Genomic DNA, 57,671 nt, shown 5'->3' with positions numbered 1-57,671 from the left:
CCGAAAGAGATTTCAGAGAGTGGCTTTTCGAATATTGGCTCGCTGACACTGCGGATAGCGGCCTCAAATTCGTGAACGCGAGTTTCCGGTGGTACCCAGCCGCATTCAACATGTAGCTCTGCCACTTCGCGGTAATTGCGTTGAAAAATAGCGAGTAGATTGCGTGCTAAATAATATTGATCAAAATCACTTAAGCTGCCAATGATAGCGCAGTCAATGGCAATATATTGTGGCGATGCCGGACGATTGTGCGCCACAAAAACATTACCGGGGTGCATGTCTGCATGAAAGAAACTGTCGCGAAACACCTGCGTGAAAAATATCTCAACACCGCGTTCGGCGAGTTTTTTCATGTCGGTTCCCTGCTCGCGTAGGGATTGAATATCGGTAACGGACGTGCCGTGGATACGCTCCATCACTAGTATATTGCGGCGAGTGTAGTCCCAATATACCTCGGGTACGTAAAGGACCTCAGAGTCTTTAAAGTTGCGTCGCAGCTGAGACGTATTGCCACCTTCGCGTTTAAGATCGAGCTCATCGAAAATAGTGTGGCGATAATCTTCGACAATCTCGACGGGGCGCAGCCGGCGGCCGTCAGGGACGTAGCGCTGAACAAGAACAGCAATAGTTTGTAGTAGGCGAATATCTGCTGCAATGGTGCGTTCTATACCGGGCCTCACTACTTTCACCACGACGTCGATATTGTTGTGCAACGTAGCGGTGTGGACTTGTGCTATCGAGGCAGAGGCCAATGCCTCGTGATCAAAGGCCGCAAATAATTCCGTTATCGGTTTGCCCAGCGCCGATTCAATGGCAGCAACCGCCACCTCGCTGGCAAACGGCGGGACCTGATCTTGCAGCTTAGCTAGCTCTTCAGAAATATCGTCTGGCAGGAGATCGCCCCGTGTCGATAAAACCTGCCCGAATTTAATAAATATGGGACCTAAATTTTCCAGTGCGCAGCGCAGCCGTTCGCCGCTGCTATGGTGCCGGCGGGGAAATAATCGCCATGGCCCGCAGCGCAACAAAAGGCGAACTCGCAGCGGTAATTTTTCGGCGGGAATCAATGTATCTAAGCGGTATCGACAAATAATCCAGCAAATAGCGACAAGGCGACGCAGCCCCATATTCATGTCCTTAGTTTTTATTAGATGTGGCTATGCGTTGTTGCAAGCGCCGGATTTTCGCTTCTAAGCGCTCACTGCGAACTTTCAGCTCGTCGACCTCGCTGTAAAAATCATCAGCCTGACAGGGGTGGGGCACAAGCTGACTTTCTTCCACAATAAACTCACTAAATTGGCGATGTAAGTTTGCGCGAGTGCTGCTGAACCAGCGCTGTCCTGCGCGCAGACCATTGCCGAGTTGGTGCGCGGCGACGTCTCCGAAGGCATCTGCCAGGGGCTGCTCCCAATCGAGGTCTAATTCGGCGAGAATTTTGCGTAATTCTAATAATGGACCGGTGTCGCCACTTATGCTGATATCACCATTAATAAGTGCGGCGGCGGGATCAGTGGCAGTCGCCACCTTGGCGAATTCGCTCCAGCGCCCACTCAGTCGAGTTGTGACCTCATCATTGTGCTGCCCTAAGATTCGCAGGCGTTTGCCGCTAATGCCGATGCCGATATTGAGGTCAGGTTCTTTAAGTTCTAACGAAAAGCGCTGTCCGTTAAGTGCCTGTAATTTGGCACTGGTGGCCGGATCAAGCTGCAAGGCTTTGTTGACTAAATTTTCTAGGCTAGATAAAGCAGCGCTTTGCAGGACCGGTGGAATCACGGCTTGACGCCTCGGTGCACGGCGACAACGCCGGCAGTCATATTATGGTAGCGAACGTCGACAAAACCGGCCTCGGTCATCATACCTTTGAGTGTTTCTTGATCTGGGTGCATGCGAATACTTTCAGCTAAATAGCGATAGCTGTCTTCGTCATTGGCAACCAGCTGCCCCATTTTGGGTAGAATGTCAAAGGAGTAGCGGTCGTAAAGTTTGGCAACGACGGGGTTAACTGGTTTAGAAAACTCTAAGACTAAAAGTCTGCCACCTGGTTTAAGAACGCGGTTCATTGAGCGCAGTGCGGCGTCTTTGTCGGTGACATTCCGCAGACCAAATGCAATGGTGATGCAATCAAAGCTGTTGTCGGGAAACGGTAGGCACTCGGCGTTGGCTTGGACGTATTCAATGTTGCCAACGATGCCTTTATTGGTGAGTTTTTCGCGGCCAACAGTGAGCATGGAATCATTAATGTCGGCAAGAACAACGCGGCCATTAGGGCCAACCAAGCGGCTGAACTTGGCTGCTAGGTCGCCGGTGCCGCCGGCAATATCGAGTACGGCATTTCCGCTGCGCACACCCGAAAGTTCAATAGTAAAGCGCTTCCATAGCCGATGAACGCCACCTGACATCAGGTCATTCATCAGGTCGTATTTGGCGGCAACGGAATGGAAGACGCCCGCGACCATCTTGACCTTATCGTTACTATCTACTGTTTTGTAGCCAAAGTGGGTGGTTTTATCGTCTGCCATAAATTTGCCTGTTCTTTATCATCAGCCGCGTTGGACTGGTTTGAGAGGGCACTATTGTAGCGCTTGCGCGGGCGCCCTGCACGATTGCATTCACGTGTTTAGATTTAAGAGATAAGGTGCGTACTAAATATCCAATTCATCGCGCATTTTCTGCATGCGTTGACGCTGTTCGTCGGGAGAAAGGGGTTTGCTAATGGTTTCGGGTATTGCCTTTTGTGATGGCATGACGAAGGTCTCCCCGTTTTTTACACGCTCGCAAATACCTTCATAATGACGGCGAAAGACCGGATAGGCACTATGTTCGACGGTGCCAGCTAGGTAAAACCAGTCGCTGGCTCGCCCTGCGTGGTATACCGCTTGATGCGACCAGTGGTACTCGGCTTTTGGTTGAGGTGCACGGCAGGCTTCTAAGTAGGCGCTGTGACTGTCTGGCAGGCCGAGTTCGTTATTGTTCGGTTCGCAGTATTTAAGAATACCTTTGATTGTGGGCAAAAACTCCGATTCACGAATAGCACGGTGGGTGGCGGCAACAATGCGATCTGGCTGAATATGCCTTAAATTACTGAACCACAGTTTTTTGGCATAACTGAGTTTTTCAGGATTGGAAAATGCCTTGTTGTACTGGTTGTGGTAGACCAATTCAAATTCTGCAAACATGCGGTTTAGCGCATCGATTACCGCATCTCTATCCGGTTCGGGCTCAGAGTTCGTCTGCCCAGCTGCGGTCGGTGTGTTTTTCGATGAAGCCAGTTGCCTTCTGGTTTGTTCCAGTAGCTTGTTGCTGTCGTGCATTGCTCTGCCCCAGTTGATGACTGTGTGCCCAACGGTATTTTACATGTTGGAGAAATTTTGTGTTCCAAGAGCGGTGGGCGGTGCCGCTGTCTTGCCAAAACAATATGAATTCGGCCACCTGTGCTCTGGCAAATTCAGGGTCAATGCGGGCCATATGAAAGATATCAAATACCGCATCATTGGGTTGCCAGCCTGATTTAATAGGTGCAACCTCGTTCTCATTGCTGACCGTATTGGTGTAACGCGCCCACTGTAAACGAATATGCTGTATAAAGCGTGAATTCCAGTTGCTGTCCGGGGTGCCACGCTCGCGCCAATACAAGATAAATTCGGGAATAGCATCTTCAATAAAATGACGACTGACATGGTCCCGTTCCAATATCTCTAAGGCGTCGTGGCTTGGCTTCCAGCTATCATTTATGGGCTGGGTGCGAGACTCTTCAATTTTTGCATATTGCCGTTTTTTCCAGCGTCGACTTACGTATTGGCTGAAGGCGCTATTCCAGGAGCTCCGGGTCTCACCGGTTTCTCGGTAGTGGGCGATAAACTCGGGCAGCACGGCGGTAATAAAGGCGGGATCTACTTGATTAAACCGGGTTAAATAATCCAGGCCTGCTCTATCGGGTAACCACTCGGCGGGAATAATATTATTGCCGGGAACAGGGTGACTCGGTGGCGCGCTTGTCGGCTTTGCGGTCAGTGGTTTCGCAATGTGATGTTGCTGAGTGCTCAATGGTGCTGTCTTCAGAGCTTGGTTGCTGCTAGCCACTTGTTCTGGTTGTTGGTGTCGCGGTAACGCGAGGCGAACATTTTGTGCGTTGCTCATTAAGGCTGCGCCGATAATAATGAGCCCCTGGTCATGGAGAGTACGCAAGACATCTTCAATCTTGCTTAAATCCCAGAATGGTAATTGTTTCACGAGCTGGTCTTTATCAATGAGAAACCAGTGCTGTCCTTGGCTTTCTCTACCGGTGAGTAAAGGCAACCATTCGGCGAGTAGTTGATATAGCAGTGCGGCCTCTAGCCCCAAAGTGGCGGCGAGGGAGGGAGAGACAAGCAATGGGCGTTCTACAAGTGCGGCTGACATCTCAGGTACTCTGATAATAGCGAGTCATTGTACGGTGTTGGTGGGTCGGCTGTCAGCTCTGTGTCAGGGCGAATAGGCTTCCATCAATGATTGGCACGTTAATGAAAAGGTAAAGGGCATTTTAGGTGGTTTTATGGCAAAACAAAAAACAGCGTTTGTATGTGTAGATTGTGGCTCTGAGCACAATAAGTGGCAGGGGCAGTGTCAGGATTGCGGGGTTTGGAACACCTTGTCGGAAATACGGCTAGGGCCGGCAAGCTCGACTAAAATTACGTCGTCGCGGCAAGGCTACGCTGGCGCCGTGGGTGGTGAAGTACAGATGCTGGCGAATGTCAGTATTGAGGCTTTGCCGCGACAGTCTACTGGCTTTGATGAGTTTGATCGTGTGCTCGGAGGCGGCTTGGTGCCGGGGTCGGCGGTGCTCTTGGGTGGGCACCCTGGGGCGGGTAAGAGCACCTTGTTGCTGCAGGTGCTATGCAGGTTAGCAGCGCACTGTGAATGTTTATATGCAACGGGTGAGGAGTCTCTGCCACAAATTGCAATGCGGGCGCAACGCTTAGGCTTAAAGGCCCACACCTTAAAATTATGTGCAGAAACCAGCCTTCACCGATTGCTTAGCCAGGCGGCAGCGAATAAGCCCAAGGTCTTGGTAGTCGATTCTATACAGGTGCTACATAGCGACGATGTGAGCTCTGCGCCGGGCAGTGTGTCGCAGGTGCGAGAGTGTGCGGCGGCCTTGACCCGATTTGCTAAGGAGACTGGCACCGTGCTGATTATGGTTGGCCATGTGACCAAAGACGGCGGCTTAGCCGGACCAAAAGTGTTGGAGCACATTATCGATTGTTCGATTATGTTGGAGGGCAGTAGTGATAGTCGCTATCGAACCTTGCGAGGAAGTAAGAACCGCTTTGGCGCGGTGAATGAACTCGGTGTGTTTGCCATGACTGAACTAGGGTTGAAAGAGGTAAAAAATCCATCGGCAATATTTTTGAATCGCGGCGATGTTGTGACATCAGGCAGCACGGTCATGGTGGTTTGGGAGGGAACCAGACCCCTTTTGGTAGAAATTCAGGCGCTGGTAGATAGCTCTGGATTTGGTAATCCGCGCCGAGTAGCGGTGGGTTTGGAACAAAATCGCTTGGCGATGCTGCTGGCGGTATTGCATCGCCATGGTGGCTTGCAAGTCGGTGACCAGGATGTATTTGTGAACGTTGTTGGTGGCATTAAGGTGCTAGAAACGGGCTCGGACTTGGCCTTGTTATTTGCCATTGTTTCCAGCTTTCGTGACCGGCCTCTTCCTGAGGACTTGGTGGTTTTTGGCGAGGTTGGTTTGTCTGGCGAAATTAGACCGGTGCCGAGTGGGCAGGAGCGTATACAAGAAGCGAGGAAACATGGTTTTAGGCGCGCTATTGTGCCCCACGGCAATATGCCGCGCGGCGATTTAGGAATGACCGTGACTGGCGTGAAAACCTTGGCGGAAGCTTTAGAGGCGATATAAAGAATAAACCTCGCCGAGCTCAACCTCGGCGGAGCTTAAATCTCTTTAGAAAATTTCTATGGGGTCGTCGCTACCGGAACCGTAGGGATTAGTCGCTTGATTGAGGTCTTCACTGGGCGCATTGTCCGTTCTGAAGTATTCAAAAATGGCGTTGCTTTGCCCGGGGCGAGCGAGGCTGCCGGTATCTGGATCGATGCGAACAGAAATAATACTGTCAGGTTGTTTAAGTTGGCGTTCAGGGACGCCTTTTAGGGCCTCGCGCATATAATCGATCCAGATGGGTAGCGCCACAGACCCGCCGTATTCGCGGCGACCGAGATTAAGGTTTTGATCGAAGCCCACCCATGTTGAGGTCACAATGCCGCCGCTGTAACCGGAAAACCAAGCATCGGTTGGGCCGTTGGTGGTGCCGGTCTTACCTGCGGCATCCCCGCGTTTTAAAACTAAGGCTTTGCGGCCGGTACCTCGAGTAATGACATCCTGCAAAATACTATCAATAAGAAAGGCGACCTCTTCGTTAAGTACGCGCTTGGCGAGCCGCGGCTGCAAGGCATCATCGCCGGCAGAAATAATGTCATCAAGAGTATCGGCTTCGACGCTTCTAAGAGCTTGGGCGCTGTCTTCCTCAATGCAGCTGCGGCACACAATGTCTGGGTCTGCGCGGTAAATGGTATTGCCGTCGCGGTCGATAATCCGGTCGATGAGGTAAGGTGAGATTTTGTAGCCGCCATTCGCAAAAACCGCGTAACCACTTACGATATCTAGCGGGGTTAGCGAGTGACTTCCCAGCGCTAGGGATAGATCTCTGGGGAGTTTACTTGGATCGAAACCAAAGCGGCCAACATAGTTAATCGCTTTGCGTATGCCAAGATCGCGTAATACTCTGATAGAAACTAAATTTCGAGATAGGTATAGCGCTTGACGCAGTCGCATCGGTCCATTAAATCGACCGTTGTCATTGCTGGGGCGCCAGGTGCTCCCCAGGGCATCGTCATCAAAGACGATGGGGGCATCGTTAATAATGGTTGCTGGTGTAAAGCCATTATCTAGCGCGGCGGTGTAAATAAACGGTTTAAAGTTTGAGCCGGGCTGACGTTCAGCTTGAGTGACGCGATTAAACGCACTTCGTTGGTAATTATAGCCGCCAACCAAACTTAGAATAGCGCCGCTGTCGGCGTCTAAAGATACCAAGGCGCTCTGAACCTTGGGCAGTTGTGATAGTTCCCAGTGCCTTGGGCTGGTGCTACTCATCCTTACGCGGATAACGTCGCCGGCCTTTAAAAGCTCTGATGCCGATTCGGCGGCGTAACTTACGCGATCTTCGCTGATGTAACGCACGGTTTTGGCAAGTCCGTGCTCCCATTCAAGTGTGGTTTGCAGCTCCCCCGGGAGTAAAATTGCCGCGCTTTTTTCTGCTACATCTAATACCAACGCGGGATGCCACGGACCAATATTACCAATTTCTTCCAGTTTTTGACTGAGATTTCGACGGTTTTCTGGATCTATTTCGGCAGGTAGTACCCATTGACGCTCAGCGCCGCGGTATCCGTGGCGAGTGTCATATTCGATCACCCCGTCGACAAGCGATTTATTGGCGGTTTCTTGCAAATTGGCCTTTACCGTAGTGATGACGGTGTAGCCTTCTTCGTAAGCTGAGCGACCGAATCTCTTGAGCATATTGAGACGTACCATCTCTGCAACGTAGGGGGCGTCAACGTCGAACTGGGTGCCGTGGGCCTTGGCGCTAATGGGTTCTAGCATGGCGTCGTTATAATCGTTGTCACTGATATAGCCTAGGCTAAGCATTCGACCGAGTATCCAATCCCTGCGCACTTTTGCCCTTGAAGGGTTGGCCACGGGGTTGTAGGCAGACGGGGCTTTGGGTAAGCCGGCAATCATTGCCATTTGTGCTAGGTTTAGTTCACGTATAGGTTTTCCGTAATAAACTTGTGCTGCAGCTTCTATACCGTAGGCATGGTTGCCGAGAAAGATTTTGTTTAAGTACAATTCTAAGATATCGCCTTTGCTAAGTGCGCGTTCAATTTCGATGGCGAGGAAGATTTCAGTAAATTTTCTGGTGAAGGTCCGCTCTTGGCTCAGGAAATAATTTTTTGCTACCTGCATTGTAATGGTAGAGCCGCCAGATTGGATGCTACCACTGGTGACTAACTGGGATGCGGCTCGGAGTAAACCGCTGATATCAACGCCACGGTGGGTGTAGAAATGGTCGTCTTCGGCTGCGAGGAAGGCATCGATGAAGAGTTTGGGAACTTCTTGAATGCTGATCGGTGACCGACGCTTCTCGCCAAACTCCCCAAGTAATTTGCCGTCGGCGCTAAAAATACGCAGCGGGGTTTGTAATTGAGTGTCTTTTAGCGCCTCGATAGAGGGTAGTTTGGGACTGATATAAAGAAATGCGGTGGCAAACACCATCAATGCACCGCAGCAGGCGAGGATGATTAGGCCTGCAAAAATACGAAGATAGTGCGTCTTACTGGACATATTGTTCCTTTGAATAGATTTGGAAATTACAGTTCGAACGGTAGGATAACGAAAAGTGTGGATTTTCGATGTCTTTTTTTTCAGAACTATTTGCGCATTGGTATACACTGGTATTTAATCTTATATATAAGAGTTCGCCCTAAGTCCACGATGTAAATAGGAAAATTACAGTGCTAGATGGCTTGTTTGGCGGTCGCGGTTCCCGCAGTTTGCTAGGTATAGACATTAGCTCCAGTGCCGTAAAATTGCTGGAGTTAAGCCGTAGTGGCGAAAAATATCGTGTAGAAAGTTACGCAGTTATGTCTTTGCCCGCACAATCTGTGGTGGAAAAAAATATTGCCGAGGTTGAGGCCGTCGGTGAAATTGTGAGAGCAGTTCACGCGCGTTCAAAGTCTAAATTGAAGCGGGCAGCCTTGGCAGTGCCCGGTTCAGCCGTCATTACTAAGATTCTTCACATGCCTGCGGGCATGCATGAAAACGCGCTGGAAATACAGATCTCTTTAGAGGCCGATCAATATATTCCATACCCCTTGGATGAGGTCTCGCTTGACTTCGAAGTACTAGGGGAGCTTGAAAATAACCCAGAAGAAGTTGAAGTGATATTGGTTGCTTGTCGACGCGACAATGTCGATACCCGCGTTGAAGCTTTAGACATTGCGGGGATTGAGCCCAAAGTCGTCGATGTAGAAGCCTATGCGATAGAGCGGAGTTATGACCTGATTTCGCAGCAGATTGGCGCAGACGAAAACACGTTAGTTGCCATAGTAGATGTGGGTGCCAGTATGACCTCGCTCACGGTCATTGTGGCAGGCGAAACAATATATACCCGCGATCAAATGTTTGGTGGCCGCCAGTTAACAGATGAGATCCAGCGTCGCTATGGATTAACGGTGGAAGAAGCCGGTTTAGCTAAAAAGCAGGGCGGGCTTTCCGATGACTACGATAGCGAAGTTTTAGCGCCGTTCCGAGAGGCAGTTATTCAACAGGTTTCACGCTCTCTGCAGTTTTTTTATTCAGCTAGTCAATATAGCAGTGTCGACATTATTTTACTCGCCGGCGGTGTGGCCGCCATGCAGGGGCTAGCAGAATTGGTGGAAGAGCGTGTCGAGATTAGCACGGTAATAGCGAATCCATTTGCCTCCATGTCTGTTGCGCCGGGGGTGGACGCGATGAAGCTGACTAGCGATGCACCGGCGATGTTAATTGCCTGTGGCTTGGCGCTTAGGAGTTTTGATTAATGGCAACTATTAATCTATTGCCTTGGCGTGAAGAGCGCCGCCAGCTGATTAAAACGCAGTTTTTGGTAGTTTTATGCGGGTCCGCATTATTGGCGGTATTATTGGTGGTGCTGGCTATGTCGGTGGTTAACAGTGCTATCAGCCATCAAAACGGTCGAAACGCCTATTTAAACGGGCAAATTAACAAAATAAACAAAGAAGTAGCGGAAATTAAAAATCTTGAAACGCGTCGCCAGCAGTTACTAGATCGAATGACAATTATTCAAGATCTCCAGGGTACCCGACCATTAATTGTTCGTGTCTTTGACGAGATGGTAAGAACCTTACCCGACGGCCTGTTTTATACCTCGGTAAGTCGCCGGGGTGGACGTATTGATGCTCAGGGGATTGCAGAGTCGAATAGCCGCGTGTCCAGCTTGATGCGTAAGTTAGATGCTTCACCATGGTTTGCTGATCCAAACCTGACGGCGGTAAGTGCCGCATCAGCTTATGGCGAGCAGGCGAGCAGTTTTAAACTGTCCTACAAGATCAGTGCGCCTGCGCCTGACGATGAGAAATAGGAGACGATGGCCGTGGCAGCGTGGCAAGAGCTGGTAGACGAGCTGAAGAGCTTCGACCTTAGCGAACTCAATGCCGATAATATTGGTGCTTGGCCGCAGTTAATCCGGGTCGGCGCCTGGGTCGGTGTTTTCATTTTGTGTATCGTTGGTGGGTATTTTTATGTCATTGCAGATTTGCGTCTAGAGCTAGACAGTGCTGAGACTAAAGAGCTGAAGCTTAAAGGTGACTTTGAGAAAAAAGCGTTTAAAGCCGCGAAACTCATACCCTTGAAGAAGCAAATGGCGGAAATGGAAGAGTCTTTTGGCATTCTTTTGAGTCAGCTTCCCGCCGACACTGAAGTGCCAGGTCTGCTCGAGGATATGACTGAGAAAGCGGTGTCTAACGGGTTGGATATAAGTAGTATCCAGCTGCAGTCTGAGCGTGTGGAAGAATTTTATGTGGAATTGCCGATTGCGATCAGGGTTAGTGGTAGCTACCACGATCTTGCCGCGTTTGTGAGTGGAATTGCCGGCTTGCCACGAATAGTTACGCTGCACAATTACACTATTAATTCTGATGACAATTTAAGTCGGCAAACTATGTCGATAACGGCCAAGACCTATCGATATAAAGACCAGGGGGGAGGCAGCTAATGATGAGCTCTCGTTTGGTGCTAGGCGTTATGGGTACATTGCTACTTGTTGCCTGCAGTGGCGGTAATCAATATTCCGATTTAGATGCTTTTGTTGCCGAGAAGCGTGCGTCGCCATCTGGACAAATTGCACCGATCCCTGCTTTAAAAGCTTACCGCGCCTTTAGCTATACAGCCTCCGGTTTGCGGGCACCGTTCAATCGGCCGGTGGATGTTAAAGAGATCGCCCGACTTGAATCGGGTGGCAATGTCAGGCCTGATTTAAAGCGCGAGAAAGAGTTCTTAGAACAGTTCTCGCTGGATTCTATAACCGTGGTCGGAACCGTGCGCTTAGATGGTCTATTGTGGGCCTTAGTAAAAGATCCTGATGGTGGCGTTCACCGAGTGCGGAAGAATAACTATCTTGGCCGTAATTTCGGAAATATCATTGGCGTCGCTGAAAATTACCTGACAGTGGTGGAAATTGTTTCTACCGGCGGAGATGGTTGGGTTGAGAGGCCTCGCTCCCTTGAACTGAGAGTCCGTAAGTAAGAAATATAAAGGCGGAGAAGTACATGAATACCCGAGTGCAAATACAGTGCGAAAGTCCTTGCCGTCAAAGCGGTCTGGGAAGACAACTCCTTAGCGGAATATGTTTGCTCTTGGCATCAGTGACTGTTATGGCCTCTAATTTAAAAGATGTGCAGTTTAATTCTTTGCAAGGTGGCAGTTTTGAGGCTCGATTAACGTTTGATGGCCCAGCGCCTGAGGTGAAAGGCTACACGATTGAAAAGCCCGCCCGGATTGCCCTAGATTTAGTGGGTGTGGGTAATATGCTCAAGCAGAAAAAATTTCCTCTAGCCTATGATAATGCCAGCAGCGCGGTAGTCTTAGAAGGTCGTGACCGCACACGCGTGGTGCTGAATTTGATCAAGCTGGCGTCATATCAAACGCGCCAAGAAGGGAATGTATTAATTGTTGAGGTGGGTAGTGGCGGCAGCCAAGCGTATCTCAAAGAGAAGTATAACAAGCCTTTAACCTCCACTGCGGCTGCGGTAAGTGCTGTGAACAGTATTACTGATTTGGATTTTCGTCGGGGTGAAAATGGTGAGGGGCGTTTAGTCATTCAGCTCGCCAATGCCAACGCGAATGTAAATGTGTTTGTTGAAGGGTCAAAAATTAAAGTTGATTTTGGTGGTGTTAGCCTGCCGCAGAATTTGCAGCGCCGTTTTGATGTTGGCGATTTTGCGACGCCGGTGAAAAGTATTGATGCGCGTATGGGCGATAAGGGCGCCAAATTGGCTTTGGAGGCCAGCGGTGAATACGACTATTTAGCCTACCAGACTGATACTGAGTACGTTGTTAGTGTTAAACGGCTAACGAAAAAAGAGCTGGAAGATCGTCGTCGTGAGTTTGTCTTTGTTGGTGAAAAACTGTCCTTGAATTTCCAGGATATTGAAGTTCGCTCGGTACTCCAACTTATAGCTGATTTTACCGAATTAAACTTAGTTGCCAGCGACACGGTAAAGGGCAATATCACTCTGCGTTTGCAAAATGTACCCTGGGATCAGGCGTTGGAGTTGGTATTAAAAACCAAGGGCTTAGATAAGCGACAGGTTGGTAATGTATTAATGGTGGCGCCTGCCGCGGAAATAGCGGAGCGTGAGCGTCAGGAAATTGAAGCTCAGAGACAGGTGGAAGAGCTTGCGCCGCTGCAAAGTGAGTTTATTCGTGTTCGCTATGCTGATGCAGCAGAATTATTCAAGCTGTTTAGGCCAAGTAGAAACGGAAATGGTTCAGAAGACGAGAACTCAACCGGTAGTATTTTGTCGCCCCGAGGCAAGGTTATCGTCGATGAGCGCACAAATTCTTTATTGATCACCGAAACCGCAGAGCGTTTAGAAGAGTTTCGTCGCTTGATCGCGTTAATTGATGTGCCGGTCCGCCAGGTTCAAATAGAGGCGAGAATTGTACGTGCCAGCTCTGACTTTGACCGTTCGCTCGGTGTGAAGTGGGGTGGTGCTTATGTTAAAGCTGACGGCAACAAGGTCTACTCTGCAAACGGTGATATCGCTAGCGATCAAGCCACTCAGAATAATTACTTAAGCGCTTTGGCTGCGGGTTCCCCGACATATACTGCGGTACCAGGTTTAGTGACTGATTTGGGCGTATCGGGCGCTGCGGGTTCGTTTGCGCTTGGCTTCATTAGCTCGGACGTCCTTTTAAACTTAGAGTTATCTGCGCTAGAGTCTAAAGGTCGCGGTGAGATTGTATCGCAGCCAAGGGTGGTGACCGGTGATAAAGAGCCAGCCATTATCAAATCAGGTACTGAAATTCCGTATCCAGAGTCTTCTGCTAGTGGCGAGACTACGATCGCCTTTAAAGAGGCTGTTCTAAAACTGGACGTCACGCCTATTATTACCCCCGACGATCGTATTATCATGGACTTAACGATTAACCAGGATTCGATTGGCTCCTTAGTTATAGCCACTGGTTTCGGCGGGCAAGTACCGACTATCGACACCACCGAGCTTAAAACTCGGGTCTTGGTCAGCAACGGTGAGACCGTTGTATTAGGTGGTGTATATGATCAGTTGGATATTTCATCTGAGACCAAAGTCCCCTTCCTCGGTGATATTCCATTTATAGGGCGTTTATTTAAGAGTACGACGATATCGCGTGAAAAGCAGGAAACACTGATATTTATTACTCCGCGTATTCTGGCCGACAGTTTGGTAGATTAATGTTGTGATGATGAAGTCTGGAACGGTATTTTTGGTCGGCCCTATGGGTGCCGGAAAAAGTACAATAGGCCGTTTACTTGCCGATACCTTGCATTTTGATTTTCGTGACGTTGATCGCGAGATCGAAGAGCGCAGTGGCGTCGATATTCCGTGGATTTTCGATATGGAAGGCGAAGAGGGTTTTCGCGACCGTGAAGAATCTATGTTAGCTGAGTTGAGTGATGCCACTCAGGTTATCATCTCAACCGGCGGTGGTGCGGTGTTACGTAGTGATAGCCGAAAGCTGATGGTTGCTAAAGGCACGGTCATTTACCTCAAAACCTCTGTTGATGAGCAAATTCGTCGGACTGCTCGTGATCGCAAGCGTCCCCTGCTGCAGTCCGGTGATCCGGGTGTCACGCTGCGTAATTTAATGGCTTTACGCGAGCCATTATATGAGGAAATAGCAGATTATACTGTGTTGACCGACAACCGAACGCCCAAATCTGTCGTACAAGAGCTATGTACCAAGCTCGGCGCCGACGACCCGAGCGCGCAATATTGATATACTGGCTAGCTCAGTCAGTATATTAATCTTTTCCCGGATACATCTTTGATGAAAAACCTCGAACTCGATCTGGGAGAGCGTAGCTATCCTATTTTTATAGCGCGCGATCTTCTCGGTAAAGCTGATCTTTGGTGTAAATACATTGCCGGTAGACAAGTGTGTATTGTGACAAACGACACTATTGCGCCACTTTACTTGGACAAATTGAAAGCTCAGCTTGGCGATAAAGAGGTTTGTGAGGTGATTCTGCCTGATGGTGAAGCTTACAAAACCTTGGCCACGCTCGAACAAATTTTTGATACTTTGATAGAGAAAAACCACAATCGAGGCACAACCTTGATCGCACTAGGCGGTGGAGTGGTCGGAGACATGTGTGGGTTTGCTGCGGCGTGCTATCAGCGGGGCGTACAATTTATTCAAATTCCAAGCACCTTGTTGTCGATGGTTGATTCTTCCGTTGGTGGTAAAACAGGGGTTAATCACCCGCTTGGTAAAAATATGATCGGTGCATTTCATCAGCCCAATTGTGTGGTTGCTGACTTGAGCTTGCTAGATACCCTGCCAGAACGTGAATTTGCGGCGGGTATGGCGGAAGTTATTAAATACGGCTTAATCTGTGACGCGCCTTTTTTTGGGTGGATGGAAAGAAATATTGCTGGTTTGATGAGTCGCGACAGCGATTTACTTACTGAGGCTGTGTACAGGTCTTGTGTCAATAAAGCAGAGGTGGTTGCAGAGGATGAGCGGGAAGGCGGTCGTCGCGCTATTTTGAACCTTGGTCACACCTTTGGCCACGCCATTGAAACTGCTGAAGGCTATGGTAATTGGCTGCATGGTGAAGCAGTTTCGGCGGGCATGGTCCTGGCGATGGCTTTATCGGTTGAGTTGGGTTGGCTGAGCTCCGATATCTTAAACCGCGGAGAAAAGCTGCTAAAAATAGTTGGCTTACCGGTTTTGCCGCCAGCAAATATGGATGTTGATCAATTTTTGCAGCTCATGGGGCGTGATAAAAAGGTCTTGGATGGCCGGTTGCGTCTGGTGCTATTGAAAGGTTTGGGGGAATCGGTGGTGAGCAGTGACGTAACTAAAGAGACCGTTGCTACTGTGCTGCGTGCTGCGGGTGTTCGTGCATAACTTTGCGCGGATTGTGTAAAAATTGATCGTTTCGGTGGCGATGTTTGTTGCTTTTGCTGCATCCGTGTAGAATGTCACTCCTTTTTTCGGGTATGTGTAAAATCCCGCGAACATTCTTTTCGACCATCTTTTTGTTTTCCTTAGTAATTTTGCGAGAGTCGTTTTATGAGTACAGGCCTGTACAGACCTGAAGATGTGCGCGACAACTGTGGATTCGGCCTGATTGCCCATATGCAGGGCGAGCCGAGCCATAAATTGTTGCAGACCGCTATTGAATCGCTGACCTGCATGACGCACCGTGGTGGCATCGCTGCCGACGGTAAAACAGGGGACGGCTGTGGCTTATTGCTTAAGAAACCGGACGGTTTCCTGCGCGCTATGGCGAAAGAGTCATGCGGTAGCGAGCTAAGTGAAATATACGGGGTTGGACAGATTTTCCTTGGGCGGGATGAAAAAACGGCTGCCGCCGCCCGCGCCGGCTTTGAAGCCGTGCTGGTCCAAAACGGTCTCCAACCTGCAGGCTGGCGAGTAGTCCCCGTGGACGAAACAGTGTGTGGCGAGATCGCGCTTTCAAGTCTGCCGCGTATAGAGCAAATATTCATTAATGTTGACGGTATGGATGCGCAACAGCTGCGCACCTGCCTATTTGTTGTTCGGCGCGAGGCCGAAATTGCATTAACTGATGACCCCGATTTTTATATTTCGAGTTTGTCGGCTGATGTAATTGCTTATAAAGGCCTGGTGATGCCGGTGGATTTGCCGCGTTTCTACCCAGATCTTGCTAACCCGGCGCTAGAAACTGCAATTTGTGTATTTCATCAGCGATTCTCTACCAATACCATGCCGCGCTGGCCACTGGCTCAGCCATTTCGGATGCTGGCTCACAATGGCGAAATTAATACCATTGAAGGCAATCGCAATTGGGCAGAGGCGCGTACTGGCAATTTCACTAGCCCATTATTACCCAACGTTGCGGCATTGGCGCCATTGGTTAATCGAACCGGCTCCGACTCTTCAAGTCTAGATAATATGCTTGAATTGCTAGTTGCTGGCGGAATGGATTTATTCCGTGCTGTGCGGATGTTAGTGCCGCCCGCTTGGCAGAATATTGAACATATGGACGCCGACTTGAAGGCGTTTTACGAATATAACTCCATGCATATGGAACCTTGGGATGGCCCCGCCGGCCTAGTGCTAACCGACGGTCGTTACGCGGTTTGTGTCTTAGATCGCAATGGTCTTCGCCCCTCACGTTGGGTTATTACCAAAGACGGTTTCATCACGGTTGCCTCAGAGATAGGCACCTATGGCTACCGGCCAGAAGATGTGGTTTCCAAAGGTCGAGTTGGGCCTGGCCAGATTTTAGTGGTGGATACTGAAAAAGGCGAATTACTGCACACCGAAGAAGTGGATAATCGCCTTAAATCTGCTCATCCCTACAAAAAGTGGTTGCGAGAGAATGGCAACCGTCTGCAGGATCAGCTCGGGCAGGGCAATCGTCCCGCGCTACCTGAAAGTGAAACACTGGCTGCATTCCAGAAGTATTTCCAAGTTAGCTTTGAAGAGCGCGAGCAAGTGCTGTCCGCATTGGCAGACAGTGGCAACGAAGCTGTTGGTTCGATGGGTGACGACACGCCGATGGCGGTATTATCGCGCCAGAAGCGGTCATTGTATGACTACTTTCGCCAAAAGTTTGCTCAGATCACCAACCCACCAATAGATCCGCTGCGCGAAACTATCGTGATGAGTTTGGAGACTTTGCTGGGCGCAGAACAGAATGTGTTTGAGCAAACCGCGGATCACGCTGACCGTCTTATCTTAACTAGTCCGGTGTTGTCTCCAGACAAGTTTGACCGTTTGATGAGCGTAGATTCACCACGTTATCCACTCGCTCGTATTAACTTGGTCTATGATCCGGCGCTGACGTCTTTGAAAGACGCTGTTGCGGAGGTTACTTTGGCGGCTGAGACAGCGTTGCGCGATGGTAAGGTTATTTTATTGCTCAGTGACCGCGCCCTAACGCCCGGTCTGCTGGCGGTGCATAGCTTGTTGGCAACGGGTGCGGTTCATCACCATCTGATTAAGCAAGGCCTGCGATGCAGCGCGAATATTGTGGTCGAGACCGGTAGTGCTCGCGATTCACATCAGATGGCGTGTTTGTTTGGTTTTGGCGCCACTGCGGTATACCCATATATGGCTTTTGCGGTTATCAGCGATATGTTGAGCTGCGGCCAAATTTTGGGTGACGAGCAAACAGCCCATACCAATTATATTAAAGGCCTTAACAAAGGCCTGCTTAAGATCATGTCCAAAATGGGCATATCGACCATCGCATCTTATCGTGGTGCACAGTTATTTGAAGCTATTGGCTTGGCGACTGAAGTTGTCGACACCTGCTTTAAGGGCGTAGCTAGCCGTATTGCCGGTGCTGGATTTGCAGAGTTACAGCGTGACCAAGAAGCCTTGGCAACGATTGCATGGTTGCCGCGCAAGCCGCTTGATCAAGGCGGTTTACTGAAATATGTGCACGGTAAGGAATATCACGCGTTTAATCCCGATGTGGTCGTCACCTTGCAACAAGCAGTAAAAAGTGGTGATTATGCTAACTGGAAAAAATACGCCGACCTGGTTAATACTCGGCCGGTTGCGACTATTCGGGATTTACTTGGCTTTAAAGATGACATTAAACCGATTCCCTTAGATGAAGTTGAGCCAATTGAAAGCTTGTTCCGCCGTTTTGACTCTGCGGGTATGTCATTAGGTGCATTGAGCCCCGAAGCGCACGAGGCATTGGCTACCGCCATGAATCGTCTCGGTGGCCGTTCTAATTCGGGTGAGGGCGGCGAAGATCCTGCTCGCTTCGGGACTGAGCGGGTGTCAAAAATTAAGCAGATAGCATCTGGTCGTTTTGGTGTTACCCCGCATTACTTAGTGAATGCAGAAGTATTGCAGATCAAAGTGGCGCAGGGCGCTAAGCCCGGCGAAGGTGGACAGTTGCCCGGTGGTAAAGTTAACGCCCTGATTGCCAGGTTACGTTATTCAGTGCCGGGTGTGACACTTATCTCGCCGCCACCTCATCACGATATTTATTCTATTGAAGATTTGGCCCAGCTGATTTTCGATCTTAAACAGGTTAATCCCTCGGCGTTAGTATCGGTAAAACTGGTATCTGAACCTGGTGTTGGCACCATTGCAGCGGGCGTGGCCAAGGCCTATGCCGATCTGATCACTATTTCTGGTTATGACGGCGGTACGGCTGCTAGTCCAATTACGTCTATTCGCTACGCGGGATCTCCTTGGGAGTTAGGCCTTTCTGAAGCGCAACAGACACTGCGTGGCAATGGCTTGCGCGGTAAAGTACGCGTACAGACTGATGGTGGTTTAAAGACTGGCTTAGATGTTGTTAAAGCAGCGATGCTGGGTGCAGAAAGCTTTGGCTTTGGGACCACCCCGATGGTGGCGCTGGGCTGTAAGTATTTGCGTATTTGTCACCTGAATAACTGTGCCACCGGAGTGGCGACTCAGGATGAGCGTCTGCGGAATGAGCACTTTATCGGCACGGTTGAAATGGTGATGAATTTCTTCACCTTTGTCGCTATGGAAACCCGCGAGTGGATGGCAAGTCTTGGTGTTCGCACCATGGAAGAGCTTATTGGTCGCACCGATTTACTCGCTCAGAAGGCTGGCGAGACGGAGAAGCAAGCTTTACTCGATTTGTCGCCGATCCTTTTCAAAGATCCTGCGGCGAAGGATCAGCCAGAGTTTTGCCAAGTTGCCCTGAATGCACCGTTCGATAAAGGCGAGAAAGCCGAGGCCATGGTGGCCGCAGCGCTACCAGCCATTGAATCAATGTCTGGTGTGGATCTGGAATTCACAGTAACAAACTGTGATCGGTCGATTGGCGCCCGGCTGTCTGGAGAAATCGCCAAACGACATGGTAATCTCGGTATGGAAAGTGCGCCGGTTACTCTGCGTATGAAGGGTACTGCAGGCCAGAGCTTTGGTGTGTGGAACGCTGGCGGCTTGAATATGTACCTTGAAGGCGACGCCAACGATTACGTCGGTAAAGGTATGGCCGGTGGAAAGCTGGTGATATATCCGCCAAAAGGCAGCGTGTTTAATAGTCAAGACACCACGATTATTGGTAATACCTGTCTCTACGGCGCTACTGGCGGCAAGCTCTTTGCAGCAGGTATTGCGGGTGAGCGTTTTGGGGTTCGTAATTCTGGCGCACACGCTGTTATTGAGGGCGCTGGCGATCATTGCTGCGAATACATGACGGGCGGCATTATCACTGTTTTGGGGCCGACGGGGGTCAATTTTGGTGCAGGTATGACCGGCGGCTTCGCTTACGTGCTAGATCAGGCAAATCGTTTTGTTGATATGTATAACAGCGAGCTAGTCGAAATGTGTCGGATAAACTCCGAGTCTATGGAAGCGTATCGAGCAAACTTACGTGGCAATATCGTCGAATATGTTGCGGAAACAGGTTCGGCTTGGGGACAACATATCCTCGATAATTTTGACGACTATATCGGCAAATTCTGGATGATCAAGCCGAAGGCAGCCAGCCTCAGTCGTTTGCTTGACTCCACCAGAAGACGTCCGGAATAAGCCCGCCGTGTAGCAATGAGGTAATTTTAAAATGGCAGAGCGTTTAAAGAATTCATTTCAGTTTCTCGATGTGGGTCGTCAAGATCCAGGCAAGAAAGATATTGTCGAGCGGCGTACGTCCTTCGTGGAAATTTATGAACCTTATAAAGAAGAGCAGGTAAAACAACAGTCTCACCGCTGTTTGGATTGTGGTAACCCTTATTGCGAGTGGAAGTGCCCGGTGCACAATTACATCCCTAATTGGCTCAAACTGGTTGCCGACGGCAATCTGTTTGAGGCTGCAGAACTAAGTCATCAAACTAATAGTCTTCCTGAAGTGTGTGGCCGGGTGTGCCCGCAGGATCGCCTGTGTGAGGGTGCGTGTACTTTAGAGGATGGCTTCGGCGCAGTTACCATTGGCTCTACTGAGAAATATATTACCGATACAGCCTTAGCTATGGGCTGGCGCCCAGATATGTCTAAGCGAGTGTGGACAGACAAGAAAGTGGCAATTATCGGTGCTGGTCCTGCGGGTATCGGTTGTGCTGATATTTTAGTCCGCGCGGGTGTTAAGCCTATTGTTTTTGATCGATACCCAGAAATTGGTGGCCTGCTGACTTTTGGTATTCCTGAGTTCAAATTAGAGAAGTCAGTCGTTCAGCGCCGTCGTAAAGTACTTGAAGACATGGGTGTTGAGTTTCGCGTTAACGTTAACGTCGGTATAGACATTAGTATGGCGTCACTTCTCGAGGAGTACGACGCGGTATTCCTAGGCATGGGTACTTATAAATATATGAAAGGCGGTTTTCCCGGTGAAAATCTGCCCGGTGTTCACGACGCCTTGCCCTTCTTAGTTTCAAATGTAAACCGGAATATGGGCTGGGAAGACAACGCCGCCGACTTTATAGATGTAAAAGGCAAGCGTGTAGTGGTGTTGGGTGGCGGTGATACCGCGATGGACTGTAACCGTACTTCTATTCGCCAAGGCGCAGAAAGCGTGGTGTGCGCATATCGCCGTGATCAAGAGAATATGCCTGGGTCGCGTAAGGAAGTGAAGAACGCGGGCGAGGAAGGTGTGCAGTTTTTCTTTAATCGCCAGCCAATTGCCATTGTTGGTGATGACAAGGTTGAAGGTATTAAAGTTGTCACGACTAAGCTTGGTGAGCCAGACGAAAATGGACGTCGCCGTCCCGAGCCGGTTCCAGGTAGTGAAGAAGTGATTCCTGCGGATATCGTATTAGTTGCCTTTGGCTTTCAACCTAACCCACCGTCTTGGTTGACTGAGGCGAGTGTCGACATTAACGACTGGGGTGGTATTGTGGCACCGGAAGAGCAAGATTATAAATTCCAGACTAGTAACCCCAAGGTCTTTGCCGGCGGTGATATGGTTCGCGGTTCGGACTTGGTAGTGACCGCCGTTTGGGAAGGTCGCCAGGCAGCCGAAGGCATATTGGATTACCTTAAAGTGTAATTGTTAAACGCTACAATAAGGACAGGTTGCGAGGTGTCGTATCAGGTCTTTATTGTGGCGTTTTCCTTATTTAAAAAGCGTTGAGAGAAAAATGACTGAATTAAAAAATGATACTTTCCTTCGCGCACTCCAGCGTCAACCGGTTGAATACACCCCGGTGTGGATGATGCGTCAAGCAGGACGCTATCTTCCTGAGTACCGTGCAACTCGAGCTGTCGCAGGCGATTTTATGTCGCTTTGCAAGAATCCAGAGCTCGCCTGTGAAGTCACAATGCAACCTTTGGCGCGTTATCCACTTGATGCTGCAATTTTATTCTCTGATATTTTAACCATTCCCGATGCCATGGGCTTGGGACTGTATTTTGAAACGGGAGAAGGTCCACGTTTCAGAAAAACAGTGCGTACTATGGCCGACGTCGATGCATTGCCGGTAGTGGATGGCGAAAATGATCTAACCTACGTTTGCGACGCCGTGAGAACGATTCGACGCGAGTTAAACGGCAGTGTGCCACTTATTGGTTTTTCTGGTAGTCCGTGGACGCTGGCAACGTATATGGTTGAAGGCGGTGGCTCTAAGGACCATGGTCGTAGCAAAGCGCTAGCCTATGATCAGCCTGAACTAATGCACGCACTACTAGATAAATTGGCCCAGAGCGTGACGGCGTACCTGAATGACCAGATTCGTGCCGGTGCACAAGCTGTGCAGATTTTTGATACCTGGGGCGGGGCCCTAAGTCATAACGCATACCAAGAGTTTAGTTTGCGTTACATGCAGAGAATTGTTGATGGCTTAATTAAAGAGAATGATGGTCGGGTTGTACCGGTAATTCTCTTTACTAAAAATGGTGGTCAGTGGTTGGAGATGATGGCTGATACGGGTGCCAGCGCCCTAGGCTTAGATTGGACCACCGATATTGCTGCTGCTAAAGCTCTAGTTGGTGATCGTGTTGCATTGCAGGGCAATATGGATCCCTCTATGTTACGCGCTTCTCCTGCGCGAATTCGCCAAGAAGTGGCTTCAATTCTGGCGCGGTTTGGTAGCGGTCCCGGACATATTTTTAATCTTGGTCACGGTATTACCCCAGAAGTAAACCCCGCTAATGCCGGGGCATTTATAGAGTGTGTGCGTGAGTTGTCCGCGCCGTATCATCAGGGCTAATCCAAAGGTGATAGTGCGATCAGTCCTAGTGAAAAAACTCGCTGCTAAATTCGACGAGTTTTTTAAGTAAACCGTTTTATTATTAATACCCGTCTTAGCTATGGCATGACTTCAACAAAATTTCGCCATTTATTTTGTAGCCCGATAAACCAGCCCGGTGATCCACTACCGGTACCCGAAAATTCTAGCTCGGGGTAGCAAGCCGTTACGCTGCTGAGAATATTGTGTTCTTTTTCTTCGATATCAATAATTAACAGATGGCGGCCAGCTGACAGCGCCTGATCAAAGCGTTTGAAATCATGATGAGGCTCCTGGATACCAAATAGTCCGCCCTCCCAGGTAAAGAATCCAAGCATCACAATGGCTAGAAATATAAAGGGTGTCCAGCCAACGCTCGTGGTTGCTCCTGAATAATGACTTACGGCGAGTACCAAGGCTGCGGCAGCCAAGCCAATTAGCGCGCCGCGCTCCATAGCTTGCACAATATCTTTGCGCAAAACCGCTGCTACATCGTTGAGTTTGCGCTTGCTTACGCCGGAGTCATCGCGGCTGAGAACGTGAATTTGGGGTTTAGAGATACCATTATTGGCAAGGTCTTGTTCGACGGTGGTGAGTTTGTCTAAATTGTCCGTCAGAAAATAATAGCGTTTCATATTATGCTCCAAACTTTTTCTGGGTTTCTATATGGGTCTGTTGCCACCACAAGAGATCGGCAACTAACTTACTTACGATCTAAGTGTAGCAGTGTGGGTGCCCTCTGCCTTGATCATTATGAGCCTGTATTATTGTATTTATTGCTAAGTAACACTGTTGTAATACCTGAATCCTCTAACGAATCGTGTGGAATTAGGTTTTTCCAATAAAATGAGTTCTGAAATGATAACTGACAATGATGTAATTGAGCGCGAAGTAAGGCGTTGGTTGACAGACGCCGTGGTGGGGTTAGGCTTATGTCCGTTTGCGGCAAAGCCCCTGCAGGAAATGCGGGTAGCCATTGATGTCAGCCATGCGAGCAATGCCGAAGATCTCGTCAATGACTTACACCACGCCTTATCCCGCTTGGAAGAAACAGCAGTTAGCAAACTGGAGACCAGCTTGCTAGTGATCCCCAATATGCTGCAGGACTTTTATGATTACAATGATTTTCTAGAGATCGCCGATGCTGTGCTGCAGGAAGGGAGTTGGGAGGGAGAGATTCAAATAGCTAGCTTTCACCCTGACTATCAGTTTGCCGGAACTGAAAAAGTTGACCCCGAAAATTTCACCAATCGTGCTCCCTACCCAGTATTTCATTTGCTTCGAGAGGACAGCGTTGAGCAAGTGTTGGCGTCCTATCCAGACCCTGAAAGTATCCCTGAGCGCAATGTTGCCTTGATGCGCGAGATGGATCACAAGAGCCTGCGGGCGCTGTTTCCCTATTGTTTTAAATAAGCCGCGGTTCGGCGGCTTGGTAAAGCTCAGGCTGGTGGGAATTCACTCCAGATTTCAGTAACCGCACGTTCTATCGTGTTGGCGTTTACTTTGAGGTCAAGATCATCTAGCTCAATGACCAGTGAGCCGCGCCAAGTCAATTTTTTATCGGCGGGATTTAATAAGTCGATAATGATCTGAATGTTGCGATTAATTTTGTCTTTACCAAGTGGCACGCCCACAGAAGTACTTATGCCAAAGTTGCCCCCAAAGCTGCCAAAGCCAAGTCCTAGACGTGGACTTTTATCTATGGTTTCTGCTGCTTCAGCAATGTAGTAGCGCACCAGGAAGTCAGCATTACCCTCAGTGTCGACTAAGGTGTAAAGCCCGGCTTTCAATTGGCGTTGGAGTGATTCCTTTACATTTTCGACAATAAATGGCGAGATTAGCTGATCTGCGCCGCTGTTGTCTGAAATCGTATAGCGCTCATAGCGACTGAAGTCGGCGCGGGGATTATAGTCAATGACAACCTGAGTGCTACTGCAGCCAGTCAGTGTAACCAGTAAGAGGGGTGTCAGTAGAGCGAGTAATTTCATGATGCTTACCTTTGCTGATATTCCAGCCAGTGCGGTCGGAAGTCGTTAGCTAATTTTTTGCAAGCCTGATGGCGAGGGCAAGTGATTAAATGATCGTTCGTAAAACCTAGGGCCTGTAAGTAGGCATAGCAAATAGTACTGCCGAAAAATTTAAATCCCCGTTTTTTAAGATCCTTGCTGATTTGATCAGATTCCTTGCTGGTGGCTGGGACCTCTGCCATCGTTTTCCAGCTGTTTTGTATCGGTGTGTTGCAGAAGTACGACCACATATAGCGGGCAAAACTCCCGTATTCTTGTTGAATTGTTAAAAAATACTGAGCATTTGTAATGGTGGTGGCTATTTTTAGACGATTGCGGACGATGCTAGGATCGGCCTTAAGGGTGTTAATCATCGCTTCGTCAAAAGCAGCGACGTTCCGAGGATTAAAATTTGCGAAGGCTTTGCGGTAGCCTTCGCGCTTTTTCAAAATAGTCAGCCAGCTCAGGCCGGCTTGTGCCGATTCCAGCACCAAAAACTCAAAGTGAATACTATCGTCGTCAGAGGGTACGCCCCACTCCTCGTTGTGGTATCGAAGGTAATCTGGCGTGGCCGTGCACCAAGGGCAAGACTCTTTCACTAATATACACTCCCTTATTGGCATCTAGCAGGCTACACCGTTGATCACCACGATGGCTATGCGATAATAGCCTTAAAATAGCAGATAAGAGCGGGTAAGTTTATGACAATGTTAAAGCCACTATTGGCGATAGTGCTGGCGAGCTTAATGGCCTCTTGCGCCGAATCTCCAACAGGACGTCGTCAGATGCTGCTATTTTCAGACGGCGAAATGTCGCAAATGGGTGGTACCGCATTTGACGAAATGAAGAAGAAAATGACCATCAATACCAATAGTGCAACTAATCGATATGTCAGTTGCATCGCTGATGCTATTACCGTTTCGCTGCCAGCAGAATGGCGCGGTAGCTGGGAATTAGTGGTGTTTGAAGAGGCGTCGGCCAATGCGTTTGCATTACCGGGCAAAAAAATCGGCGTGCACACCGGTATATTTCAAGTGGCTAAAAATGCCGATCAGCTAGCGACGGTAATAGGTCACGAGGTGGGTCACGTATTGGCACATCATAGTGCTGAGCGAATGTCGGTACAGAGTCTAGCGGGAACCGGCACTCAGTTAGTTGGCGTATTGCTGGGTGAAGGTACAGGAAAAGAGACCGTCATGGGCCTGCTTGGTTTAGGCACTCAGTTCGGCGTGGTGCTGCCTTACGGCCGCGCACAGGAGTCAGAGGCGGATATCGTTGGTTTGGATCTCATGGCCAAGGCGGGATTTAACCCTGCAGCCAGCGTCGACTTGTGGAAAAACATGAGTGCCTTAAGTGATGGTCAGCCCCCTGAGTTTATGTCGACTCACCCTTCACATTCTTCGCGGATTAAAGATTTACAGAGGCAAATGGTAACGGCGAAACCACTTTATGAGAAGGCCAAGGCAAACGGCATTCGACCCGCTTGTAAACTATAGTGCTGCAAATCTAGGATATACGTGGTGGCCTAGTTCACACTGTGCTGCGGCCGCCTTGGTCGCAGCATATTTTGCTTGCCGCAGTTATTCGTCGCAGCAAGCGCGGTGATTCATAGACAGGGCGGGTGCCGCGCAATCGGGTTTACCAATGACTTTTGCGGGAACACCCGCAACCATAGTGTGTGCGGGAACATCTCTTAAAACCACGCTGCCTGCCATCACCTGTGCGCCTTCTCCAATACGAATATTGCCGAGAATTTTCGCACCAGCGCTCAGTAGTACGCCGTCGCCCACTTTCGGATGGCGATCGCCTTCCTCTTTTCCGGTTCCGCCCAGAGTAACCGACTGCATGATCGACACATTGTTGCCGACCACGGCAGTTTCACCGATGACAATACCCGTGGCGTGATCCATTAAAATACCGCGGCCGATTTTGGCAGCCGGATGAATATCAACACTGAACTCGCAAGAGATCCGGTTTTGAAAAAATAGTGCCAATGACGTTCTGCCTTGCGTCCATAGCCAGTGGGCAATGCGGTAGCACTGCAGCGCGTGGAAACCTTTAAAGTATAAAAAGGGCGCCGAGAGGCTAGAACAGGCTGAGTCGCGCTCGAATACTGCGCAAATATCAGCTCTTATTGCGTCCCCTATACTGGGATCTGCAGCAAAGGCTTTTTCAATTACTTCACGCACTAATAATGCTGAGGCCGCGGGGCTGTTTAAAATATGCGCAAGATGGAAGCTGAGCGCGGTTTCTAAACTGTCATGATTTAGAATGGTCGCGTGTAGGAAGCTTGCCAGTACCGGCTCGCGCTCGACCTCGCAGGCGGTTTCTTTGCGGATGGTCTGCCAAACAGGATCTGGAATGATAGCGGTTTTTTTTACGGGATTACTCATTGTTCATGCAGCGTCGGTAAATGTAGCCCTAGTATAACGCTGCCAGCGGGCTAGAGAATAGGGGGCATAATATAGGCTTAAATCGACCGCTTTAGTGTGCAGTTACATTCCCATAGTGCTTGGCCGGCAAGATGGTATTTGCGTTCAAAGGCGGTGATTGTCTCTGTGGGTAGATAGGCCGAGCTGTCGGCGCTATGGCCGACAATTTTTAGCGCCGCGGTAAATTCCTCAACATATAGCTTCCAGTTACTTCGCAGTGTGATTTGACCGCCAAGCTGCAATAGCGCGGGGAAAACCGCTGAGCCGTGTACTCGGTATTGTAATTGAACGCTTTTCGGCCAGGGGTTGGGGTAGAGCATAAAGTGTTTATCTAGTTGCCAGTTAGCGTCGGCGGCTAAGCGCCAAAAATCGTCTACGTCGGCGCGTACCAACAGGTAATTAGCTAGAGTTCCTTGTTGTGCGGACTGATGGCGCTGTAATCGCGCTGCAGATTTGTCTATGCCAATAATCGAAGCCTTGGGGAATTGTCGCGCTAGTTCACGACTGCTTTCACCGTTACCGCAAAAGGAATCTAGTATGATTGTTTGCGATCGCGATGCTAGCCAGTCACCGGCGGTCTTGAAGGCGTTAACATTATGCTGTGCGTAGGGTTTTTGAAAGTGATGGCGCAGATGCTTGTTCACCGTTGTTTCTAAATTCGGGTGAATCGCGCTCTGATTACTTGTTACTTCCCTCGGCGGGGCGTTGTCACTGCGTTTTTTCATGAATTGGTAATACGGTATCGATTGCTCTAGAAGTTGCTCCTTGCGACACTAGCGCATCATTAAAATAATGGAAAGCTAATGCGTCAGGACAGAAGACCTTACTGGGTGAAAAAAAATTATTTGCGTTTTCGCAGCTGTTACACGCAGCAATTCTTAAAGCCTGCGTGCGACTATCTTGGTGATTATCCCACTTTTATGAAGCCTTGGTATATTTCTATTTCAGGACCTAATATCGAAATCGGACGGTGTGCAACGGTGATTGGTGAGCCTGAAAACCGCGTCAAAATTGGAGTGTGGGGCAGCGATGAAAAAAGTGGCCGCATTAAAATTGGCGACTATGTGTTGATTAGCCCCGGCACACGGATTTCCGCCGCTAATGAAATTCTGATCGGTGATAACGTGATGATCGCGAATGGAGTCTATATTACCGACAGTGATTGGCATGACCTTTATGATCGTAGCAGCCGCAGTGAGGCGGTCACGCCGGTGCATATCGCTAATAATGTTTGGCTAGGCGATCGCTGCACAATCTTGAAAGGCGTTACGATTGGTGAGAATAGTGTTGTGGCTGCGTGTGCAGTGGTGAGTAAAGACGTTCCTGCTAATGTGATTGTGGCGGGAAATCCAGCGGTTATTGTCAAAGAACTTGACCCCGCCAGGCCGATAAAAACTCGCGCGGATTATTTTTCTAATCCAGCTCAATTAGAGACTTTTTTCGACGGAGTCGACAAAATGGTCTTAAGCAAGAATGGCTTTTTTAATTGGTTGCGAACGCTGGTAATGCCCAACGCTAGAGATTGATGGCTGCTAACTAAGAATTAAGGGATATCTTTGTTCTTAAGTTAAGACATGTTTCTGTTTGTGCGGCTAGTTCATGGCGGCAAGAATAAATAAAACTAATAACTTTTATGCGGGTGAGTGTTAATGAATATTGCCTTTTGGTGTGTTTTTATTGCAGGCGTTATGCCTGGTTTGACGTCCTTAATTGCTAAGATTGGTAAAACTGAACAAGGTCACTTTGATAATAATAATCCCCGTCAGTGGTTGGGCGGATTAGATGGCTGGCGCGCGCGATCTGTTGCCGCAATGCAAAATGGCTTCGAGGGTTTCCCGCTGTTTGCGGCGGCAGTAATTATTGCACAATTTGGTGGTGCTGCTCAGGAAAGTGTCAACCTCTTGGCTATGGGCTACATTGGTATTCGTGTCGTCTTTACAATTTGCTATTTAAAAGATTGGGCAACACTGCGCAGTTTGGTATGGTTTGCTGGAATTGGTGTGATTCTAAGTTTGCTGTGCATTACGCCAGCGGTGTCAGCCTAGTACCTGTTTGCGTCGATCACTGACGTTATAGTGGTGCCGGCGTGTGTATACCGCCGGCACTATTTTTTTGATTTTTTAGTGCTGCGGAGTGTCGAACAACTCTAGAATGGCAGGCCGACCTTCTGAACCAATTAGTACTTTTTCCCCATCAGCAGTAAAGGTTGCGGCCTCTGTCTGATGCATGCGATTTTTGGTAATTGCGAAAGCATTTTTATTAAGTGCTTCTAGCCAGCTGTCATTTTTTTCGCGCCTAAAATAATAGGTGTTTCGTAAAGTCACAATCAGTGCCATGTCACCCTTGGGGCTGAACTCCATGGCAGTTGGTGAACCGCCACTGATACCACCTTGTCGCTGTGCAGTGTGTTTTTCGACGCTGGGAATACTGCGGACCTCACCCATATAAGTCAGCGGTATGGTCTTAGAAGCTATCGCATCAAGGGAAAATCGATAGAGACGGGGGTGGCTGTCGCGTTTGGTTAATATGTACACCAGACGCTCCGCGGCATCAACCGCAAGGGCTTCGGCATCGTGGGGCCCATCTTCATACACCAGAGGGTAGTGACGGAGGATGTTGCTGTGGACTATCGCTTTGCTGACGTTTTCTGGCTCACTGACAAGATAGACATCGGCGAATGGGCGCAACATCATATTGTCGCCGATATCGCCGATGAGTAAATATGCACCGCTGCTATCCTTGAAGCTGCTCATGTCCTCCCAATCAAAGGCACTGCTGCCGTCGATAAGTAATTGGGTCACAGTGTTGCCTTTATCATCGAATGAGAAAAGCCGTCCGCGATCACCACTGTCATTGTGTGCCCAAAAGCGATTTTCATACAGGTAGCTGCTGGCCAGTCCACTCATTTCTGTCAGCAAGATTTCTTTCGCTGCAAAGCGCTGACGATCTCCATCCTTGATCTTTAGCGCGGCTGCCGCTGATGTTAAATAAATGGTTAGAAACAGTATAAGTGTAAATGCGCGAAAAAAATGGCGACATGAAAGGGGCATGTAAGTCCTTTTTAATAGGAATCGTAAAGCGGCAATTGGAGGATGACCGGGATAGTAAGACGCTTTAATAGCAACTGGAGATGATTGTAGAGACTTACTTGCAAACAACGATGATTTACTTATCTTTGCTGACAATAGCGGGCCGTGGATATTGCACGGATAGTAAGAGATTTTGTGAGTTTAACCTAGAATATTCGCGCTAAATTACCAGTGCAATGACAGATTGCTGGATTTTAAGTGGGGTTGGTACTTGTCATTGTTAGCTGTAGTCTTACATTACAGATTCAAATCAGAGACAAGTAAGAACACACGCTGATCACGCGTGGGGTGATTGTTGCAAACACCCCACGCACAGTTGGTTTTAGATCGCAGCGGCCAAGCGTGTGCCTTGGTCGATCGCTCGTTTAGCGTCTAGTTCAGAAGCCAAATGTGCGCCACCAATTAGATGGCAGGGGGCGTTTAGTCCTTTGCTAAGCTCGGTCAGTGAATCCTGACCAGCACAAATAATGATATTATCAACGTCTAGTGTCTGTTCTTCGGTACCTATGCGAATGTGTAGGCCGGCGTCATCGATTTTTACGTATTCACAGCCGGGCATCATATTAACCCCTTTTTTCTGCAGGCCGGCGCGGTGAATCCAGCCGGTAGTTTTGCCTAGATCGCCACCGACCTTAGACGTCTTGCGCTGAAGTAAAAACACTTCACGGGGTGAAGCTGTTGGTTCAGCTATTATGCCTTCTATACCGCCGCGGGCTTGTAAGCTCATGTCGACGCCCCATTCACGCATAAAGGTAGAAATGTTGGTGCTGGCGTCACTGCTGTGAGTAAGAAACTCAGCCACATCAAAGCCAATGCCGCCGGCGCCAATAATGGCGACCTTTTTACCCACGTGCTTACCGTCGCGAATTACGTCGAGATAGCTCATTACTTTTGCATGACCGATGCCGTCGATAGGCGGTGTACGTGGTTTGATGCCGGTGGCAAGTACCACTTCATCAAAGCCACCATCGTTCAAGATTTGTTGGTTAACTGCTACACCGAGTTTACTCGTTACGCCAGTGACTTCTAAGCGGCGCGAAAAGTAACGAATAGTTTCCTCAAATTCCTCTTTGCCGGGTACTTTCTTGGCTATATTGAACTGACCACCAATGGTCGTTGCGGCATCAAATAAAGTGACGTTGTGGCCGCGCTCCGCCGCTGTGGTGGCAAATGCCAAGCCTGCGGGACCGGCGCCAACTACAGCAATATTTTTACGATGACTGGTTGCCGTGATTATTAATTCGGTTTCGTGGCAGGCGCGAGGGTTAACTAAGCAGCTGGTCAATTTGCCGTTGAAAATATGATCTAGGCAGGCCTGATTACAGCCGATACAGGTGTTGATTTCATCGCTGCGACCGGCGGCTGCTTTAACAATAAAGTCAGAGTCGGCAAGGAACGGGCGAGCCATTGAGACCATATCGGCATCACCGCGAGCTAGGACTTCTTCGGCGATTTCTGGGGTGTTAATACGATTTGAGGTGATTACCGGCACAGACAGACCAGCGCGAAACTTTGCCGTTACCCAAGTAAAAGCGGCGCGGGGAACCTTGGTGGCGATGGTCGGGACGCGCGCTTCATGCCAACCGATACCGGTATTTATTAAGGTGGCGCCGGCGACTTCGACAGCTTTCCCCAAGGTCATTACTTCATCAAAGCTGCTGCCGCCTTCGACAAGATCGAGCATGGATAGGCGGTAAATGATAATAAAGTTCTCGCCGGTGGCTTCACGCACTCGTCTAACGATTTCTACCGGTAGACGCATACGATTCTCATAGGAGCCACCCCATTCGTCATCACGATGATTGGTGCGCTTGGCTAAAAACTGGTTGATGAAGTAGCCTTCAGAACCCATGACTTCGACGCCGTCATAGCCGGCCTTTTGGGCTAGCACTGCGGTGCGTACAAAGTCTTGTATTTGCTCTTCAATTTGATCCGTAGAGGCTGCTTCTGGCGTAAAGACATTTATCGGCGCTCGGATAGCTGATGGCGCGATAGGATTTTCGTTAAAGGCATAGCGTCCAGTGTGCAAAATTTGTAGACAAATTTTGCCATCTGCGGCGTGGACGGCATCGGTGACGATACGGTGGCCGACGCAGTCGTCTTCACTGCGGAGCATTTTGGTGTGTTCGTGGGTTGCGGCGCGTATATTCGGGCCAAAGCCGCCGGTCACAATTAGCGATACACCGCCGCGGGCACGCTCTGAGAAGAAAGCAGCCATGCGTTCAAAGCCATTTTCGACTTCTTCTAGGCCGGTGTGCATAGAGCCCATAATCACGCGGTTCTTCAGTACGGTGAACCCAAGATCTAGCGGTTTCAACATATTGGGGTATTGGCTCATGGTATTGCGCTCCGGTGTAGTATTTGAACCTAAAATATTCACCGACAGTTTTTTCACTGTCGAAGATAGAAACTAGACGATGTCAAGTTCATTGAGATTAACGCTCAATATAGACAGTGTCAAGATTGCTTGTTAAATTGTACACATGATAAACACCAACAAATCGTTAATTGAACCTCAGCCATTGGGTGATAAGCCCTATCATCACGGGGATTTACGTCGCCAAATTCTTGATGAGGCAGCCCGCTTGCTAAAAGAACAGGGTGAGGTGGGTTTGTCCATGCGCAAATTGGCCCAGAATCTCGGTGTGTCCCGCACTGCCCCCTACCATCATTTCACCGATAAACAAGCACTGTTGTGCGGCGTGGCCGAGGAAGGATTTCGCCGTTTGCGAGAAGTTGTTCGCGCGCAGCCTTATATGGAGGGTGCGAAAATTAGTGAAGCGGCGGTGCGTGAATTTGTGCGACGTTATGTGCAGTTTTCCATTGATAACGCGGAGTATTACGAGTTGATGTTCGGGGCGCGTCTGTGGAAATCTCAGCAGCTTACCGATTCGCTTAAGCTTGAGGCCTATGCCGCCTTTAAAGTCTACCTGGAACACATTCGTACTTGGCGGCAGTCCATTGGTAATACCAATGTTGACGCTTTGCGTTTTGCTCAGGTTAGCTGGTCTACGCTGCATGGTATGAGTCGTTTATTGATTGATGGTATTTATCTTGATACAACGGCCATCAATGTAATGAGTGACGCCGCAGCGAAGATGTTTTGGCAGCAGCTCTCTATGCCAGCGTAGATAGTTATATAATCTGTATGCCTTGTTCGCCCTCTTAGCGAGACCGCGCTACTACTTGCCAAGGCTCCACACATCGCCGACACTCTTTGGCGATTTATTTTCAATTGCAGCTGCTCGCTTCGGTCGCTGTCAGTAAGGAGTGTTCGTGTCAGCCATTATCAGTGTTCAAAATTTGAACAAAATCTATGAATCTGGATTTCAAGCACTAAACGACGTTTCTCTTGATATCCGCCGCGGTGAAATATTTGCGCTGCTCGGTCCCAATGGTGCCGGCAAAACGACTATGATTAGCATCATCTGCGGCATTGTGAACCCAAGCTCGGGCCGTGTTACCGCCGATGGACATGACATCATTGATGATTTTCGAGCCGCGCGGAGCAAAATTGGCCTAGTGCCACAGGAGCTCTGCACGGATGGTTTTGAAAGTGTGATATCCACCGTGAACTTTAGTCGCGGCCTGTTTGGTCGTCCGCCGAATAAGGCGTATATCGAGAAAATTCTACGGCAATTATCCCTGTGGGAAAAACGCGATGCTCGCATTATGACGCTTTCGGGCGGCATGAAGCGCCGGGTGATGATCGCTAAAGCTCTGTCTCATGAGCCCGAAATTTTGTTTCTTGATGAGCCGACTGCGGGCGTTGACGTAGAGTTGCGTCGGGATATGTGGGATATGGTGCGCGACCTTCGCGAGCGTGGTGTCACCATTATCTTAACCACCCATTACATTGAAGAAGCCGAAGAGATGGCAGACCGTATCGGCGTAATCAATCGTGGCAAGTTAATTCTTGTGGAGGAAAAAGATGCGCTGATGGAAAAGCTGGGGCAAAAACAATTGCGGCTACAATTGCAAAAACCCATGCTTGAATTGCCTGAGGAATTAAAAAGCTACCCCTTATCCCTGACCCATAATGGCTTAGAGCTGATATACCATTTTGATACCACTAGCGATCAAACGGGTATTGCAGATTTATTCCAGCGTTTAAATGAACACGGTATCGACTACAAAGATATACAGTCTAAGCAGCGTTCTTTAGAGGAAATATTTGTGAGTTTAGTCACAGAGCGAGCGGGTTCCGCGACGGAGACCGCAGAATGAATATTAATGCGATAAAAGCGATTTATAAATTTGAGTTAAATCGAACATGGCGCACTATCATGCAAAGTATTGCGTCACCAGTAATCTCTACCTCATTGTATTTTGTGGTATTTGGATCGGCGATCGGTTCGCGTATGGTTGAGATTGACGGGGTGAGCTACGCGGCATTTATTATCCCCGGTTTGGTTATGCTCGCACTGCTGACTGAAAGTATTTCCAATGCGTCCTTCGGTATTTATTTTCCTAAATATAACGGCACCATTTATGAGATTTTATCGGCGCCGATTTCTGCGAAAGAAATCGTATTAGGCTATGTCGGTGCGGCTACGACTAAGTCAGTGATTGTCGGTAGCATTATTTTAATTACCGCAAATTTATTTGTCGATTATCATATTGCGCACCCTTTTTGGATGGCGACTTTCTTAGTGCTTACCGCTGCTACGTTTAGTTTATTCGGCTTTATTATTGGCATTTGGGCAGATGGTTTTGAAAAACTGCAGGTTGTACCGATGTTGATCGTGACGCCGCTTACCTTTCTGGGGGGCAGCTTTTATTCAATTAGTATGCTGCCGCCGCTGTGGCAATCTATCACCTTGGCGAATCCGGTGGTGTATTTGATAAGCGCCTTTCGCTGGAGTTTTTACGGCGTCTCAGATGTCAATGTGGGTGTCAGCGTGGCAATGATTTTATTATTTATGGGTCTATGTCTGCTCGGTATTGCATGGATATTTCGCACTGGCTACCGTCTAAAGAGTTGAGTGTTATGTTAGAAAATGTTTCCGCAGTGTTATTTGATTTGGATGGCACGCTCATTGATTCCGGCTTAGATTTTCAGCTGCTGCGCAAAAACGTCTCGTGTCCAGCAGGCGTGGACATACTAAGCTATTTGGCCGATTTACCGACTCCGCAGCAACGCGCTGAGGTAGAGCAAACCATACATGAATTTGAAATGGCGGGCGCCGCTCTATCCACCTGGATGCCGGGCGCTGAAGCATTGCTCGAGGCATTAGCTAGGGAGGGAATTACCACTGGCATAGTGACCAGGAATACTCGCGCAGCCTTTGATGTGTGCAGCAGGCGCTTAGCAATACCGCCAATTGACGTCATTACTCGTGAAGATGCCCCTGCCAAGCCTGACCCGACCGGCTTACTGAATTTAGCCGCGAAGTTTTCGGTCTTACCTGAAAATGCCATTTACGTAGGTGATTATGTCTACGATTTACAGGCCGCCAGAGCAGCGGGGATGCGGAGCTGTCTGTATGATCCTGGTGGTGATGCTAGCTTTGCAGATTTGGCGGACATCCGTATCCGTCATTTCGATCAGCTGGCGACGCTATTAAACGCGGCTATTAATACTCGATAACAATTTTTCCAAAATGCTGCCCTGTTTCTTGGTAGCGAAATGCTACGCCGAGCTCCTCTAAACCAAAACTGCGATCGATGATTGGGCGTATGCCTGAGGTGTTGATCGCGTTTACCATGGCATTCTGCATATCTGCACTGCCTACCGAAATGCCGGTCATCCGCAGTTGCTTGCTAAACATCTTGGGTAGCATTAACTCCGCAGTGAAACCGCCGAGAACACCGATTAGCGATATATGGCCGCCGACGCGAGCCGCGTTGATGGAATTCGCTAGCGTAGCGTGACCGCCAATATCTAAAACATGGTCGACGCCTCCGTCCGAGAGTTTATTAATAGTCGCCCCCCATTTCAGATCACTTTTATAATTGATGACCTTATCCGCGCCCAGTTGGGTGAGTCGCTCAGCTTTATGGTCGGAAGACGTTGTCGCATAGACAAACGCGCCTGCTGCTTTGGCGATTTGGAGTGCGAATACGGACACCCCGCCTGAGCCTTCTATAAGCACCGTGTCACCGGCTTGCAGCCGGCCTTCAACAACAAGTGCGCGCCAGGCCGTGAGTGCGGCGCAGGGCAGGGTTGCCGCCTCGGCGTAGCTATATTTGTGAGGTATTGCGGTTAATGAATCTTGCGATACGCATGATTTCTCGACCGCGCAGCCGTCAACGGTATCGCCTGTCACGGCGAGGGTTTTGGCTTTTGTGGCTTGGCCCTCTAGCCAATTCGGGAAAAAAGTCGACATCACTTTATCCCCCACCCGCCATTTGCTAACGCCTTCACCCGTGGCAATAACATCACCGGCGCCGTCAGACATTGGAATTCTGCCATCTTCAACAGGAAGGCTGCCATTGGCGACGAGATAATCATGGTAGTTTAGTGAACTGGCCCGCCACCGAACCAATATTTCGCCTCGCCCAGGTTTCGGTTCTAGCGCTTCAGTGACGGTGATAGTGTCAAGTGAGATGGGCTTATTAATGGATATGACGCGCATTTTGGTCTCCAGTGCGGGGTGAATGCATAGCGGGCTTGCGGCAAACATGGGCGTAATCATAGCAAACTTACTTATGCTTCGTATGTGCGCTGCGAGGGTCCGTATCTTTTCTATAACGCCTGCTGCGCAGTGCCGTAACTATTTCGGATGGAGCTGTTGTATCCTAGTGTTTGGGATATAGAGGTGGTTATGAGCTTAGTGGAAGACTTTGTCACACATTTGAAACTCGAACAGATTGCCGACAATGAGTTCGTCGGCTATAGCCGTTATTCAGCGGCGAAGAATCATGTCTATGGTGGGCAGGTCTTGGGGCAGGCCTTGTTTGCGGCGAGTTGTGGGCTTTATGATCGCCAGTGTCATTCTTTAAGCGCACAATTTTTGCGAGCAGGGAGCCTGGACGGGGCAATCCATTTCAAGCTTAAAAATCTCCGTGATGGCCGTAACTTCAGTGTTCGGCGAGTGTCTGCGGTGCAGGCTGGGCGGGAGTTGCTAACACTAGATGCTTCATTTCATATTGATGCTCACGGATTTGATCAGCAGCCGACCATGCCCGAGGTATTGGGGCCGGAATCGTGTCGCTCAATGACGTCTTACAAGGACAATTTTCAATTGCTGGGTTTGGACAGGCTTTATGGTTTTTTTGTGACCCAGAGTATTTTTGAATTCCGTTGTATAGAACTGCCCTCTTATTTAGAGTTGAGCAACCGTCCGGCGGTGCAGCGGATGTGGATAAGAGCCGAGCAAGACATACCCAATGATCAAGCCTTGCAGCGCGCAATGTTGGCGTATATCAGTGACCATAACTTTATCCGCACAGCCTCTTTGCCTTATCGTCAGCAGATCTCTAAGCAGCCATCACAGATGGCGACCTTGAATCATTCTATGTGGATTCATCGGCCCCTTAATCTTAGCGATTGGCATTTATACGATGTACACAGCGCAAATTGTTTTGGTGATCGAGCCTTAGTGATCGGTCATATATTTGCCCAAACGGGTGAGCTGGTGGCAACAATTGTGCAAGAGGGTTTGCTGCGCTTACTTGATGGCGATGAACACGCGGCGTTTAGTGAGAATACTTAAATACTAAAGACAGCTGTTTTGCAGATTGATGCGGCCCCGGCCATCTTGTTATTGGCCTGAGGCGCCCAAAAGACTGACACCACTTATAGGGTGAGAAAATATGTACCTAATAGAGCCCTCGGGCTGGCTGGCCAATGCGATTAAGCATCGGTCGCCAAACTATAATCAGCGGCCAGATTTGGCCGACATTAGCCTGCTCGTTATTCACAACATCAGCTTGCCTGCGGGTCAGTTCGGTGGAACCTATGTGCATCAGCTATTTAGCAATTGCTTAGATTGCGACGCCCATCCTAGCTTCGACGACTTACGAGACCTTAATGTCTCTGCGCATGTATTTATTGATCGAAAGGGCGCTGTTCACCAATTCGTTTCGTTTAATGACCGGGCGTGGCATGCCGGTATGTCGCAGTTTGACGGCCGGGATAACTGCAATGATTTCAGTATTGGTATCGAGCTGGAAGGCGTCGATGATATTAGCTATACGCAGGCTCAATACACGGAGTTAATTGCGATTACTGAAAGCTTGCAGAGCTACTATCCCGCCATCATCACAGCAAGTATAGTTGGCCATTGCGAGATAGCGCCGGGGCGCAAAACTGATCCGGGTTCGGCGTTTGACTGGGCCTCTTATAAAAATGCATTGGGATAGATTATGGAATTTTTTGCAATTCTAATTGCTTGGGCGGCCGTGCAATTTTGGGGCAGTGGTGGCGTCATCCAAGAAGATAATTGGTTTTTACGCTACCGAAAGATAACGACTGGCGTGGCCAATACTAGCCTGCGATTATTATTGCTGGTCGGGCTGCCAGTGCTCGGCGTGTTTATTGTGCTGTGGTTACTTGCGCCGATATTATTTGGTCTACCGGTGTTCTTATTAAGTGTTGCCTTGTTGCTCTATAGCTTGGGACGCGGTGATTTTCAGATACTGCTCAAACTCTATCTTAATAGTTGGCAGCGCGCCGATTTGGAAGGTGCTTATCAGCATGGTCGTGGATTTAGTGCCGAACTCTGTGAAACCGGCGCTGATAACGCCCTGCAACTTCATTTAAGCGTTCGCAAAGCGATGTTTTACCAAGGTTTTGAGCGTTGGTTTGCTGTGGTGTTTTGGTTTGTATTGGCTGGCCCTGCGGCCGCCTTGGCCTATCGTTTATTATTTCTTCTCTCCAATGACGATCAACTTAAACAGCAAGATCGCGATCGCGCTGCGGCCGTTTTGACCTATATGGAATGGTTGCCAGTTCGGCTATTGGTGCTCGCCTTTGCTGTCATCGGTAATTTCGACAGTTGTATCGCCTCGGTGCGAGAGCATTTTAATAGCCAGCTGCCCTCAGCTGAATATTTAGATACGGTGGGAATGAAGGCGCTGCCAGTGTACTTGCCAGAAGGGCAGGTAGACGGCGAGCAATTTATAAAATTGGCGGCGGAGGAATTGTCGGCAGTTCAGCATTTACTGTCTCGCAGTTTGTTAGTGTGGGTGTGTGTGGTGGCAGTGCTACAGCTGATATAAGGACTGTTGTGTTAATAAAATTAGAGGGAGCTTATTTTGCGGATTGGCGTTGATCTTGGCGGTACAAAAATTGAAGGAGTTTTGCTGGCCAACGGCGGTGAGCAACTTGCCCGGGAACGGGTTGCAACCCCCGTTCATAGCTATGAGGCTGTGGTGGAAGCCATTGCCGCGCTGGTCGAACGCTTGCAGGCAAAAGTCAGCGGTGTAGCGACGGTGGGGTTAGGTGGCCCAGGCGCAATATCGTCAGTAACCGGCTTAATCAAAAATAGTAATACTCTTGCCATTAGTGGTCGAGCGCTGCCCGCTGATTTGGGCGCTAGACTCGGTTGTGAAGTTCGCTTTAGTAATGACGCCAATTGCTTCGCGCTGTCGGAGGCCGTGGACGGTGCGGGCGCAGAATACCCGACCGTGTTTGGCGTTATTATCGGCACCGGTACCGGCGGGGGCGTGGTAATAGATAAAAACGTATTGGTTGGTGTGAACAGTATCGCCGGTGAGTGGGGTCACAACTTAATGCCAGGTGTAACAGAAGCCCGGCGTTGCTATTGCGGACGGCTAGATTGTATTGAAACCTATTTATGCGGTGGGGGCTTAGCCAAGAGCTATCGGGTGGCCGGTGGTCAAGCGATTTTGGCCCCAGAGATAGCCAGCCGCTCCGCGGCGGGCGAGGTCTTAGCCACAACCGTGTTGGATAATTACTGCCGGCAACTGGCGCGGGCACTATCAGGCGTTATCAATTTGCTCGATCCCGCTGCGATTGTGCTGGGTGGCGGGGTATCGAATATCGATATTATTTATCAAAAAGTGCCGCAGTATTGGACGGAATATGTCTTTAGCGATAATTGTATGACTACCGTGGTGAAAGCAAAATATGGAGATAGTAGCGGTGTGCGGGGCGCGGCATGGTTGTGGTGAGCGAGCACGCGGCTCGATTTAATTAAGTTTGTTACCTTAAGTCTTGTTTTCACGAGCGGCGCAATGAAAACAAGACTGTAAAATGGTTTGGCTTATCGTTTATCGGCCTGCAGCCACAGCACTTCTTGACTGCCATTGCGGCGCGCTAGCAGTCTGGCCATAACAAACAAAAAGTCTGACAGTCTATTTAAGTATTGGCGGCCAGTCGCATTAACCTCATCCGTTTTGTTCAGTGCAACTAGGCAGCGTTCAGCGCGCCGACATACTGATCTGGCGATATGGCATAGGGCTGCGGGTTTATTGCCACCGGGCAGAATGAAGTTTTTCAAGGGCGGTAAGTCTTCGTTTAAGGTATCTAAGCTGCTTTCTAGTTCGCCAATACGTTCGGCGCTAATCATGGTATAGCCGGGTACGGCAAGTTCGCCACCGAGGTCAAATAGATCGTGTTGAATACGCGCCAATAAGGGCATATAGGCATCGTCTGAGGGCAGTTCCGCCATTAACAAGCCAAGAAAGGAGTTGAGTTCGTCGACTGTGCCGATGCTTTCCATGCGATTATGATCTTTGTCGATACGCGAGCCATCACCGAGCCCGGTGGTGCCGTCATCGCCGGTGCGAGTATAAATCTTCGATAATCTATGTCCCATATTTCCCTCTGCTGTGGCCCGTCTTGTAGAATAAGCGACTTACTATACGTCAGATCACCTCAAGGTGGCAGTATTGATAGTTGTCTATGGTGAGCGTGGCAGTGCTGGAACTGTATCTTGGTGGTGCGCGGTCGGGTAAAAGTGGTTTGGTTGAGCGCCGAATTTGTGAGTCGGTAAGCTATGTTCAGCGAATTTATATTGCTACCGCCACAGCGGGTGACGAGGAAATAACGGCGCGTATTGCTCATCATCAGCATCAGCGGCGAGATGATGGCTGGCAAACATTAGAAGTGTCAGAAGAGCTGGTAGCTGCCAGTCGCAGTCATGCCGGCACAGACCCGTAATATTGGTGGACTGCTTAACACTGTGGTTGAGCATTTGGCTGATGAAAGATGATTTGTCGCATTGGCATAATGTGCGCGATGCGTTCTATTAGGTGTTGCGACAGGCCGACGGTCATATTGTATTAGTGAGTAACGAGGTGGGGCAGAGAATTGTGCCACTGGCATCATCAAGTCGGCAATTTGTCGATGAATCGGGACGCTTGCATCAGGACCTCGCCGCTATGGCAGATAGGGTCGTGCTGGTTACCGCGGGTTTAGAGCAAGTACTGAAAGGATAGAGTATGTCACATTGGTATGAGGAGTTAGCACCAGAAGCTGACGAAGAATTTCGCGTTGCGGCGCAGGCGCGGCAGGCAAGTTTAACCAAGCCGCTGGGCTCCCTAGGTCGACTTGAAGATGTCGCCATTCAACTCTCCGCCGTCCAGCGAACACTGGAGCCCCATGTTGATAAAGCCTTGATCGCTGTTTTTGCCGGTGATCATGGTGTGACCACAGAGGATGTCTCTGCCTATCCGCAGTCGGTGACTTCGGAAATGGTGCGCAATTTTTCCAGCGGCGGCGCGGCGATTAGTGTTTTGGCTAAGGCTATGGGCGTCGATTTTAAAGTGATTAACGTTGGCACGGTCTACGCACTGGAAGATCTGCCTAATGTGTTAGATATGCGCGTTGGTGCCGGCACCCAGAATATGTGCGTTACCGAAGCCATGACCTTGGACCAATGCCAGGAAGCCATGGCCGTCGGCCGCGATATTATTGATCAAGCCGGCGATATTGACATCTTTATTGGTGGTGAGATGGGTATTGGTAATAGCACTTCGGCGGCCGCGCTGGCGGTGGCCCATACCCGTTTGTCAGCAACGGCCATGGTAGGGCGCGGCACCGGTATTAGCGACCAAATGTTGGCGAAAAAATCAGCGGTGGTGACCCGCGCTATGTCGCGGCATTTACCGCATATGAAAAATGGCATGGAAGTGATGCGTCGCATTGGCGGTTACGAAATTAGTGCCTTGGCTGGCGCGTATATTCGCGCCGCGCAGAAGGGTATAGCGGTATTGGTCGATGGCTATATATGCACAGCGGCGGCGATGTCGGCGGTGCGGATCAATCCCTCAATTCGGCCGTGGTTATTTTTCTCACACTGCTCGTCAGAACCCGGCCATGGTCGCCTACTGAATAAAATGGAAGCTGAACCGCTGCTGCAATTGGATATGCGATTAGGCGAGGGCAGCGGTGCGGCCCTGGCCCTGCCAATTATGCAGGCGGCCTGTCGTCTACAAAAAGAAATGGCGAGTTTTGAACAAGCCGGCGTTAGCCGAGGCGTTAATTAAAGTAGGAATGCCGCTATGGCCAAGGTAATAACAACTAAAATTGACTTGTTACGTCACGGAGCTTGCGAAGGTGGCGAGATCTTTCGTGGCAGTACCGAGGTTGCGCTCAGCGATCTTGGCTGGCAGCAAATGCGCGACAAGGTAGCGACTATTGGCGATGCTGGCTGGCATAATATTGTAAGCTCGCCACTACAGCGGTGCCAGCGTTTTGCAGAGATGCTGGCGGCAGAGCGCAATACGCCCTTGGCAGTTCGTGACGATCTGCGAGAAATACACTTTGGCGATTGGGAAGGTTTGGCGCATAACGTTGCCCGGCAACGTTTTCCGCAGGAGTGGTCTGACTTTTGGGCGTCGCCCGCCGATGCGAGCCCCCCAAATGGCGAGACCATGCCTGACTTTTGTCAGCGCATTAGTACCGAACTCGACGCTATTACCCGTCAGTATCAAGGTCAATCGGTATTGTTGGTTGCGCATGGCGTCGTCATTCGAGTGATGATTTGTCATTGGCTGGGTATGCCGATGGCTGCGATGACCCGCTTAAGTGTTCCCTATGCAGCGCTTACTCGATTCACCGTCTACCACCAAGAAGGTAAAAAGCCTTGGGTGCAGTTGGGCAGTCACTACTAGCTAGCTTGGTACAAAATATAATGTCGCTGCCGCTATAATTTTGGCAGCGACATAAATTATTTATATAGGGCGCTATGCAGTCTTAAAGCCGGCCAAGTAATTCGCGTTTTTTGGTATTAAACTCATCTTCGGTTAAGGCGCCAGCATCGCGTAAGTGCGCCAATTTTTCTATTAATCCAAGGATGGTCTGAGTGTCTGCCGATGACGACGAATTTACCCGTGACGCATTGTTGCTGGGAGTTTGTTCATGGTATGCGGGCGCGGGTTTTTGCGGCGTTGGCGAGGCAAAATTAGTTTGCGGTGCGGGTGCAATACCGGGGCCGGAAATTAATGGCAAACTACTCACGGCGATGGTGCCAAACTGAGTGCTAAAAGTGAGTGAGGTATTGCCACCCTGTTGCTGGCTGACGCCGCTAATATTATTATTGAGTGTGTCGTATACCGACACTTGGCCATTCAACTCAATCGCTAAGCGATTGGGGAATACCGCATAGCGGATATTGTTTTGTGAGCCACTACTAAAGGGCTTGCCCAAATTTCCAGGCCACCAGTTCTGACTGCCGGGTGTGCCGGCGGGGATCACTGGGAACATTTGGTTGTTGGCCAGTGCGTTGGCTAATTCGCCACACAGGTTATTGACGGTATTCTTTAGGCCGGAGTTGAACATATCGCCTACCATTGTCATTCCACCGCGCATCCATTGGCCGGAACCGCCAAGCTCAGGGCAGTTAAATTGGGCCATGGAGCTGCCACCGTTGTTGACGGCAACTAGCATATGAATCACAGCATCTCGACTTAAGTTATAGCGGCCTGACAAGTCCTTGACGATATTGTTACCGGTATCGGTTAACTGTTGCATAAGACTCTCACTGTGTTTGACGTTAGAGCTGTAAAGGCCTTTGTAAAAAACTCAGCAGTTATCTGGGAGGCTAAGAAAGCGGAATAGACAAACCACAAAGTGACAGTGATATAACCACCTGACAGTAATACTTGGTTAGAGTGAGGAACTCTAGTGCAAGTCTGTCATTCTTGAGCCACCCAGCTTGAGGCATGAAAAAAGCGGGGAAGCGGCTGAAGAATATTGGCAGGTCAAAAACTGAGACCTCAGTTTAACACCGTTTTATCTGAGCTCGCTAAATTTTGTGTCGGGCTTAATGGCTATTTATAAACCCCCGGCCAGACGCTCATCAAGGCTCTCTAAACTCATAGGCTAGCTTATTTTTACCTTAACGCGGATTGCACAAACCCGGCCTCATTCTCGGGTGGCTGCGCTTCCCGCCGCGGGAAAGACTTCCGGTGGGGACATAGCGCGGCTGCCCACAATAAACCACTTGCCGTCACGGCGCTCAAACTTATATTCCGCGTAGTGGACTTGGCTTTCTCCTGCAGCAAATTTTCCAAAGCTACTTTTGTATTGCAGGTAGGTCACGTTGTAGGGTTCTAATCTGCGCAAGCCCACTACGGTATCGAAATCTTCGGGGAAGCGCAGCCTCACGTGGGCGGTCGCTATGCCTGTTGTTTCTGTGGCTTCGATGGTTTTCACCGCAATATCTTCGACATCAAAAATAGCCGGTGTCGCGAGTCCTTCAAGATTATCGCGCAATAGGTTTTTCACTAAGTAGTCAGTAAAAGGGATGGGCTTGCTACTACAAGCCAATAGTAGAACGCAGGCGGAAAAAATAGTGAGCTTTTTCATTCCAATACCTGTTGTCTAGAATGCAGTGCCTTAACTAAAAACTCAAAATTTACGTCGCCGATTATCATCAGATCAATATCGCTGCCTGTGGATTTCTTGCCGCTAGCTAGTGAGTCAGACACAAACGCTGTCTCGATTTTATCCGTCAAAGGTTTAAGTGCGCTTGCCAGACGGTCGACTGGACCAACTGTTTTGTTGATGATGGCAAGAAGTTCATTATAGATGGGGCATGCAGAATCTGACTGGTAATGGTGTTGATTACCGCTTTTACGTAGAGTCACAATGCCAGCTGCTGACAGGCTATCAAGCTCTCGCTTGACTGTGCCGACCCCCATGCCGCTATTACGAAGAATCTCTCTCAAGAAAAAACTTCGTTCCGGCTGGCCATAGAGTATCCCCAACACCTGTTGGCGAGTTTCGGTAAATAATGCACTGGCTAGCTGCCTCATAGTGTTATTTTTGAACGTTCTCATTTTGGGGACTATAGTTACTTATTTGGGAACTTTCAAGCAAGATCAGGTGTTGGAGTAATGACCTCTATACCGAGTCAACATCAGGCCCAATCGAGGGGTCCACCTACTCGTACTGGCACAGTGGGCACCAATAAATGCGCCGAGCTGAAATCGCTTCTTTGAGCACGACTTCACCGCAGCCGTAGCATGCCTGGTTGTCACGGCCGAACACCCCATGGCGGAACTGACCCCGTGTTAAGCCACTGAGTTTAAGTTTCGCTGCCAGCTGAGGTGGGTTTGTAATGCCGCCGGTTTCGTAGGCTCGCTGGCAAATAAGCAGCGTGCTGCGAGCCAGCCGGTTGATAACTTTGCGCTCCAGTTCTTGTGGCTTCTTTTTGGGGTGAGTACCGGCAGCAAAAAGAATTTCAGAGCGTAAATAGTTACCCACTCCCGCCAGAAAAGACTGATCAAGATACAGAGCGGCTAGGCTGCGCTTTTTAAACCGTGGCTCGGCTAAGCGGGCTGCTATCTCTCGCCACGTTAAGTTTGGATTTAAGATATCGGGGCCCAGCTTGGTGAGAAATCGATGCGTATTGATGCCTTCTTCATCTAATACGTCAATTTCGGACGCACTATACAAAAGTGCGCTGTGGGTTTTGGTATGCAGCGCTAATCGCAGCGAGCGGCCAGTGCTGGGGAGCTTGTCTCGCTTCACCACATACCAGCGACCATAGAGCTGGTTATGGGAATAGATTGAATGGCCGTTATCGAAGTGAGTGAGCAGTGCTTTGCCCCTGGTTTCGATCTCGAGCACTGTGCTACCGCACAAAATCTCTTCATGGTGTTTGAGGTGCGGCAAACCAAACTCAATTCGCTGTATCACCTTGCCAACCAAAACAGTGGCTATCTCATCTGCGGCACGACGAATTTCTGGGCCTTCGGGCATTGTTTATCCTAGACCCAACGGGCAAATGTCACGGCGATATTGGAGCCGGCATCAACCAGCCAACACCAAACCCGCAAAATCATACCCGGGGCGTGAGTCTGCAATTCAAGAGCTTCGTCCCGGTGCTGCAGTTCATCCTCGCGACAGGCCTGCAAAATTTCTCGCACCCGAGGCTGAAACCCATCAGCAGCCAAACGCTCAATCTGCTGTTGGTAGTGACTATCGACAAAATTCTCCACCGCAGCAATGGTTGCAAACACTGCATTGGGGCCAAACAGCGAGGGTATTGCGCCAGTAACAAAACCCGCAAGGCGCCACAGTGTTAGCAGTTGGCTGCGTTCGGATTCAGGCAAAATTGTTTCGATAAGTGCCAGGTGGCGTTTTTCCGTAGCTTGGTGATTTAGGGCAAAGGCTCGCACCGCGTTGTGGCGAGACACAGCTAGAATACCAGCATAAATAGCGACCGCGCCGGTTTCCCCGGCATGATCGGAACGTAGCTCGGCGGTTAGCCAGCGATGTTGCTGGTTGGCATCATTTGCGCTTTGAGTTTTCATATCAGCTCATACGCAGCTTAGGGGGGGGCAGACCACGTTTTTGCTGAAACCAAGCCTGCCGAGCTTTACAAAAAGCTCTCTAAAAGCAGTTGGAGCTGAGTCTGCAGTTCTCTAAGCCGATCTGGGTTCAGTTTGGTGCCGTTCAGCGCGCCAGTTGAATATTCGAGCTGCGGCTGGGTAGTGGGCGGGGATCAGCATAAAATTCCAGCAGCAAATATTGGTAGTTGGTTTTAGCACTATGGGCCACAGCTTGGGCGCGCAAAAAGTTGGCAATGATGAGTTCATACTGTTCGGCCAACTGTTGCCACTGGGTAGTTTGGAATAACATTGCCTGAGGCTGCTCTAATTCAACGGTTGAGCTTGTCTCCGTAACGAGTAGCAACAGTGCTGTCTTTGAAATCTCTTTGTAACACCGCTAGGTTATTATTTTCCTACTTTTTGATGACAGCACGAGAGAGTTTTCCGTGAAGAGACGCCATTTTTTACGCACAGTGACTACGGCTACCATCGCAGTGCCAATATTGACCGCCTGCGGCGGTAGCAGTAATTCCGGTTCGAGTTCGTCACCATCGACTCCTTCGACATCGGATATCGACGTGTCGTTTATTCACGGCGTGGCGAGTGGCGATCCCTTGGATGATCGCGTGATTCTATGGACGCGGGTGACGCCAGCACAAACGCCCAAAGGCCTTATCCCCGTGTTGTGCGAGGTCTCTGAGGATCCTGAGTTTAGTCGTATTGTGCTGTCGGAAATATTCAATACCAGTGCCGAACGAGATTATACCGTTAAGTTTGATGCGGCGGGTTTGCTGTCAGAGACGCAGTACTGGTATCGCTTTTCAGTCGGCGATACCCAGTCGCCACTAGGCCGCGCCCTAACTCTGCCGACCCCAGGGCAATACGCCGAACGCCTGCGTTATGCGGTGTGTTCATGCAGTAGCTATCCCCATGGGTATTTCTCGGTCTACCGAATGATTGCCAATCGCCCCGACCTCGATTTTGTCTTGCATCTGGGCGATTATATTTACGAATATGCTGATGGTGAATACGGCGATAATGCGCAGCGCTTGCTCGATCCACCGCACGAGATTTTGGTGCTTGATGACTATCGTCGCCGCTACGCTCACTACCGCAAAGATGTGGATCTTCAAGCCGCGCATGCTCTGCATCCCTTTATTACTATTTGGGATGACCACGAATCAGCAAACGATTCTTATATGGACGGGGCAGAAAATCACAGCGAGGGTGAGGGCGAATGGCCAGCGCGTAAGGCACAGGCGATACAGGCTTATTTTGAGTGGATGCCGATTCGGCCGCCAACGGCCAGCGAAGACAGTATATACCGCGCCTTCCGCTACGGTGATTTAGCCGATTTTATTATGCTGGATACGCGTCTTGAGGGGCGCGTAAAACAACTTGAAAATCCTGTCGATCCCGCTCGTGCCGATCCCCGCGATCTATTGGGTCAAACCCAAAAAGAATGGTTTAAAAATAAATTGGGGATCGCCCAAGGGCAATGGAAATTTGTTGGCCAGCAGGTGATGTTTGCGCAACTGCAATTACTTGAAATCCAACGTCTGCTGCCGGGCGTCCCGACTAATGATTTCAGCCCGCTGGTAGCCGTCAATATGGATCAGTGGGATGGCTATCCGGTAGAACGTGAAGAAATACTCGATTTTGTCGAAGAAAATAGCATTAATAATCTGGTGGTGCTCACCGGAGATATTCACACCAGCTGGGCGAATGAGCTTTATAAAAGTAGTGCGGTGGTCACGGGTGGGGTCTTAGAAGAGCCGCTGGGTGTTGAGTTTGTGGCGCCCAGTGTCACGTCTCCCGGCTTTCCCGATGGGGCGGCGGAATTAGTGTCTTTGGTATTGCCGGTGGTGAATCCACATATAAAATATACCGACCTGAAAAATCACGGTTTTATATTGATGGATGTGACCCATCAGCGCGCCCAAGCAGAATTTTACTATGCCGAAAATATTGACTCTGCGGCGGAGTCGGGGGTGGAGTCAACTAAGATAAAAACCCTGATGGTAAATAGCGGTAGTAGTCGGCTCATTGAAGATACGCCGGTGTCATATCCTAAAGAGTGATAGTGCCTGTAGAAATCGAAATTACAGTAGCCATAGAATATCGGCATAAAAGGATTCGATAGAAACATAATCAAATACCTAGCTAATTTACGACTACTTAACTTCAAGGTCGCCGAAGTCTATCTAGCCGATAGAGAAGATGTCGCCTTGGATTTGGGTTCATTGATCGAACTTTAGTCCGCATTGTTCCGCGAACAAAGCCAGCAATCTGCCATTGGTTCACCTGAATTAGATGGCTTTACAAATACCTCGGCGGGAGAGTCGGGTTTCGATATCAGTGCGCATGGCGATAATCTTGATACTGCTCAAACTCAGTTTACGGATGACTTCAGGTTTTGGCTGCAAGTTTCGATCTTTAGATTTAGTTTCGTATTCTGGATTCGGACTCTGAAGTCGATCCAGAGTTTTACTGATTTGATGACTGGAAGTGCTGACTGAGCTTACTCGGAGTTAAGCGAGCTCGGAGAGTTGTTGGCCGGCTAAGAGTGCGACTAAATTAGCGAATAACACACTGCCATTTTCCTTGCTCTGGCCTTTTTGCGCAGCATCTATGCGTGTGGCGAGCTGCAGAAGCTTGCCGAGTTGAACGCTTTTTAAGCGGCGCAGCGCATTTTTGTAGAGTGTCTTGCGTTTATCCCATACCCGGGCGCTATCTAAAACCCGGTCTACACCGCCGCCCTGTTCCAATTGCTGCGCGCATTGGTAGAGGGTGCGAATTTCTCGGGTGATGGCACCTAACATGGCGATGTCTTCGCCGCCCTCGGCCTGCAGGCTATTTAGCATTTGCAGGGCATTGCCGGCATTGCCGGCCAGTGCGGTATCAATTAGCTTAAATACGTCATAGCGAGCGCTGCTGGCAACGGCATTGGCGACAATGTCAGCGGTGATTGTTTTATCACCGGCTAAAATTTTGAGTTTAGAAATTTCTTGATCGGCGGCGAGTAGATTACCCTCAACCCGGTCTGCCAAGAGCTGCACTGCGTCGTTGTCGGCATTCAGACCAATATTGCGCATGCGCTGCATGATCCAGTTATTCAGATGTTGGCGATCAATCGGCCAGACTTGAATAACGGCGCCGGCGCTGTCCAGTGCTTTCACCCACTTGCTGTTCATGCTGCGGCTGTCTAGCTTGCCACAGCTAACTAATAGAATATTACTACCGTCGGCGCGCTGCAGATACTCCTGTAGAGCCGCCGACGTTTTCTGATCCATTTTGTTGCCGCCAAGGCGGAGTTCAATAAGCTTGCGCTCGCCGAATAATGACATGGATTGGCCGGCGTCTAGCAATTGGCCCCAGTCAAAGCTGCGATCAACATTGAGGACTTCGCGCTCGCTGATACCTTCTTTTCGGCAGTGCTGGCGAATGGTGTCGCAACATTCTTGGGTAATAAGCAGTTCGTCGCCACACACTAAGTAGGCAGTCAGTAACTGCTTGCTGAGTTGTCCGGCGAGTTGTTCTGACCTTATCCGCATTAGCGACCGTCTTGAATTTGATGTGACCAGAATTCGACTTGGCGAGCGAGGCGAATACTCAGCTGCTCGCGCATCTCGGCGCGAACGATGGTCGATTCGGTTTCTTCACCAAGGGGGTTGTCAGGGTCGTTAACAATCAGGCGCCGTTGTTGCAGAGTCTGGGGGCCGCGCAGATTAGTGCCGTCGGGGTTTTGCAGTTCGATGCTGGCAGATTCGAATAGCGCATACTCCGCGTCGCGGGCTTCGCGATCTATGGCAACACTGCGTTTGTCTTCGTCCAGCAGTTTTACAATCACAACTAATTTCGCGTTCTTACGGTACTTGCTAAGCGCAACATCATTAATCGCAAATTGCCGTTTTAGTGACAGGCTAAGCTCCTGGCTAGGGCGGTCGCTGCTTATATAAATCGGTTGCAACATGACGTCTATGCTGGTGTCGCCGCGCAGTGCAAAACCGCAGCCAACCAGTATTAGGCAGGCTGCGGCGATGAGCGTTTTTAGTGTCAGCTTAGTTAGCAACGATATTTACCAGTTTTTTAGGAACAAAAATTTCTTTGCGGATAGTTAAATCTGCCAGAAAACGCTGTACGTTTTCCTGCTCCCGAGCCAGTTTCTTGATGCTCTCACCGTCGGCATCGGCGGCGACTTCGATGGTCGCTCGCAGTTTTCCATTCACTTGCACTGCCATTTTTATAGTATTGCGTACCAGTGCCGCCTCGTCTACTTGTGGCCAGGGCGCATCTATAACCGCATCGCTGTGGCCAAGGTTGAGCCAAAGTTGGTGGCTAATATGCGGCACAATTGGCGCCAGTAAAAGCACTGCGGCTTCTATGGCCTCGCGCTCTACTGCTATGCATTGCTCGCTTTGACTTTGGAAGCGAGACACCTCATTAATTAATTCCATCACCGCCGCAATCGCGGTATTGAAGGTTAGACGGCGACCAAAATCATCGCTTACCTTGGCAATAGTCTCGTGAGTTTTACGGCGCAGGTCTTGCTGCGGTCCAGTTAAACTCTCAGGCGTAAGCGCGGGTGCATTCCCAGCTTCAAGGTGGGTCGCTGCTAATTTCCACAGCCGTTTAAGGAAACGGTGCGAGCCTTCCACTGCGCTGTCAGACCATTCCAAACTTTGTTCTGGCGGTGCGGCAAACATGATGAACAGGCGAACAGTGTCTGCACCGTATTGCTCAATCAGGAATTGTGGGTCGACAGTATTGCCCTTGGACTTGGACATTTTGGTGCCGTCTTTCAATACCATGCCCTGGCAAAGCAGTTGTTTGAAGGGCTCGTCTGAATCCAGCAGACCTTCATCACGCATTAATTTGTGGAAAAAGCGTGCGTATAAGAGGTGAAGAATGGCGTGTTCAATACCGCCGACGTATTGATCGACGGGCAGCCAGTAATTGGCGCGATCGGGGTCAAGCATGCCGTCTTCAAAGTCGGGGCAGGTGAAGCGCGCGTAGTACCAGCTCGATTCCATAAAGGTATCGAAGGTATCGGTTTCACGCTCTACCGCGACGCCATCGAGATCGTCTTTACACCATTCTGGGTCGGCTTTAATGGGCGACTGTACACCGTCCATCTCGACATCTTCTGGCAGCAGGATAGGCAGCTTGTGAGCGGGGACCGCAATTTCACCACCGTTAGGTAGATTGAAAATGGGGATTGGTGCACCCCAGTAACGTTGACGAGAAACACCCCAGTCACGAAGCCGGTAGTTGGTGGTGACCTGGCCTTTGTTTTGCGCGACCAGTTCATCAGAAATCGCCGTGAATGCGTCTTCAAAATTCAAGCCGTCAAAAGCGGCAGAATTGATTAGTACGCCTTTCTCGGTGAAGGCGCCGTCGTCAATATTGATGGCTTCGCCATTCTCTGGGGCAATAACTTGATTGATAGCCAGATCATATTTTTTTGCGAACTGATAATCCCGCTGATCGTGAGCGGGCACTGCCATGACGGCACCGGTGCCGTAATCCATTAAGACGTAATTGGCGATCCACACTTGTACTGATTCGCCAGTGATGGGGTGGCGCGCGGCTAGGCCGGTGAACATGCCTTTCTTTTCCATGACGGCCATGTCGGCTTCGGCGACAGAACTATTGCGGCATTCGTCAATAAATGTGGCTAGCGCAGGATTGTTCTTGGCAACTTCAAGGCTGATAGGATGCTCTGCTGCCAGGCTCACGTAGGTAACGCCCATGAGGGTGTCGGGGCGGGTGGTATAGACCTCAAAGCTGTCGATGCCGGCGATCGGCGCGTCAAGATCAAAGCGCATTTGTACGCCTTGTGAACGGCCAATCCAGTTGCGCTGCATGGTTTTAACTTGCTCGGGCCAGCCATCTAGCTGGTCTAGATCGTTAAGCAATTGATCGGCGTAGCTGGTGATTTTAATAAACCACTGAGGGATTTCTTTGCGCTGAACTTGAGTGTCGCAGCGCCAGCAGCAGCCATCGATGACCTGTTCGTTCGCCAATACGGTTTCGTCAACCGGGCACCAATTCACCGCGGAGGTTTTTTTGTAGACCATGCCTTTTTCGTAAAGACGGGTGAAAAACCATTGCTCCCAGCGGTAGTAGTCTGGCTTACAGGTGGCTAGTTCGCGATTCCAGTCGTAGGCAAATCCCAGCTGTTTGAGCTGATCACGCATATAGGCGATGTTTTCAACAGTCCATTTAGCCGGCGCGGTTTTGTTTTTTACTGCCGCGTTCTCTGCCGGTAAACCAAAAGCATCCCAACCCATAGGTTGTAAGACGTTTTTACCCAGCATGCGCTGATAGCGCGATATCACATCTGCAATGCTGTAATTGCGAACATGCCCCATGTGCAGTTTACCGCTGGGGTAGGGGAACATCGCCAAGCAATAGTATTTTTCACGGCTGGGGTCTTCGACGGCGGCGAAACTGTTTTGATCCTGCCAAAATTGTTGGGCGCAGGTCTCGATATCACGGGGGGCGTAATGTTGGTCCATTGGCGGTGTCAGTTCTCTGTACAGCGGGCGAATAAGTTATGGGCGCTTATTCTAACAGCTAAGGGGCTGATCACACTATTTGGATTGCTGCATTTTTAGATCTGTTGTTATTCCTGCTGCTGAGATTGATTAACTATCGTGACTTTTAAATTGATTATGCGGGTTTTGAATAGCGCTTAAATCTGGCGTAAAGCACCAATGCGGCACATAAAAGAATAATCGGCGTTGAGCCGTAACGCGTGAACGGTGTGGTGCCGCTGCGGGCGTGTACTAGGCCTTTTAGGTTGGTGGCGGTGAACGAGGGAATGCGGGTGCGTATATTGCCTCGATGATCGACCAGTGCGGTGATACCGGTGCTGGTGACACGAATTAGTTCGCGGCCATTTTCTAGGGCGCGCATTTGAGCCATTTGCATATGTTGGTCGGGACCAATGGAGCGACCAAACCAGGCGTCGTTACTTATTGTGAACAGTACGTCGGCGTCACGCGCACTGCGGGCAATCAGGTCGGGGTAAACAATTTCGTAGCAGATAGACGGGGCGAGCTGCCAGCCTTTAACTTGCAGGTGCCCCTGATCTGGGCCGCCGCGGGAAAAGCTCGACATTGGCAGGTCAAAGAATTTAATGAGGCCGCGAATGTAATGGGCCAGCGGCACATATTCGCCAAAAGGAACCAAGCGTTGCTTGTTATATATCCCTTCGCCGCCGCTGATAACCATTACTGAGTTATACATATTTTCATCAAGTTTGGTGGGGACACCAGTAATAAGGGCGCTATTGTTGGCGGCTGCGCGTTCGGCAATATAGTCAAAATAAGATGTGACGTTGTGATACAGCGCAGGGATGGCGGCCTCTGGCCAAATTACTAGATCGGAATCTGCCCATAACTTTTCAGAGGCCAGATCGTACTGCTCAAGTGTCGCCCAGTACTGGTCGTAGGCCCATTTTCTTTCTTGTGAGATATTGGATTGCACCGCGCCAATACGCAGCGGTGGTTTGGTGTCGGCTGTGGTCCACTCATGTTGCTGCAGAGAATAGCCCAAGCCAAATAAGGCGATGCAGCCGGCCAGTGTGGCATAGCCTTGACGTTTTGTTGAGGATTTAGCGGTAATGCAGTGGGCAAGCGCTGCGCCGCTTAATGCCACCCAAAAGCTCAGGCCGTAGACACCAATGACGGGCGACCATCCAGCCATGGCGGTGTGCAGGTGCCCATAACCGAGGTAGAGCCATGGAAAACCAGTTAATGCCCAGCTACGCAGCCACTCTGATAATACCCACATGGCGGCAAAGCCCAGCGTCTTGCCAGCAACACCATCACGAACCCAGCGACAGTAGCCGTAGCCGAAGAGCGCGGGTACTAAACCCAAACCGATGCAAAATATAGCAGTCATGGGCACGGCCAGCACCGCGGGGGTTTCGCCAAAATCATGCATGGCAACAAAAACCCAGGACACGCCGGTGGCAAAGCTGGCGCTGCCAAAGCACCAGCTGAGCATAAAGCCCTGCTTTGCTGAGACCGTGTTCATGCTGGCAGCGAGGGCGGCCATGGCAATAATGGCTATCCACCACCAGTCAAAGGGTGCGAGTGAAAGGGTAAGGCTAGCGCCGGCGGCTGCAACAAATAGGTAGTGACTGATTTTCACAGGGCGCTGATCCGGCCATTCAAGATTTTATGGAGGTCTAGTGTATCGACGCTCTGGGCTCGGGGCTAGCGCAAAACCATGAATTAGTGCGGCCGTGCATCTTTGCTGGCGGTGATAGGTATTGCCGAATTTGTATCAGTGCATCGATTGCTGTGACTATCGTTAGTGGTACTGACAATTAGATACTGTGGTTTTGGGGTCTTTTCGGGGAAGCGATCGATTAGTGGCTCTGGACTACCGCTGCTGTCGGTGCGGTAAACATGTTCTCGAGTCAAGGCAACGGCTTCTTCTTTGAATTCTTTAGAGTACTGTTTGTAACTGGGTTTCTGTCCCGTGATGACACTTTAACAATTGACGGGTATTGTCTCTTATTAAAGTGTCTGACTCATTCAACCAGAACTCCACCGCTGTATACAATTATGCGGACAGCCGTCCCAACTGCCGCAATATGACCGATAAGCTTAGGTAGTCGGCTTGCTGAGTACTTTTAACCTCTGCAATCAAGTTGCTCAAATACCCAGCTTGGACATTATTGCCGTCCAGCCAGTGATCGAGCTCCGTTGCGATGTGGCCATTCACGTCGATATCGCCGGCTACTTTGGCGCAGAGGTCGCGGTGACGCTGATATAAATCATCACGCAGGGCGTTGCGGGCCAATGCATGCCAGCGGGACTCGGCTGTGAGTTTGTCGATATGCCGACGCACCCAGGTTATTTCTAACGACTCCGCCAATCTGAAGTAGATTTCACTCAAGACTTTTGCAGAAACGCTGGTGCGCTCCTTCAGCCAAGTGATGTCGGGACTCGCAAATAGGGCTTTGAGCATAACAACCCGTTGCGCCACTTGGCGTGGAATGCCGCTGTTGCAGTACTCAGTAATACGATGTTCAATGAGTTGTAACTCATCGTCAGACAAATAGTGTTCAACTTCGTCGCCCAGCAACTTTATGTCTGCAGCGTAGCGGTTTATTAAGCTCTGAATATTGTTTAGTTGCTCTTTGTTGTTGATTAACCATAGAGTGACATGTTTCACGAGGCGCCGGATTTCAACCATCATGCGCGTTAGTAATTCGTCGGGCACTTTGTTGTCAAGTTTTTCAATGTCCGCCCAAAGTGAGCGAATGTCGAAAAGGTCACATGCAACGGTATACGCGCGAGCGATATCTTCGAAGCTGTTGCCGAGCTCGTCATTTAAACGGTGGGCAAAGGCATTGCCCATGCGGTTTACCAAGCTATTGGTAATCACCGTGCAAATAATCTCTCGGCGCAGGCGGTGCTGACTGATTTCGTCGGGGTAGCGTTCACCTAATTGTTTCGGGAAATAGCGGTATAGCTCCTGAGCCAGATAGGGGTCTTCGGGAACAGTAGAATCCAACAAGATTTTGTTAATGTGTATTTTGGAGTAAGACAATAGACAGGCTAGTTCGGGGCGAGTGAGTCCGAGTCCAGCAGTGCGGCGACTCTGAATGGTTTTTTCATCGGGTAGTGATTCGAGTTTTCGATCCAGTCCGGCGTCGCGTTCCAATATACGGATCAGCTCAGCTTGTTCACCTAAGCGTTCCGGCGATTGTGAGGCAATCATACTAATAGACTGAGTTTGCAGGTAGTTATTGCGCAGAACTTGGCGCTCCACGTCTTTGGTCATGCTTTTCAGTAGTTTATTTCGATCAATAAAGCTTATTGTTTGTTTGGTGACGAGTTCGTTAAGAAGTATCTTTATATTAACTTCATTATCTGATGAATCGACCCCAGCGGAATTGTCGATAAAGTCGGAATTGCATCGTCCACCTTTCAGGGCATATTCAATGCGCCCAGCTTGGGTCAAGCCCAAGTTACCCCCTTCACCAACCGCCTTGCAGCGTAATTGCGAGCCGTTCACGCGGAGATTGTCGTTGGCGCGATCTCCGGCCTGTTGATGGGTTTCACTTTCTGCTTTTACGTAGGTACCAATACCGCCGTTCCAGAGTAAGTCGACCGGCGCTTGCAGAATATGGTGAATTAGTTCATCGGGAGTGTAGGCGCGGTTTTCCAAGGCTAATGCACGGCAAGCCTGTTCACTGGGTGTAATGCTTTTGAGCGTTCGGGAGTAAATATCACCGCCGGGTGACAGAAGCACTTTGTCGTAATCGCTCCAGTTGGAGCGGGGCAGTTTAAATAGGCGTTTGCGCTCCTTCCAGCTTTCTTCGGTATTGGGTGTCGGATCAAGAAAAATATGCAGATGATTAAAGGCCGCGATTAAGGCGGTTTTTTTAGAAAGCAGCATACCATTGCCAAATACGTCGCCGGCCATATCGCCAATGCCCACGGTGGTGAATTCTTCGCGTTGGATGTCTTTGTTCTGTTCACGAAAATGACGCTTGACCGCTTCCCAGCCACCTTTGGCGGTAATGCCCATTTTCTTGTGGTCGTAGCCATTCGACCCGCCTGAAGCAAAGGCGTCGCCAATCCAAAAGCCAAAGGCTTTGGAGACGCCATTGGCAATGTCGGAAAATGCCGCGGTACCTTTGTCAGCGGCAACCACAAGATAGGGATCTTCGTCGTCGTGACAAACCGTTAACGGCGGGCGAATGACACGGTCGTCGTGCCGATTATCGCTTAGTGATAACATCGCCCCGATAAAATCTATATAGCAGTTGATCACTTCAGCTTGTGTGGCTTCTCTCGACCCGTTTTCGGGTAAGCGGCGGCACACAAAACCGCCCTTGGCGCCGACTGGCACAATAACGGCATTTTTAACCATTTGTGCTTTCATCAAACCGAGGACTTCGGTACGGAAATCTTCTGGCCGGTCTGACCAGCGCAAGCCGCCGCGCGCGA

At 49.7% G+C, this 57,671-nt stretch carries 54 protein-coding genes (1 of these 54 running past the window's edge); 28 read left to right on the top strand and 26 right to left on the bottom strand.

Features of this window, described 5'->3' with window-relative positions; all coding sequences use genetic code 11:
• The 5 genes from ubiB to ACI955_RS07060 all read right to left on the bottom strand — a co-directional run.
• Positions 1–1,127, bottom strand: the 5' portion of a protein-coding gene (gene ubiB / locus ACI955_RS07080; RefSeq protein WP_415243039.1) for a ubiquinone biosynthesis regulatory protein kinase UbiB. The gene continues 502 nt to the left of window position 1, outside the view; the window shows 1,127 of its 1,629 coding nt (coding positions 1–1,127); its start codon is at positions 1,125–1,127; its stop codon lies off the left edge, out of view.
• A 10-nt stretch (positions 1,128–1,137) separates the two neighbouring features.
• Positions 1,138–1,773: an SCP2 domain-containing protein gene (locus tag ACI955_RS07075; protein ID WP_415243038.1), complete on the bottom strand. Its 636-nt coding sequence runs from the start codon at positions 1,771–1,773 to the stop codon at positions 1,138–1,140.
• Positions 1,770–2,519, bottom strand: a complete 750-nt coding sequence (gene ubiE, locus ACI955_RS07070; protein WP_415243037.1) for a bifunctional demethylmenaquinone methyltransferase/2-methoxy-6-polyprenyl-1,4-benzoquinol methylase UbiE — start codon at positions 2,517–2,519, stop codon at positions 1,770–1,772. The genes ACI955_RS07075 and ubiE overlap by 4 nt, the downstream gene beginning before the upstream one ends.
• A gap of 123 nt (positions 2,520–2,642) precedes the next feature.
• Entirely contained in the window at positions 2,643–3,176 is a 534-nt protein-coding gene (locus ACI955_RS07065; RefSeq protein WP_415243036.1) for a replication protein P, read from the bottom strand.
• Between the two features lie 43 nt (positions 3,177–3,219).
• Positions 3,220–4,398, bottom strand: a complete 1,179-nt coding sequence (locus tag ACI955_RS07060; RefSeq protein WP_415243035.1) for a DnaT-like ssDNA-binding domain-containing protein — start codon at positions 4,396–4,398, stop codon at positions 3,220–3,222.
• Between the two features lie 133 nt (positions 4,399–4,531).
• On the opposite strand from ACI955_RS07060, the gene radA reads away from it, so the two are divergent.
• Positions 4,532–5,896, top strand: a complete 1,365-nt coding sequence (gene radA / locus ACI955_RS07055; protein WP_415243034.1) for a DNA repair protein RadA — start codon at positions 4,532–4,534, stop codon at positions 5,894–5,896.
• A 45-nt stretch (positions 5,897–5,941) separates the two neighbouring features.
• On the opposite strand, the gene ACI955_RS07050 is transcribed toward radA, so the two are convergent.
• Positions 5,942–8,398, bottom strand: coding sequence for a penicillin-binding protein 1A (locus ACI955_RS07050; protein ID WP_415243033.1), 2,457 nt, complete (start codon positions 8,396–8,398; stop codon positions 5,942–5,944).
• Between the two features lie 170 nt (positions 8,399–8,568).
• On the opposite strand from ACI955_RS07050, the gene ACI955_RS07045 reads away from it, so the two are divergent.
• From ACI955_RS07045 to hemE, 10 genes are all read left to right on the top strand, one after another.
• Complete coding sequence (locus ACI955_RS07045; protein WP_415243032.1) at positions 8,569–9,636, top strand: pilus assembly protein PilM; 1,068 nt, start codon at positions 8,569–8,571, stop codon at positions 9,634–9,636.
• Positions 9,636–10,196: a PilN domain-containing protein gene (locus tag ACI955_RS07040; RefSeq protein WP_415243031.1), complete on the top strand. Its 561-nt coding sequence runs from the start codon at positions 9,636–9,638 to the stop codon at positions 10,194–10,196. Before ACI955_RS07045 ends, ACI955_RS07040 begins: the two co-directional genes overlap by 1 nt.
• A gap of 12 nt (positions 10,197–10,208) precedes the next feature.
• Positions 10,209–10,829 (top strand): type 4a pilus biogenesis protein PilO, encoded by a 621-nt coding sequence (locus tag ACI955_RS07035; RefSeq protein WP_415243030.1) that lies wholly within the window; start codon positions 10,209–10,211, stop codon positions 10,827–10,829.
• Positions 10,829–11,359 carry a pilus assembly protein PilP gene (locus tag ACI955_RS07030; protein WP_415243029.1) on the top strand — a complete coding sequence of 177 codons (531 nt, stop codon included), beginning with the start codon at positions 10,829–10,831 and terminating at the stop codon, positions 11,357–11,359. Before ACI955_RS07035 ends, ACI955_RS07030 begins: the two co-directional genes overlap by 1 nt.
• 23 nt (positions 11,360–11,382) lie before the next feature.
• Positions 11,383–13,551: a type IV pilus secretin PilQ gene (locus tag ACI955_RS07025; protein WP_415243028.1), complete on the top strand. Its 2,169-nt coding sequence runs from the start codon at positions 11,383–11,385 to the stop codon at positions 13,549–13,551.
• A 7-nt stretch (positions 13,552–13,558) separates the two neighbouring features.
• Positions 13,559–14,095 carry a shikimate kinase AroK gene (gene aroK / locus ACI955_RS07020; RefSeq protein WP_415243027.1) on the top strand — a complete coding sequence of 179 codons (537 nt, stop codon included), beginning with the start codon at positions 13,559–13,561 and terminating at the stop codon, positions 14,093–14,095.
• Between the two features lie 51 nt (positions 14,096–14,146).
• Positions 14,147–15,232 (top strand): 3-dehydroquinate synthase, encoded by a 1,086-nt coding sequence (gene aroB, locus ACI955_RS07015; protein ID WP_415243026.1) that lies wholly within the window; start codon positions 14,147–14,149, stop codon positions 15,230–15,232.
• Positions 15,233–15,397: 165 nt separating this feature from the next.
• Positions 15,398–19,846, top strand: coding sequence for a glutamate synthase large subunit (gene gltB / locus ACI955_RS07010; protein WP_415243025.1), 4,449 nt, complete (start codon positions 15,398–15,400; stop codon positions 19,844–19,846).
• 31 nt (positions 19,847–19,877) lie between these two features.
• Entirely contained in the window at positions 19,878–21,296 is a 1,419-nt protein-coding gene (locus ACI955_RS07005) for an FAD-dependent oxidoreductase (protein ID WP_415243024.1), read from the top strand.
• Between the two features lie 91 nt (positions 21,297–21,387).
• On the top strand, positions 21,388–22,455 hold the full coding sequence (gene hemE / locus ACI955_RS07000) for a uroporphyrinogen decarboxylase (RefSeq protein ID WP_415243023.1): 1,068 nt from the start codon (positions 21,388–21,390) through the stop codon (positions 22,453–22,455).
• 98 nt (positions 22,456–22,553) lie between these two features.
• On the opposite strand, the gene ACI955_RS06995 is transcribed toward hemE, so the two are convergent.
• Positions 22,554–23,108: an NAD/FAD-utilizing enzyme gene (locus ACI955_RS06995; protein WP_415243022.1), complete on the bottom strand. Its 555-nt coding sequence runs from the start codon at positions 23,106–23,108 to the stop codon at positions 22,554–22,556.
• Between the two features lie 223 nt (positions 23,109–23,331).
• On the opposite strand from ACI955_RS06995, the gene ACI955_RS06990 reads away from it, so the two are divergent.
• Positions 23,332–23,886, top strand: a complete 555-nt coding sequence (locus tag ACI955_RS06990) for a DUF1415 domain-containing protein (protein ID WP_415243021.1) — start codon at positions 23,332–23,334, stop codon at positions 23,884–23,886.
• Positions 23,887–23,912: 26 nt separating this feature from the next.
• Here ACI955_RS06990 and ACI955_RS06985 read toward each other — a convergent pair whose 3' ends face one another.
• Both ACI955_RS06985 and ACI955_RS06980 read right to left on the bottom strand, forming a co-directional pair.
• Positions 23,913–24,461, bottom strand: coding sequence for a DUF4136 domain-containing protein (locus ACI955_RS06985; protein WP_415243020.1), 549 nt, complete (start codon positions 24,459–24,461; stop codon positions 23,913–23,915).
• Positions 24,462–24,466: 5 nt separating this feature from the next.
• Complete coding sequence (locus ACI955_RS06980) at positions 24,467–25,078, bottom strand: DNA-3-methyladenine glycosylase I (protein WP_415243019.1); 612 nt, start codon at positions 25,076–25,078, stop codon at positions 24,467–24,469.
• A 102-nt stretch (positions 25,079–25,180) separates the two neighbouring features.
• On the opposite strand from ACI955_RS06980, the gene ACI955_RS06975 reads away from it, so the two are divergent.
• The gene (locus tag ACI955_RS06975; RefSeq protein WP_415243018.1) at positions 25,181–25,975 is read left to right on the top strand and encodes a M48 family metallopeptidase; all 795 of its coding nucleotides are present in this window, start codon (positions 25,181–25,183) and stop codon (positions 25,973–25,975) included.
• An 84-nt stretch (positions 25,976–26,059) separates the two neighbouring features.
• Here ACI955_RS06975 and cysE read toward each other — a convergent pair whose 3' ends face one another.
• Complete coding sequence (gene cysE, locus ACI955_RS06970) at positions 26,060–26,872, bottom strand: serine O-acetyltransferase (protein ID WP_415243017.1); 813 nt, start codon at positions 26,870–26,872, stop codon at positions 26,060–26,062.
• A gap of 77 nt (positions 26,873–26,949) precedes the next feature.
• Positions 26,950–27,636, bottom strand: coding sequence for a tRNA (guanine(46)-N(7))-methyltransferase TrmB (trmB, locus tag ACI955_RS06965; protein WP_415243016.1), 687 nt, complete (start codon positions 27,634–27,636; stop codon positions 26,950–26,952).
• A gap of 78 nt (positions 27,637–27,714) precedes the next feature.
• Between trmB and ACI955_RS06960 the strand changes: the two genes are divergently transcribed.
• Complete coding sequence (locus tag ACI955_RS06960) at positions 27,715–28,437, top strand: acyltransferase (protein WP_415243015.1); 723 nt, start codon at positions 27,715–27,717, stop codon at positions 28,435–28,437.
• Positions 28,438–28,560: 123 nt separating this feature from the next.
• Positions 28,561–28,956: an MAPEG family protein gene (locus ACI955_RS06955; protein ID WP_415243014.1), complete on the top strand. Its 396-nt coding sequence runs from the start codon at positions 28,561–28,563 to the stop codon at positions 28,954–28,956.
• A gap of 75 nt (positions 28,957–29,031) precedes the next feature.
• Here ACI955_RS06955 and ACI955_RS06950 read toward each other — a convergent pair whose 3' ends face one another.
• Complete coding sequence (locus ACI955_RS06950; RefSeq protein ID WP_415243013.1) at positions 29,032–29,961, bottom strand: hypothetical protein; 930 nt, start codon at positions 29,959–29,961, stop codon at positions 29,032–29,034.
• 361 nt (positions 29,962–30,322) lie between these two features.
• The gene (locus ACI955_RS06945) at positions 30,323–32,338 is read right to left on the bottom strand and encodes an FAD-dependent oxidoreductase (protein WP_415243012.1); all 2,016 of its coding nucleotides are present in this window, start codon (positions 32,336–32,338) and stop codon (positions 30,323–30,325) included.
• Between the two features lie 145 nt (positions 32,339–32,483).
• Between ACI955_RS06945 and ACI955_RS06940 the strand changes: the two genes are divergently transcribed.
• The 4 genes from ACI955_RS06940 to ACI955_RS06925 all read left to right on the top strand — a co-directional run bounded on the left by ACI955_RS06940 (position 32,484) and on the right by ACI955_RS06925 (position 35,590).
• Positions 32,484–33,131 (top strand): TetR/AcrR family transcriptional regulator, encoded by a 648-nt coding sequence (locus ACI955_RS06940; RefSeq protein WP_415243011.1) that lies wholly within the window; start codon positions 32,484–32,486, stop codon positions 33,129–33,131.
• Positions 33,132–33,276: 145 nt separating this feature from the next.
• Positions 33,277–34,227, top strand: coding sequence for an ABC transporter ATP-binding protein (locus ACI955_RS06935; RefSeq protein WP_415243010.1), 951 nt, complete (start codon positions 33,277–33,279; stop codon positions 34,225–34,227).
• Positions 34,224–34,985, top strand: coding sequence for an ABC transporter permease (locus ACI955_RS06930; RefSeq protein WP_415243009.1), 762 nt, complete (start codon positions 34,224–34,226; stop codon positions 34,983–34,985). Before ACI955_RS06935 ends, ACI955_RS06930 begins: the two co-directional genes overlap by 4 nt.
• 5 nt (positions 34,986–34,990) lie before the next feature.
• Positions 34,991–35,590 carry an HAD family hydrolase gene (locus tag ACI955_RS06925; protein ID WP_415243008.1) on the top strand — a complete coding sequence of 200 codons (600 nt, stop codon included), beginning with the start codon at positions 34,991–34,993 and terminating at the stop codon, positions 35,588–35,590.
• On the opposite strand, the gene ACI955_RS06920 is transcribed toward ACI955_RS06925, so the two are convergent.
• Positions 35,577–36,638 carry a zinc-dependent alcohol dehydrogenase family protein gene (locus tag ACI955_RS06920; protein WP_415243007.1) on the bottom strand — a complete coding sequence of 354 codons (1,062 nt, stop codon included), beginning with the start codon at positions 36,636–36,638 and terminating at the stop codon, positions 35,577–35,579. The genes ACI955_RS06925 and ACI955_RS06920 overlap by 14 nt on opposite strands.
• Positions 36,639–36,767: 129 nt before the next feature.
• On the opposite strand from ACI955_RS06920, the gene ACI955_RS06915 reads away from it, so the two are divergent.
• The 4 genes from ACI955_RS06915 to ACI955_RS06900 all read left to right on the top strand — a co-directional run bounded on the left by ACI955_RS06915 (position 36,768) and on the right by ACI955_RS06900 (position 40,080).
• Positions 36,768–37,658, top strand: coding sequence for an acyl-CoA thioesterase (locus tag ACI955_RS06915; RefSeq protein ID WP_415243006.1), 891 nt, complete (start codon positions 36,768–36,770; stop codon positions 37,656–37,658).
• Between the two features lie 100 nt (positions 37,659–37,758).
• Positions 37,759–38,307 (top strand): 1,6-anhydro-N-acetylmuramyl-L-alanine amidase AmpD, encoded by a 549-nt coding sequence (ampD, locus tag ACI955_RS06910; protein ID WP_415243005.1) that lies wholly within the window; start codon positions 37,759–37,761, stop codon positions 38,305–38,307.
• 3 nt (positions 38,308–38,310) lie between these two features.
• Positions 38,311–39,165 carry a regulatory signaling modulator protein AmpE gene (gene ampE / locus ACI955_RS06905; protein WP_415243004.1) on the top strand — a complete coding sequence of 285 codons (855 nt, stop codon included), beginning with the start codon at positions 38,311–38,313 and terminating at the stop codon, positions 39,163–39,165.
• Positions 39,166–39,201: 36 nt separating this feature from the next.
• Complete coding sequence (locus ACI955_RS06900; RefSeq protein WP_415243003.1) at positions 39,202–40,080, top strand: ROK family protein; 879 nt, start codon at positions 39,202–39,204, stop codon at positions 40,078–40,080.
• Positions 40,081–40,172: 92 nt separating this feature from the next.
• On the opposite strand, the gene ACI955_RS06895 is transcribed toward ACI955_RS06900, so the two are convergent.
• A complete protein-coding gene (locus ACI955_RS06895) occupies positions 40,173–40,727 on the bottom strand; it encodes a cob(I)yrinic acid a,c-diamide adenosyltransferase (RefSeq protein ID WP_415243002.1) in 555 nt (184 codons plus the stop codon).
• A gap of 86 nt (positions 40,728–40,813) precedes the next feature.
• Between ACI955_RS06895 and ACI955_RS06890 the strand changes: the two genes are divergently transcribed.
• The 4 genes from ACI955_RS06890 (at position 40,814) to ACI955_RS06875 (ending at position 43,026) form a co-directional block, all read left to right on the top strand.
• Complete coding sequence (locus tag ACI955_RS06890; protein ID WP_415243001.1) at positions 40,814–41,071, top strand: bifunctional adenosylcobinamide kinase/adenosylcobinamide-phosphate guanylyltransferase; 258 nt, start codon at positions 40,814–40,816, stop codon at positions 41,069–41,071.
• A 92-nt stretch (positions 41,072–41,163) separates the two neighbouring features.
• Positions 41,164–41,349, top strand: a complete 186-nt coding sequence (locus ACI955_RS06885; protein WP_415243000.1) for a bifunctional adenosylcobinamide kinase/adenosylcobinamide-phosphate guanylyltransferase — start codon at positions 41,164–41,166, stop codon at positions 41,347–41,349.
• A 3-nt stretch (positions 41,350–41,352) separates the two neighbouring features.
• On the top strand, positions 41,353–42,399 hold the full coding sequence (gene cobT / locus ACI955_RS06880) for a nicotinate-nucleotide--dimethylbenzimidazole phosphoribosyltransferase (protein ID WP_415242999.1): 1,047 nt from the start codon (positions 41,353–41,355) through the stop codon (positions 42,397–42,399).
• A 15-nt stretch (positions 42,400–42,414) separates the two neighbouring features.
• The gene (locus tag ACI955_RS06875; RefSeq protein WP_415242998.1) at positions 42,415–43,026 is read left to right on the top strand and encodes a histidine phosphatase family protein; all 612 of its coding nucleotides are present in this window, start codon (positions 42,415–42,417) and stop codon (positions 43,024–43,026) included.
• Between the two features lie 82 nt (positions 43,027–43,108).
• Here ACI955_RS06875 and ACI955_RS06870 read toward each other — a convergent pair whose 3' ends face one another.
• The 6 genes from ACI955_RS06870 to ACI955_RS06845 form a co-directional block, all read right to left on the bottom strand.
• Positions 43,109–43,885, bottom strand: coding sequence for an SHOCT domain-containing protein (locus tag ACI955_RS06870; RefSeq protein WP_415242997.1), 777 nt, complete (start codon positions 43,883–43,885; stop codon positions 43,109–43,111).
• A gap of 393 nt (positions 43,886–44,278) precedes the next feature.
• The gene (locus ACI955_RS06865; RefSeq protein WP_415242996.1) at positions 44,279–44,722 is read right to left on the bottom strand and encodes a hypothetical protein; all 444 of its coding nucleotides are present in this window, start codon (positions 44,720–44,722) and stop codon (positions 44,279–44,281) included.
• Positions 44,719–45,195, bottom strand: a complete 477-nt coding sequence (locus ACI955_RS06860) for a hypothetical protein (RefSeq protein WP_415242995.1) — start codon at positions 45,193–45,195, stop codon at positions 44,719–44,721. Before ACI955_RS06860 ends, ACI955_RS06865 begins: the two co-directional genes overlap by 4 nt.
• Positions 45,196–45,298: 103 nt before the next feature.
• Positions 45,299–46,120: an endonuclease VIII gene (nei, locus tag ACI955_RS06855; protein WP_415242994.1), complete on the bottom strand. Its 822-nt coding sequence runs from the start codon at positions 46,118–46,120 to the stop codon at positions 45,299–45,301.
• 8 nt (positions 46,121–46,128) lie between these two features.
• Positions 46,129–46,674, bottom strand: coding sequence for a demethoxyubiquinone hydroxylase family protein (locus tag ACI955_RS06850; protein WP_415242993.1), 546 nt, complete (start codon positions 46,672–46,674; stop codon positions 46,129–46,131).
• Positions 46,675–46,816: 142 nt separating this feature from the next.
• On the bottom strand, positions 46,817–47,056 hold the full coding sequence (locus ACI955_RS06845) for a hypothetical protein (protein ID WP_415242992.1): 240 nt from the start codon (positions 47,054–47,056) through the stop codon (positions 46,817–46,819).
• Between the two features lie 82 nt (positions 47,057–47,138).
• Here ACI955_RS06845 and ACI955_RS06840 point away from each other — a divergent pair, with 82 nt between their 5' ends.
• Entirely contained in the window at positions 47,139–48,773 is a 1,635-nt protein-coding gene (locus tag ACI955_RS06840) for an alkaline phosphatase D family protein (RefSeq protein WP_415242991.1), read from the top strand.
• Positions 48,774–49,223: 450 nt separating this feature from the next.
• On the opposite strand, the gene holA is transcribed toward ACI955_RS06840, so the two are convergent.
• The 5 genes from holA to ACI955_RS06815 all read right to left on the bottom strand — a co-directional run.
• The gene (gene holA / locus ACI955_RS06835; RefSeq protein ID WP_415242990.1) at positions 49,224–50,246 is read right to left on the bottom strand and encodes a DNA polymerase III subunit delta; all 1,023 of its coding nucleotides are present in this window, start codon (positions 50,244–50,246) and stop codon (positions 49,224–49,226) included.
• A complete protein-coding gene (gene lptE / locus ACI955_RS06830) occupies positions 50,246–50,764 on the bottom strand; it encodes an LPS assembly lipoprotein LptE (protein WP_415242989.1) in 519 nt (172 codons plus the stop codon). The genes holA and lptE overlap by 1 nt, the downstream gene beginning before the upstream one ends.
• A complete protein-coding gene (gene leuS / locus ACI955_RS06825) occupies positions 50,754–53,213 on the bottom strand; it encodes a leucine--tRNA ligase (protein WP_415242988.1) in 2,460 nt (819 codons plus the stop codon). Before leuS ends, lptE begins: the two co-directional genes overlap by 11 nt.
• A gap of 154 nt (positions 53,214–53,367) precedes the next feature.
• On the bottom strand, positions 53,368–54,855 hold the full coding sequence (lnt, locus tag ACI955_RS06820) for an apolipoprotein N-acyltransferase (RefSeq protein WP_415242987.1): 1,488 nt from the start codon (positions 54,853–54,855) through the stop codon (positions 53,368–53,370).
• Positions 54,856–55,272: 417 nt separating this feature from the next.
• Positions 55,273–57,671, bottom strand: a 2,399-nt coding sequence (locus tag ACI955_RS06815) for an NAD-glutamate dehydrogenase domain-containing protein (RefSeq protein ID WP_415242986.1), incomplete at its 5' end; no start/stop codon positions are given.

This window comes from Zhongshania sp. (genome assembly GCF_047636175.1).
Lineage (GTDB): Bacteria > Pseudomonadota > Gammaproteobacteria > Pseudomonadales > Spongiibacteraceae > Spongiibacter.
The sequence above is the reverse complement of the archived record's forward strand: the minus strand, read 5'-3'. Positions and strand labels throughout refer to the sequence as shown.

Coding starts and splice junctions, on each gene's coding strand:
- cysE (WP_415243017.1), bottom strand. CDS start 26,872: ATGAGTAATCCCGTAAAAAAAACCGCTATCATTCCAGATCCTGTTTGG.
- leuS (WP_415242988.1), bottom strand. CDS start 53,213: ATGGACCAACATTACGCCCCCCGTGATATCGAGACCTGCGCCCAACAA.
- ACI955_RS06990 (WP_415243021.1), top strand. CDS start 23,332: ATGATAACTGACAATGATGTAATTGAGCGCGAAGTAAGGCGTTGGTTG.
- ampD (WP_415243005.1), top strand. CDS start 37,759: ATGTACCTAATAGAGCCCTCGGGCTGGCTGGCCAATGCGATTAAGCAT.
- holA (WP_415242990.1), bottom strand. CDS start 50,246: ATGCGGATAAGGTCAGAACAACTCGCCGGACAACTCAGCAAGCAGTTA.
- ACI955_RS06875 (WP_415242998.1), top strand. CDS start 42,415: ATGGCCAAGGTAATAACAACTAAAATTGACTTGTTACGTCACGGAGCT.
- ACI955_RS06890 (WP_415243001.1), top strand. CDS start 40,814: ATGGTGAGCGTGGCAGTGCTGGAACTGTATCTTGGTGGTGCGCGGTCG.
- ACI955_RS06850 (WP_415242993.1), bottom strand. CDS start 46,674: ATGAAAACTCAAAGCGCAAATGATGCCAACCAGCAACATCGCTGGCTA.
- ACI955_RS06960 (WP_415243015.1), top strand. CDS start 27,715: ATGCGTCAGGACAGAAGACCTTACTGGGTGAAAAAAAATTATTTGCGT.
- ACI955_RS06925 (WP_415243008.1), top strand. CDS start 34,991: ATGTTAGAAAATGTTTCCGCAGTGTTATTTGATTTGGATGGCACGCTC.
- hemE (WP_415243023.1), top strand. CDS start 21,388: ATGACTGAATTAAAAAATGATACTTTCCTTCGCGCACTCCAGCGTCAA.
- gltB (WP_415243025.1), top strand. CDS start 15,398: ATGAGTACAGGCCTGTACAGACCTGAAGATGTGCGCGACAACTGTGGA.
- ACI955_RS06860 (WP_415242995.1), bottom strand. CDS start 45,195: ATGAGAACGTTCAAAAATAACACTATGAGGCAGCTAGCCAGTGCATTA.
- nei (WP_415242994.1), bottom strand. CDS start 46,120: ATGCCCGAAGGCCCAGAAATTCGTCGTGCCGCAGATGAGATAGCCACT.
- ACI955_RS07040 (WP_415243031.1), top strand. CDS start 9,636: ATGGCAACTATTAATCTATTGCCTTGGCGTGAAGAGCGCCGCCAGCTG.
- ACI955_RS06920 (WP_415243007.1), bottom strand. CDS start 36,638: ATGATTACGCCCATGTTTGCCGCAAGCCCGCTATGCATTCACCCCGCA.
- ACI955_RS07025 (WP_415243028.1), top strand. CDS start 11,383: ATGAATACCCGAGTGCAAATACAGTGCGAAAGTCCTTGCCGTCAAAGC.
- ACI955_RS07030 (WP_415243029.1), top strand. CDS start 10,829: ATGATGAGCTCTCGTTTGGTGCTAGGCGTTATGGGTACATTGCTACTT.
- ACI955_RS07065 (WP_415243036.1), bottom strand. CDS start 3,176: ATGTTTGCAGAATTTGAATTGGTCTACCACAACCAGTACAACAAGGCA.
- ACI955_RS06930 (WP_415243009.1), top strand. CDS start 34,224: ATGAATATTAATGCGATAAAAGCGATTTATAAATTTGAGTTAAATCGA.
- ACI955_RS06915 (WP_415243006.1), top strand. CDS start 36,768: ATGAGCTTAGTGGAAGACTTTGTCACACATTTGAAACTCGAACAGATT.
- ACI955_RS06870 (WP_415242997.1), bottom strand. CDS start 43,885: ATGCAACAGTTAACCGATACCGGTAACAATATCGTCAAGGACTTGTCA.
- ACI955_RS06950 (WP_415243013.1), bottom strand. CDS start 29,961: ATGCCCCTTTCATGTCGCCATTTTTTTCGCGCATTTACACTTATACTG.
- ACI955_RS06940 (WP_415243011.1), top strand. CDS start 32,484: ATGATAAACACCAACAAATCGTTAATTGAACCTCAGCCATTGGGTGAT.
- ACI955_RS07050 (WP_415243033.1), bottom strand. CDS start 8,398: ATGTCCAGTAAGACGCACTATCTTCGTATTTTTGCAGGCCTAATCATC.
- ACI955_RS07060 (WP_415243035.1), bottom strand. CDS start 4,398: ATGTCAGCCGCACTTGTAGAACGCCCATTGCTTGTCTCTCCCTCCCTC.
- ACI955_RS06955 (WP_415243014.1), top strand. CDS start 28,561: ATGAATATTGCCTTTTGGTGTGTTTTTATTGCAGGCGTTATGCCTGGT.
- ampE (WP_415243004.1), top strand. CDS start 38,311: ATGGAATTTTTTGCAATTCTAATTGCTTGGGCGGCCGTGCAATTTTGG.
- trmB (WP_415243016.1), bottom strand. CDS start 27,636: ATGAAAAAACGCAGTGACAACGCCCCGCCGAGGGAAGTAACAAGTAAT.
- ACI955_RS06865 (WP_415242996.1), bottom strand. CDS start 44,722: ATGAAAAAGCTCACTATTTTTTCCGCCTGCGTTCTACTATTGGCTTGT.
- ACI955_RS06945 (WP_415243012.1), bottom strand. CDS start 32,338: ATGAGCCAATACCCCAATATGTTGAAACCGCTAGATCTTGGGTTCACC.
- radA (WP_415243034.1), top strand. CDS start 4,532: ATGGCAAAACAAAAAACAGCGTTTGTATGTGTAGATTGTGGCTCTGAG.
- ubiE (WP_415243037.1), bottom strand. CDS start 2,519: ATGGCAGACGATAAAACCACCCACTTTGGCTACAAAACAGTAGATAGT.
- aroK (WP_415243027.1), top strand. CDS start 13,559: ATGATGAAGTCTGGAACGGTATTTTTGGTCGGCCCTATGGGTGCCGGA.
- ACI955_RS06895 (WP_415243002.1), bottom strand. CDS start 40,727: ATGGGACATAGATTATCGAAGATTTATACTCGCACCGGCGATGACGGC.
- ACI955_RS07005 (WP_415243024.1), top strand. CDS start 19,878: ATGGCAGAGCGTTTAAAGAATTCATTTCAGTTTCTCGATGTGGGTCGT.
- ACI955_RS06995 (WP_415243022.1), bottom strand. CDS start 23,108: ATGAAACGCTATTATTTTCTGACGGACAATTTAGACAAACTCACCACC.
- ACI955_RS06975 (WP_415243018.1), top strand. CDS start 25,181: ATGACAATGTTAAAGCCACTATTGGCGATAGTGCTGGCGAGCTTAATG.
- ACI955_RS06985 (WP_415243020.1), bottom strand. CDS start 24,461: ATGAAATTACTCGCTCTACTGACACCCCTCTTACTGGTTACACTGACT.
- aroB (WP_415243026.1), top strand. CDS start 14,147: ATGAAAAACCTCGAACTCGATCTGGGAGAGCGTAGCTATCCTATTTTT.
- cobT (WP_415242999.1), top strand. CDS start 41,353: ATGTCACATTGGTATGAGGAGTTAGCACCAGAAGCTGACGAAGAATTT.